Annotated in this window: 53 protein-coding genes, 1 tRNA gene, 2 pseudogenes and 1 riboswitch (1 of these 57 only partly in view); of the genes and pseudogenes, 23 read left to right on the top strand and 33 right to left on the bottom strand. The window is 63.1% G+C overall.

Annotation, left to right across the window (positions count from 1 at the left end):
• The 4 genes from HNQ71_RS04570 to HNQ71_RS04585 form a co-directional block, all read left to right on the top strand.
• A protein-coding gene (locus HNQ71_RS04570; protein ID WP_184871375.1) for a VOC family protein crosses the window boundary here: on the top strand, positions 1-271 show its 3' portion. Its footprint begins 74 nt before the window's first position; 271 of the gene's 345 nt are visible here — the last part of the coding sequence; its start codon lies off the left edge, out of view; the stop codon is at positions 269-271.
• A 127-nt stretch (positions 272-398) separates the two neighbouring features.
• Positions 399-473, top strand: a tRNA-Gln gene (locus HNQ71_RS04575).
• A 157-nt stretch (positions 474-630) separates the two neighbouring features.
• Positions 631-1,311 carry a Crp/Fnr family transcriptional regulator gene (locus HNQ71_RS04580; RefSeq protein WP_343068044.1) on the top strand — a complete coding sequence of 227 codons (681 nt, stop codon included), beginning with the start codon at positions 631-633 and terminating at the stop codon, positions 1,309-1,311.
• Between the two features lie 581 nt (positions 1,312-1,892).
• Positions 1,893-3,983 carry an O-antigen ligase family protein gene (locus tag HNQ71_RS04585; RefSeq protein ID WP_184871377.1) on the top strand — a complete coding sequence of 697 codons (2,091 nt, stop codon included), beginning with the start codon at positions 1,893-1,895 and terminating at the stop codon, positions 3,981-3,983.
• A 194-nt stretch (positions 3,984-4,177) separates the two neighbouring features.
• Here HNQ71_RS04585 and HNQ71_RS04590 read toward each other — a convergent pair whose 3' ends face one another.
• From HNQ71_RS04590 to HNQ71_RS04605, 4 genes are all read right to left on the bottom strand, one after another.
• The gene (locus HNQ71_RS04590) at positions 4,178-4,753 is read right to left on the bottom strand and encodes a shikimate kinase (RefSeq protein ID WP_111548202.1); all 576 of its coding nucleotides are present in this window, start codon (positions 4,751-4,753) and stop codon (positions 4,178-4,180) included.
• Between the two features lie 358 nt (positions 4,754-5,111).
• Complete coding sequence (gene smc / locus HNQ71_RS04595) at positions 5,112-8,570, bottom strand: chromosome segregation protein SMC (RefSeq protein WP_184871378.1); 3,459 nt, start codon at positions 8,568-8,570, stop codon at positions 5,112-5,114.
• Positions 8,571-8,687: 117 nt separating this feature from the next.
• Entirely contained in the window at positions 8,688-9,431 is a 744-nt protein-coding gene (locus HNQ71_RS04600) for a DsbA family protein (protein ID WP_184871379.1), read from the bottom strand.
• A 162-nt stretch (positions 9,432-9,593) separates the two neighbouring features.
• On the bottom strand, positions 9,594-10,094 hold the full coding sequence (locus HNQ71_RS04605) for a DUF721 domain-containing protein (protein WP_184871380.1): 501 nt from the start codon (positions 10,092-10,094) through the stop codon (positions 9,594-9,596).
• A 48-nt stretch (positions 10,095-10,142) separates the two neighbouring features.
• On the opposite strand from HNQ71_RS04605, the gene mutY reads away from it, so the two are divergent.
• Positions 10,143-11,270 (top strand): A/G-specific adenine glycosylase, encoded by a 1,128-nt coding sequence (mutY, locus tag HNQ71_RS04610; protein ID WP_184871381.1) that lies wholly within the window; start codon positions 10,143-10,145, stop codon positions 11,268-11,270.
• Entirely contained in the window at positions 11,267-11,878 is a 612-nt protein-coding gene (locus HNQ71_RS04615; protein WP_184871382.1) for an HAD family hydrolase, read from the top strand. The genes mutY and HNQ71_RS04615 overlap by 4 nt, the downstream gene beginning before the upstream one ends.
• Positions 11,879-11,944: 66 nt before the next feature.
• Here HNQ71_RS04615 and HNQ71_RS04620 read toward each other — a convergent pair whose 3' ends face one another.
• Positions 11,945-13,078: a site-specific DNA-methyltransferase gene (locus HNQ71_RS04620; protein ID WP_184871383.1), complete on the bottom strand. Its 1,134-nt coding sequence runs from the start codon at positions 13,076-13,078 to the stop codon at positions 11,945-11,947.
• 175 nt (positions 13,079-13,253) lie between these two features.
• On the opposite strand from HNQ71_RS04620, the gene HNQ71_RS04625 reads away from it, so the two are divergent.
• A complete protein-coding gene (locus HNQ71_RS04625) occupies positions 13,254-13,970 on the top strand; it encodes an HAD family hydrolase (protein ID WP_184871384.1) in 717 nt (238 codons plus the stop codon).
• Here HNQ71_RS04625 and HNQ71_RS04630 read toward each other — a convergent pair.
• Positions 13,967-14,707 carry a hypothetical protein gene (locus HNQ71_RS04630; protein WP_184871385.1) on the bottom strand — a complete coding sequence of 247 codons (741 nt, stop codon included), beginning with the start codon at positions 14,705-14,707 and terminating at the stop codon, positions 13,967-13,969. The two genes, HNQ71_RS04625 and HNQ71_RS04630, sit on opposite strands and share 4 nt — an antisense overlap.
• Before the next feature lie 127 nt (positions 14,708-14,834).
• Between HNQ71_RS04630 and thrC the strand changes: the two genes are divergently transcribed.
• The 4 genes from thrC to HNQ71_RS04650 are packed head-to-tail and all read left to right on the top strand — an operon-like array spanning position 14,835 to position 21,042.
• The gene (thrC, locus tag HNQ71_RS04635; RefSeq protein WP_184871386.1) at positions 14,835-16,232 is read left to right on the top strand and encodes a threonine synthase; all 1,398 of its coding nucleotides are present in this window, start codon (positions 14,835-14,837) and stop codon (positions 16,230-16,232) included.
• Positions 16,233-16,246: 14 nt separating this feature from the next.
• The gene (locus HNQ71_RS04640; RefSeq protein WP_095091948.1) at positions 16,247-17,539 is read left to right on the top strand and encodes a M16 family metallopeptidase; all 1,293 of its coding nucleotides are present in this window, start codon (positions 16,247-16,249) and stop codon (positions 17,537-17,539) included.
• A 14-nt stretch (positions 17,540-17,553) separates the two neighbouring features.
• Positions 17,554-18,150, top strand: coding sequence for a GNAT family N-acetyltransferase (locus HNQ71_RS04645; RefSeq protein ID WP_184871387.1), 597 nt, complete (start codon positions 17,554-17,556; stop codon positions 18,148-18,150).
• 3 nt (positions 18,151-18,153) lie between these two features.
• Positions 18,154-21,042 carry an EAL domain-containing protein gene (locus tag HNQ71_RS04650; RefSeq protein WP_184871388.1) on the top strand — a complete coding sequence of 963 codons (2,889 nt, stop codon included), beginning with the start codon at positions 18,154-18,156 and terminating at the stop codon, positions 21,040-21,042.
• A gap of 154 nt (positions 21,043-21,196) precedes the next feature.
• Here HNQ71_RS04650 and HNQ71_RS04655 read toward each other — a convergent pair whose 3' ends face one another.
• On the bottom strand, positions 21,197-21,805 hold the full coding sequence (locus tag HNQ71_RS04655; RefSeq protein WP_184871389.1) for a YqgE/AlgH family protein: 609 nt from the start codon (positions 21,803-21,805) through the stop codon (positions 21,197-21,199).
• A gap of 169 nt (positions 21,806-21,974) precedes the next feature.
• Between HNQ71_RS04655 and HNQ71_RS04660 the strand changes: the two genes are divergently transcribed.
• From HNQ71_RS04660 to HNQ71_RS04670, 3 genes are all read left to right on the top strand, one after another.
• Entirely contained in the window at positions 21,975-22,781 is an 807-nt protein-coding gene (locus HNQ71_RS04660; RefSeq protein ID WP_184871390.1) for a protein-disulfide reductase DsbD domain-containing protein, read from the top strand.
• A 184-nt stretch (positions 22,782-22,965) separates the two neighbouring features.
• Positions 22,966-23,448, top strand: coding sequence for a peroxiredoxin (locus HNQ71_RS04665; RefSeq protein WP_184871391.1), 483 nt, complete (start codon positions 22,966-22,968; stop codon positions 23,446-23,448).
• Positions 23,449-23,515: 67 nt separating this feature from the next.
• Entirely contained in the window at positions 23,516-23,995 is a 480-nt protein-coding gene (locus HNQ71_RS04670; RefSeq protein WP_184871392.1) for a DUF2938 domain-containing protein, read from the top strand.
• A gap of 7 nt (positions 23,996-24,002) precedes the next feature.
• Here the strand turns inward: HNQ71_RS04670 and HNQ71_RS04675 are convergent.
• The 13 genes and pseudogenes from HNQ71_RS04675 to coxB all read right to left on the bottom strand — a co-directional run bounded on the left by HNQ71_RS04675 (position 24,003) and on the right by coxB (position 34,257).
• Positions 24,003-24,596, bottom strand: a pseudogene (locus tag HNQ71_RS04675) (histidine phosphatase family protein).
• 42 nt (positions 24,597-24,638) lie between these two features.
• On the bottom strand, positions 24,639-25,169 hold the full coding sequence (rnhA, locus tag HNQ71_RS04680; protein ID WP_184871393.1) for a ribonuclease HI: 531 nt from the start codon (positions 25,167-25,169) through the stop codon (positions 24,639-24,641).
• Positions 25,166-26,128 (bottom strand): homoserine kinase, encoded by a 963-nt coding sequence (locus tag HNQ71_RS04685; protein ID WP_184871394.1) that lies wholly within the window; start codon positions 26,126-26,128, stop codon positions 25,166-25,168. Before HNQ71_RS04685 ends, rnhA begins: the two co-directional genes overlap by 4 nt.
• A gap of 5 nt (positions 26,129-26,133) precedes the next feature.
• Positions 26,134-27,144 (bottom strand): 4-hydroxy-3-methylbut-2-enyl diphosphate reductase, encoded by a 1,011-nt coding sequence (ispH, locus tag HNQ71_RS04690; protein ID WP_111546004.1) that lies wholly within the window; start codon positions 27,142-27,144, stop codon positions 26,134-26,136.
• 89 nt (positions 27,145-27,233) lie between these two features.
• Complete coding sequence (locus HNQ71_RS04695; protein WP_184871395.1) at positions 27,234-27,989, bottom strand: SURF1 family protein; 756 nt, start codon at positions 27,987-27,989, stop codon at positions 27,234-27,236.
• Entirely contained in the window at positions 27,986-28,372 is a 387-nt protein-coding gene (locus HNQ71_RS04700; RefSeq protein WP_184871396.1) for a DUF983 domain-containing protein, read from the bottom strand. Before HNQ71_RS04700 ends, HNQ71_RS04695 begins: the two co-directional genes overlap by 4 nt.
• 3 nt (positions 28,373-28,375) lie before the next feature.
• Positions 28,376-28,831 carry a L,D-transpeptidase family protein gene (locus tag HNQ71_RS04705; protein ID WP_425492179.1) on the bottom strand — a complete coding sequence of 152 codons (456 nt, stop codon included), beginning with the start codon at positions 28,829-28,831 and terminating at the stop codon, positions 28,376-28,378.
• A 171-nt stretch (positions 28,832-29,002) separates the two neighbouring features.
• Positions 29,003-29,884, bottom strand: coding sequence for a cytochrome c oxidase subunit 3 (locus HNQ71_RS04710; protein ID WP_184871398.1), 882 nt, complete (start codon positions 29,882-29,884; stop codon positions 29,003-29,005).
• 1 nt (position 29,885) lies between these two features.
• On the bottom strand, positions 29,886-30,509 hold the full coding sequence (locus HNQ71_RS04715; protein ID WP_184871399.1) for a cytochrome c oxidase assembly protein: 624 nt from the start codon (positions 30,507-30,509) through the stop codon (positions 29,886-29,888).
• A 7-nt stretch (positions 30,510-30,516) separates the two neighbouring features.
• A complete protein-coding gene (locus HNQ71_RS04720; RefSeq protein ID WP_095091991.1) occupies positions 30,517-30,675 on the bottom strand; it encodes a hypothetical protein in 159 nt (52 codons plus the stop codon).
• Between the two features lie 2 nt (positions 30,676-30,677).
• The gene (locus HNQ71_RS04725; RefSeq protein WP_184871400.1) at positions 30,678-31,622 is read right to left on the bottom strand and encodes a heme o synthase; all 945 of its coding nucleotides are present in this window, start codon (positions 31,620-31,622) and stop codon (positions 30,678-30,680) included.
• A gap of 77 nt (positions 31,623-31,699) precedes the next feature.
• Positions 31,700-33,352 (bottom strand): cytochrome c oxidase subunit I, encoded by a 1,653-nt coding sequence (gene ctaD / locus HNQ71_RS04730; RefSeq protein WP_184871401.1) that lies wholly within the window; start codon positions 33,350-33,352, stop codon positions 31,700-31,702.
• Between the two features lie 38 nt (positions 33,353-33,390).
• Positions 33,391-34,257, bottom strand: a complete 867-nt coding sequence (gene coxB / locus HNQ71_RS04735; RefSeq protein ID WP_246461187.1) for a cytochrome c oxidase subunit II — start codon at positions 34,255-34,257, stop codon at positions 33,391-33,393.
• Between the two features lie 375 nt (positions 34,258-34,632).
• Between coxB and HNQ71_RS04740 the strand changes: the two genes are divergently transcribed.
• From HNQ71_RS04740 to HNQ71_RS04750, 4 genes are all read left to right on the top strand, one after another.
• Positions 34,633-35,238 (top strand): invasion associated locus B family protein, encoded by a 606-nt coding sequence (locus tag HNQ71_RS04740; RefSeq protein WP_184871403.1) that lies wholly within the window; start codon positions 34,633-34,635, stop codon positions 35,236-35,238.
• A 33-nt stretch (positions 35,239-35,271) separates the two neighbouring features.
• Positions 35,272-35,379, top strand: coding sequence for a YbjN domain-containing protein (locus HNQ71_RS34700; protein WP_246461188.1), 108 nt, complete (start codon positions 35,272-35,274; stop codon positions 35,377-35,379).
• Between the two features lie 117 nt (positions 35,380-35,496).
• Entirely contained in the window at positions 35,497-36,909 is a 1,413-nt protein-coding gene (gene tldD / locus HNQ71_RS04745; RefSeq protein WP_184871404.1) for a metalloprotease TldD, read from the top strand.
• 257 nt (positions 36,910-37,166) lie between these two features.
• Positions 37,167-37,859 carry a transglutaminase-like cysteine peptidase gene (locus tag HNQ71_RS04750; protein ID WP_184871405.1) on the top strand — a complete coding sequence of 231 codons (693 nt, stop codon included), beginning with the start codon at positions 37,167-37,169 and terminating at the stop codon, positions 37,857-37,859.
• An 82-nt stretch (positions 37,860-37,941) separates the two neighbouring features.
• Here HNQ71_RS04750 and HNQ71_RS04755 read toward each other — a convergent pair whose 3' ends face one another.
• From HNQ71_RS04755 to HNQ71_RS04765, 3 genes are all read right to left on the bottom strand, one after another.
• A complete protein-coding gene (locus HNQ71_RS04755) occupies positions 37,942-40,347 on the bottom strand; it encodes a caspase family protein (protein WP_184871406.1) in 2,406 nt (801 codons plus the stop codon).
• 178 nt (positions 40,348-40,525) lie between these two features.
• Positions 40,526-41,767, bottom strand: a complete 1,242-nt coding sequence (locus HNQ71_RS04760) for a class I SAM-dependent RNA methyltransferase (protein ID WP_184871407.1) — start codon at positions 41,765-41,767, stop codon at positions 40,526-40,528.
• Positions 41,764-42,528 (bottom strand): TlyA family RNA methyltransferase, encoded by a 765-nt coding sequence (locus HNQ71_RS04765; protein ID WP_184871408.1) that lies wholly within the window; start codon positions 42,526-42,528, stop codon positions 41,764-41,766. The genes HNQ71_RS04760 and HNQ71_RS04765 overlap by 4 nt, the downstream gene beginning before the upstream one ends.
• 173 nt (positions 42,529-42,701) lie before the next feature.
• On the opposite strand from HNQ71_RS04765, the gene HNQ71_RS04770 reads away from it, so the two are divergent.
• Entirely contained in the window at positions 42,702-43,103 is a 402-nt protein-coding gene (locus HNQ71_RS04770) for a GFA family protein (protein WP_184871409.1), read from the top strand.
• A gap of 74 nt (positions 43,104-43,177) precedes the next feature.
• Here HNQ71_RS04770 and HNQ71_RS04775 read toward each other — a convergent pair whose 3' ends face one another.
• The 6 genes from HNQ71_RS04775 to HNQ71_RS04800 form a co-directional block, all read right to left on the bottom strand.
• Positions 43,178-43,471, bottom strand: coding sequence for a hypothetical protein (locus tag HNQ71_RS04775; protein WP_184871410.1), 294 nt, complete (start codon positions 43,469-43,471; stop codon positions 43,178-43,180).
• A 147-nt stretch (positions 43,472-43,618) separates the two neighbouring features.
• Complete coding sequence (dxs, locus tag HNQ71_RS04780; protein WP_184871411.1) at positions 43,619-45,532, bottom strand: 1-deoxy-D-xylulose-5-phosphate synthase; 1,914 nt, start codon at positions 45,530-45,532, stop codon at positions 43,619-43,621.
• A gap of 126 nt (positions 45,533-45,658) precedes the next feature.
• Entirely contained in the window at positions 45,659-46,579 is a 921-nt protein-coding gene (locus HNQ71_RS04785; protein ID WP_184871412.1) for a pirin family protein, read from the bottom strand.
• Positions 46,580-46,616: 37 nt separating this feature from the next.
• Positions 46,617-46,883: a DUF2277 domain-containing protein gene (locus HNQ71_RS04790; protein ID WP_095091923.1), complete on the bottom strand. Its 267-nt coding sequence runs from the start codon at positions 46,881-46,883 to the stop codon at positions 46,617-46,619.
• 96 nt (positions 46,884-46,979) lie between these two features.
• Positions 46,980-47,231: an exodeoxyribonuclease VII small subunit gene (locus HNQ71_RS04795; protein WP_013532792.1), complete on the bottom strand. Its 252-nt coding sequence runs from the start codon at positions 47,229-47,231 to the stop codon at positions 46,980-46,982.
• Between the two features lie 3 nt (positions 47,232-47,234).
• Positions 47,235-48,161, bottom strand: coding sequence for a histone deacetylase family protein (locus tag HNQ71_RS04800; protein WP_184871413.1), 927 nt, complete (start codon positions 48,159-48,161; stop codon positions 47,235-47,237).
• A 121-nt stretch (positions 48,162-48,282) separates the two neighbouring features.
• Positions 48,283-48,462: riboswitch (cobalamin riboswitch) on the top strand.
• 60 nt (positions 48,463-48,522) lie between these two features.
• Between HNQ71_RS04800 and bluB the strand changes: the two are divergent.
• A pseudogene (gene bluB / locus HNQ71_RS34705) lies at positions 48,523-49,140 on the top strand (5,6-dimethylbenzimidazole synthase); the annotation flags it as partial.
• A 116-nt stretch (positions 49,141-49,256) separates the two neighbouring features.
• Here the strand turns inward: bluB and HNQ71_RS04810 are convergent.
• Positions 49,257-50,240, bottom strand: coding sequence for a hypothetical protein (locus HNQ71_RS04810; RefSeq protein ID WP_246461189.1), 984 nt, complete (start codon positions 50,238-50,240; stop codon positions 49,257-49,259).
• A gap of 93 nt (positions 50,241-50,333) precedes the next feature.
• Positions 50,334-50,942 carry a TetR/AcrR family transcriptional regulator gene (locus HNQ71_RS04815; protein WP_184871414.1) on the bottom strand — a complete coding sequence of 203 codons (609 nt, stop codon included), beginning with the start codon at positions 50,940-50,942 and terminating at the stop codon, positions 50,334-50,336.
• Positions 50,943-51,063: 121 nt separating this feature from the next.
• On the opposite strand from HNQ71_RS04815, the gene HNQ71_RS04820 reads away from it, so the two are divergent.
• Entirely contained in the window at positions 51,064-52,287 is a 1,224-nt protein-coding gene (locus HNQ71_RS04820; protein ID WP_184871415.1) for an MFS transporter, read from the top strand.
• A gap of 54 nt (positions 52,288-52,341) precedes the next feature.
• Here HNQ71_RS04820 and ribB read toward each other — a convergent pair whose 3' ends face one another.
• Both ribB and aroC read right to left on the bottom strand, forming a co-directional pair.
• Positions 52,342-53,442, bottom strand: coding sequence for a 3,4-dihydroxy-2-butanone-4-phosphate synthase (gene ribB, locus HNQ71_RS04825; RefSeq protein ID WP_184871416.1), 1,101 nt, complete (start codon positions 53,440-53,442; stop codon positions 52,342-52,344).
• 101 nt (positions 53,443-53,543) lie between these two features.
• Complete coding sequence (gene aroC, locus HNQ71_RS04830) at positions 53,544-54,653, bottom strand: chorismate synthase (protein ID WP_184871417.1); 1,110 nt, start codon at positions 54,651-54,653, stop codon at positions 53,544-53,546.
• A 273-nt stretch (positions 54,654-54,926) separates the two neighbouring features.
• On the opposite strand from aroC, the gene HNQ71_RS04835 reads away from it, so the two are divergent.
• Positions 54,927-55,181: a DUF1344 domain-containing protein gene (locus tag HNQ71_RS04835; RefSeq protein WP_095091917.1), complete on the top strand. Its 255-nt coding sequence runs from the start codon at positions 54,927-54,929 to the stop codon at positions 55,179-55,181.
• Between the two features lie 102 nt (positions 55,182-55,283).
• Positions 55,284-56,006, top strand: coding sequence for a carbonic anhydrase (locus tag HNQ71_RS04840; RefSeq protein WP_184871418.1), 723 nt, complete (start codon positions 55,284-55,286; stop codon positions 56,004-56,006).
• Positions 56,007-56,036 lie beyond the last annotated feature (30 nt).

Genomic DNA, 56,036 nt, shown 5'->3' on the forward strand with positions numbered 1-56,036 from the left:
CTACAGCGCTGCCTTCGCCTGGTCGTTCACCGACTATGGACCGACCTACTCAGCCTTTGCCGAGGGGCTGGACGGGGGCTTCCAGGCCGACGCGGCGGAAGCGCCCGCCAAGCCGTTGCCCGTGCTCTACAGCAGGGATCTGGAAGCGACCCTCGACGCCGTCGAAAGTGCCGGCGGCACCATCGTCAAGCCGATCTTCCCGTTCCCCGGCGGCCGGCGCTTCCACTTTGTCGATCCGGCCGGAAACGAGATGGCGGTGTGGGCCGAATAGCCATCGCATGTCATCTGGCAGCTCTGCGTTGCCTGCCCATTTTGGGCGTTCTCATCGTCGCTCATAAGGATTGTGCTTTTCGGCGGCTCTGCTAAGAACGCGCCGCACAAGCGACTCTGACGGCAATTGGGGCGTCGCCAAGTGGTAAGGCATCGGTTTTTGGTACCGACATTCCCAGGTTCGAATCCTGGCGCCCCAGCCATACTTTTCCGGTCCATCCTGGAACATCACCCATCTCTCGGGAGGGCAGCAGCTTGTGACATGACAATCGCCGAAGCGGGCTGCCGTCATCAATCTAGGTGATTTTCCTGACGCGCGGCCTGCGCTAAAATATGACCTCACCGAACTCGAGACCCGTCGTGGCCAGGACCAAGAAGCGCCCATTCAACGTGAACGTCTTCCTCAATACCGTGGACGGCGGAAGGACTGTCGCGACATATCGCAAGAATGAAACTGTCTATTCGCAGGGCGACCCGGCGGATTCCGTCTTCTACATCCAGAAGGGCAAGGTCAAAGTCTGCATCGTATCGGAGCAGGGCAAGGAAGCGATCGTCGCTCTCCACCAGAGCGGGGACTTCTTCGGCGAAGGCTGCTTGTCAGGCCAGCCGCTACGGCTGGCTACAGTTTCTGCGATGATGGACTGCATTATTATGCGGCTTGATAAAGCATCAATCACGCGGGTACTGCGGGAGGAGCCGAAGTTCTCAGAGATGTTCATGTCCTATTTGCTGGCGAGGAACGCCCGCGTCGAAGAGGACCTGGTCGACCAGCTTTTCAATTCAAGCGAGAAGCGTCTGGCGAGATTGCTCCTTCTGATGGCAAACTTTGGCAGGGAGGGGAGCCCTCAGCCTGTCATACCGAAGATAAGCCAAGAGACGCTCGCGGAGATGGTCGGCACCACCAGGTCACGCGTCAGCACGTTCATGAACAAGTTCCGCAAGCTCGGGTTCATCCATTATAATGGAGATTTGGAGGTTCATAACTCCCTCCTGAACGTGGTCCTGCACGACAATCCTCATCTCAGAGGCAGGGACCGTTGAGGACTGTTCTGTGTGGAACAGCCAAGTCACTTGCGCCATGTTAGATTTTCGTGGCGGTCCACCCTCCGGACCGGACCTACAACCTTAGACCATCTCGGCGAGGCAACGGCATGACTGCCGGCGTACCCACCCGGTCGTGCGCGTCAGAAAGGTGGCTTGGCGTTGTTGGTGACGTCGGCGCGTCCGTTCCGCACCCCCCCGCAAGCGGACGCGCCGGCCCCCATTGCACTGGGGCTAATCGTTGTGGACAAGCCAATCGCAGAAGCGCCGAGCGCTGAGAGATGCCGATTTGGCGTCCGATCGTGATCTTCGGCTTTTTGATCGTGGCGTTGGCCGCAATCACCTGCTTCATGGTCATGCACAGAGGGCTTGTGCATCGTCCGCCACTCGGCACTGCCTTTCGGCGACCATGGTGCGTGGCGGTCATGTGATGGCTCACGCGAACTCGGACGATCTCTTCAGCCTGGCCGTCCGAAAGCATGCACATAGCCTCAACAGTATAGCCTTGAACATCTCCCTCTTTTCCATACAAGGTCATCGAAGATTCCACCAAGACGGGTGGCGGTCAAAACGGAACTTCAATGAACCTTCCCATCTTCGCCATCAACCTCGATCGCGAGACCGGTCGCTGGAGCGAATTGCTCGCCAGCGCCGCAGCGGCCGGCCTGACCTTGCAGCGCGTTGCGGCCATCGACGGCCGCGCGCTTGCCAAGGAGGACTGGACGGAGATCGATCTTCCAACCGCGCGCAAGTTGAGCGGGCGCGACATTCTGCCCGGCGAATATGCCTGTTACCGCAGCCATATCCAGGCGCTGGAAACGTTCCTGGCCGGTGGCAGCGCTTATGGCCTTATTGTCGAGGACGACATCCTCTTCAGCGAAGACACAACACGGCGCATCGAGGCCATCATCGCCGCAGTGCCGAATTTCGACGTCATCAAGCTGACCAACCACCGCATCAGCCTGTTCCTGCGTGCGGTCGAGACGACGGAGGGCGACGAGATCGGTCGCGCGCTGCATGGCCCGCAAGGCTCAGCCGCCGCCTATCTGGTGACGCGGGAGGGCGCGCAGGGGCTATTGTCGGCGCTCGCAGTGATGAAAATGCCGTGGGACGTCGCAATCGAACGATTTTGGGATACCGGCCTGAAAGTCTATTCGGTCCGCAAGAACGTGCTTGGCTTCGCCAGGAGCAGCGCGACCTCCGGCATAGCCGGCCCCTCGGGCAGCTACAAATTCGCGCGGCTTCCCTGGCCGGGTCGGTGGGTCGCCGCGGTGTCGCGGACCAAGGACGAGTTGAGCCGGCTGCATCACGTCCTGCTGCGGCCACCCTTGCCGCGCGAAATCCCGGACTACGCCAGAGACGACGCGCCGCGCTACAGCGTGCTTCTGGTCCTTGCGACATTCGCCATTCTCGCCATGCTCTCCGCGGTCTGGCGCGAAGCTGACACCTACCGCTTCGCGGGGATGGCGCTCGCCGCTGTCGCAGCCATCCGCTGGTTCAGGCGGGACCTGTGGACCTACAGCAAGCCGCTGATCGGATGGGTCGGCGGTCTCTGCCTGGGTTGGTCGCTCTATGTCTTCATCCGGCTGGCGATGGTGTATTTCGGCACCCATCAGTTGGGTGCCGCCGAAGGCATCTACCTGTTTCCGCTGTTTTATGCGACGACCGGCTTCGCCCTTTTGCTGTTCGTCAGGCGGCCTGGGCAGCTCGTCCTCTGGTTCATGATCCTCAGTCTTGTCTTCCTGGCGGCGGACACCGGCTATTCGGACATCCTTCACGGAACCAGACCGGAGCCGTGGCTTTTCAACAATCCCATTCACGCGTCGGTGGCGGCTGGTTTCATCTTCCTTTGCACGCTGCAGTTCATGGCATACACGGCCCAACGAACGGACCTGAACAAGGTAACCCGGAGCCTGCATTGGGCGCTGTCGACAGCCGTCCTGCTGTTTGCCTTCGCCAACATCGTTGCGCTGCGGTCAAAGGGCGTCTGGCTCGCGCTCGCGCTCGTCCTGCTCCTGCTGGCGGTCATGACGCTGGCGAGAGGCCATCGCCGCGAGCTGATGATCGGAGGCGGCGTGCTGGCAATCGTGGCAGCTGGCGTTGTCGCCATGCACAACATCTTCTGGTCCACCGCCGGCGACACCATGATCTTCGTCAAGAACCTGGTTTCGGATGCTTTGAGCCATGGCATCCTGCCGGCCTTCGACCGCGCCATCGCCAGCAATACGGTTCCGGTCGCGGCCAGGGAACGGCTGATGCTGTGGGCCGATGCGCTCGAGGTCTGGAAACGCCACCCGATCTTCGGAGCCAGTTCCAGCTGGCTCACCGAATGGCAGAACAGAACCTATCATCCCATGATCTTCAACGTCTTCCACAACGGCTATCTGGAGATAGCCGTGCGCTACGGTGTGGTCGGGCTGGCGTTCTTCGGCTTTCTCTACGCCTGGTCGTCCAGGCAGGTCCTGCTGGCCACGCGTGCCAAGCTTGTCGCTCCGGCCGCATGGTCCTGCTACATCTCAACGCTGGTCTTCTTCGCCCTCACCGTCCTCAGCAATTCGAACAACCGGCTGGCGATCGGCGAGGCTTTCATGTGGCTCGCTGCCGCATTCGGGTTCTATTGTTTTTATCTTCGCCAGCAGAAGAACCTTATCGAGCCGAGAACCTATTTTTAATGCATGCCGCCCAAAAGTGGCCCCGGCTTTGGGGCAATGACATGCATAAAAACAAGGACTTAAAGCGCGTCGCCTGAATCTGTTTCAACGCCACGCGCTTTAGCCAGCATTCGCCCTGAAGGACGAGCCAGGTACAGGACGCATGTCGGCTCTGCCTTTATAACTTGTGATGTCCCGGTTCGATATGCAAGCGATTAACTCACCGGCGGCGCTTGGCTGTCGAGTATGCGGGCAATCTGCTCACAGGTCTCATCGACACTGTAGCCATCGGTGTAGAACGTTGCCGTCGCCAGTGACGCGTTTGACGGGTGCTCCAGGAACGGCCGGTTTAATGCGACAAAATCCGCCCTTTCGTCTTCCGGTACCTCAGCCCTAGCGCATAAGATGTCCAGCGAGCGCTCGATATCTGGCGAGGGCAGCAGATAAACGACATGTGAAGCGCGCTTGACCGCGGTCTGGACGCGCGCCAGAAGCACGTCGTCCTCATAGACCGAGTGACCTGCGCCGAAGTCGATGATCGTATCCGGATAGTCGAGAAGCACCTGCTCCACCGCATACGCCTCGAACGGTTTCCAGTAGTCGAAACGTGCACGCCAGCCCATTGCCTTGACACGCCGCCACTCTTCCCGCCGGTCATAGCCGATCTGGTAATAGTATCCCCAACGTACGAGATCGAGCGGGATGTTGCGCAGTGACAAACGGTCGGAGAGACGCTCCGCAATCGTGGACTTACCAGAGCAGATCGGCCCTATCAGCACCAAACGTGTCATTCTAAACCGGCATCCACCCGATGATCGGCTTGTTGCTGTGAAATTGTCACCATGTGCGTGCATTGGCAAGCCAGACCGTCGCCACCTCGTCGCCACCGGGGCCGCCTTGCGACGACGTGGGTGGCTACGGTGCTTTCCATGCCAGGGATGTCGATTTCGTCTTCACAAGGCGTACCTGTCTCGTGGTTTCCGCTGGTAGGCATGACAACCGGGCGGCTCACGCCGGCGCTGGATCAGGGCGCGGCCGCAGTTCGGCGATCAGTCGCAGGATCTCGGCGAACAGCATCCTCGGCACGGCAGTAATTACCCGCTCATCCGGCGAATGCGGGCTTAGATCGCCGGCGCGTCGCGCGGCGGCTCAGCTCGCTTCGCGCATCGCCTCGGCGGCCTGCAGGTCGACCGAGACGAGCTGGCTTACACCCTGCTCGGCCATCGTGACGCCGAACAGCCGGTTCATGCGCGCCATGGTGATCGGGTTGTGGGTGATGATGACGAAACGCGTCTCGGTGGTTGCGGCCATCTCGTCCATCAGATTGCAAAAACGCTCGACATTGTGATCGTCGAGCGGTGCGTCGACTTCGTCGAGCACGCAGATCGGTGCCGGATTGGTCAAGAACACGGCAAAGATCAGCGACATCGCCGTCAACGCCTGCTCGCCACCGGACAGCAGCGTCATGGTCTGCGGCTTCTTGCCGGGCGGGCGGGCCAGGATTTCAAGCCCGGCCTCGAGCGGATCGTCGGATTCGATCAGCTGCAACTCCGCCGTGCCGCCGCCGAACAGATGCGAGAACAGCCGCTGGAAATGGCTGTTGACCACATCGAAGGCGGCAAGCAAGCGCTCGCGGCCTTCGCGGTTCAGGCTCTGGATTGCTTGCCTGAGCTTGCGGATCGCCTCGATGATGTCCTCGCGCTCGGAGACGATCGTCTCCAGCCGGTCGGAAAGCTCTTTCTGTTCCTCCTCGGCGCGCAGATTGACCGCGCCAAGCCGTTCGCGCTCGATCTTCAGCCGGTCGAGCTGGCGCTCGATCTCGGCCATTTCCGGCATCGGGCTGTCGGCCTCCAGACCGGTGTGGCGGATGACCAGATGCGGCGGCGTGTTCAGCGTTTCCTGGATGCGCGCCTCAACCTCCAGCCGGCGTTCGTCGGCCGCGGTCAGCCGCTCTTCGGCGCGGACGCGGGTCTCGCGCGCCTCGGCCAGCGACTGGATCGCGCCGGTGGCCGCCTTGTCCATTTCGGATTGCCGGTTTTCCGCTTCCTGCAGACGGTCGGCGGCGGCCTTGCGCAAGGTCTCGGCCTCCGTCAGTTGTGACAGCAAGGCGCGCCGTTTGGCGTCGATCTCATCGGGCGCATCGGCCAGCCGCTCGCGTTCGGCCTCAGCCTCGGCCTTGCGTTCGCCAAGCGATGCGATCTGCGTCGAGGCGTTTTCGGCCCGCTCCAGCCAGTTGCTGCGCTCGGCGCCAATGGCATCGAGCCGGCGCGCGCGCGCCTCGGCTTCGCGGCGCAGCCCCTCATGCACGGCACGCGCATCGGCAAGCGTGGCACGATCGCGGGCGACATTGGCCGCGGACTGTTCGAGCTGCAATTGCAAATCGCCGAGATCGGGCGCGTCCTGCAGCAGCATTTCGGCTTCGGCGAAGGCCGCCGAGGTCTCCTCATGGCTGTCGACGATGCGGGCGCGCGCCTCATCCAGGGCCGCGCGCCGGCTTGCCAGTTCGCCGCCGGCCTTTTCGGCCTCGGCCAGCGCGTTGCGGGCGGCGTCCAGCCGATGCTGGGTGTCACGCCCGGCCTGGCGCGCATTGCGCTCGGCCTCGCTCGCTAGGCGAAGCGCCTGTTCGGCCTGGGCCAGCGCCTCCTCGGCCTGGCGCAAGACGACCGTCGCATGCACCGCTTCGGCATCGAGTTCGGCCAGCCGGTTCTTCTGCGCCAGCCGTTGCGCGGCGGCGGTCGGCGCGTCGGCACTGGCGGTAAAGCCGTCCCAGCGCCAAAGCGCGCCCTCACGGCTGACCAGCCGCTGGCCGGGGGCAAGAAGCGCCTGCAGCCGGCGGCCATCGCCTGATACAACGATGCCGATCTGCGCCAGCCGGCGGGCAAGCTGTGCCGGCGCGTGAACGACGCTGGCAAGGCTCCTGACGCCTTCAGGCAGAGCCGCATCGCCGGGCTGGATCTCGCTTTCGCCCCAATGCACCGGTGCGCTGCGGTCGAGCGGCACGTCGAGGTCTTCGCCAAGCGCAGCACCCAGCGCCGTCTCGAAGCCACGCTCGACGTTGATCTGCTCCAGCACGGCCGGGAAGAGGTCGCCGCTGGCGGCATTCAGGATCTTGGCCAGCGTGCGCGCTTCCGTCTCGATGCGTGCCAGCTCGGCCCTGGCATCCTGCAGCGGCGGCCGGGCGGCGCTTTCGGTGGCGCGGGTATCGATGACCGACTGCTCGGCCTGCGCTACGGCAGCCTCGGCCTCCTCCAGCAGCGCCATCGCCTGTTCGACCAGCATGCGCTTCTCGGCCGGATCGGGCAGGCCGGCCACCTTGGAGAGTATGTCAGACAGTTCGCGGTCGACATCGGCAAGCTGACGGCCGAAACGGTCGCGGCGCTCCGCGGTGTCGCGCAGCGTCCGTTCGATCTGGTTGCGCGAGGCGGCAGCCTCAGCCCGCTCGGCGGTCAGCGCGGCGAGTCTGGCTTCGCTTGCCGCAAGTGTCGATGCTGCCTGTTCGAAAGCCGCACGGGTGCTGGCTTCGCGCTCGGCGGCACCCGCATTTTCGGAATTGAGCGCGGCTTCTTCGGTGCGAAGTCGCTCAAGAATATCCGCATTGTCGCGGACCATGCGCTCCTCACGCGCAATGTCGCCGTCGAGCTGCTGCAGCCGGCGCTCGAGTTCGCCCTGGCGGGCGCGGATGCGGCCGGCTTCCTCCTCGATCTGCGACCTGGCGATCGACAGGCGCTGGAAGGCGGCGGCAGCGGCGGCTTCCGCATCGCGCAGCTCCGGCAAGCGGTGGGCGCCAATGCCTTGCTCCCTTGCGGCGGCCATCTGGGCGGCGGCGCGGTCACCAACCAGCGCGGTGGCAACAGCCAGCGCCGAGCGCGCCTCGCCTTCCTGTGTCTTGGCCAGTGTCCAGCGCAGGTGCAGCAGCGTCGCTTCGGCCTTACGGATATCGGCCGACAGGTTCTTGAAGCGCGATGCCTGGCGCGCCTGGCGCTTCAGGCTTTCGATCTGGCTTTCCAGCTCGCCCACGACATCGTCCAGGCGCTCCAGGTTCTGCTCGGCCGCCTTCAGCCGCAACTCGGCCTCGTGGCGACGGGTGTGCAGGCCGGAAATGCCGGCAGCCTCTTCCAGCAAGGCGCGGCGCGCCTGCGGCTTGGCCTGGATCAGTTCGCCGATGCGGCCCTGCCCGACCATCGACGGCGAACGCGCGCCGGTCGACTGGTCGGCGAACAGGAGCTGCACATCCTTGGCGCGCGCTTCCTTGCCGTTGATGCGATAGAGCGAGCCCGCCTCGCGCTCAATCCGGCGCGACACCTGCAACTCGTCGGCATCGTTGAAGGCGGCGGGCGCCGAGCGGTCGCTGTTGTCGAGGAAAAGCGTGACTTCGGCGGTGTTGCGTGCCGGGCGCGTGCCCGAGCCGGAAAAGATGACGTCGTCCATGCCGGACGCGCGCATGTTCTTGTAGGAGCTTTCGCCCATCACCCAGCGCAGCGCCTCGACCAGGTTCGACTTACCGCAGCCATTCGGCCCGACAATGCCCGTCAGGCCGCGTTCGATGACGAACTCGCCGGGCTCGACGAAGGACTTGAAACCAAGGAGGCGAAGGCGCGAAAACTTCATTCGCGCCGCCCACTAAGCGGATTCAGCAAAAGTGTGCCGCGGTTTTGCGGGGAGAATCCACGGCAAGGCAGATGGACGGCCGGCGCCAAGCGCGGCCGCTTCGATGCTGCCTGAGCGTCAAAGCAGAGGGTCGATGATGGCCGACATTTCCGCAATCGACATCGCCCCCTTGTAGGTCTTACCGTTGATGAAGAAGGTCGGTGTCGAGTCGACCTTGAATTCATTGGCGCCGCGCTTCTGGACCGATCTCACATCGTCCAGAAGTTTCTGGTCCGTCAAGCAGGCCTCGAAGGACTCCTGTGTAAAACCAGCGAGCTTGGAGATTTGCAGCAGCGCATCCTTGGTATTGGGCACTCCAACCCAGTTCGCCTGCTGCCTGAACAGCACATCCACCATCGGGAAATAGTTATCCTTGGCGCAGCGCGCCAGCATGAATCCGGCTTCAGCGCTCGGATCGAACGGGAATTCGCGCAGGATGTAGCGGGCCTTGCCTGTGTCGATGTATTTGGTCTTCAGGTCCGGAAAGGTGGTCTCGGCGAAATGAGCGCAGTGCGGGCAGGTCATCGAGGCGTATTCGACGATGGTGACCTTGGCGTCGTCCTTGCCAAGCTGCTTGTCGGGCAGCGCACCCGGCTTCAGCAGTTCGGCCATATCCACGGTGCCCTGGGCTTCCGGTGCAGTAGCAGCGGCCGGCGTGGCCGGCTTCGCAGGCGCGGCCGGGTCCGCGGGCTTTACGTCCGCCGCCTTGGCTTGCTCGCCAGAGTCGCTGCAGGCGGCGAGCAGGGCGACCGCCGGAATGGCGGCCAGCGAAGTCAGGACGTTTCTGCGAGACAAGCTTTGGCCAAACGGGGGACGGTTCATACGAATCACCTGACAAGAGTTGGATTTTGCAATGCAAAGGCACGAAAAGGCGAGAGTTGGCGCGAATTAAGGCATCTCCATCCCCAATCCAATCGCCAAACCTGACAGGGGCGATCACGAATGCGAGATATTGAAGACAAATCCGAGATATTGACGACAAATCTATGACTTCCTTTCCCCAAGAATGGTGGCGCCGAGCCTTTCCAGCGAGGCGCGCAGCCCATCATCGTCGACCAGGCCGACGGTCGAGGACAATTTCGACTTCTCGGCCGCGGTCAGCGGCCTGAAGGTCGGTTTGCGCTTTCCTTTGTCCGCTGTCACCGGCTTCTGCAGGATCCTGATCCGGCTGATGGCGGTGAAACCGAGGAAGGCATTGACCCGGTTGATGATCTCGCTGGTCTCGTGCTGCAGATGCAGCGCCGCCATGCCTTCGCAGGCGATGACCAGCACCGCCGGCTCGAACGGATCGTCTTCATGCATGCGACGTGGCCACTGGATTTTCTCGGGACGCGAGCGGCTGGCAAGGCGTGGCCCGGCGATCTCTTCCCACGACTGGACGAGGCCGATCGAGATGCCGGCCCGCTTGCGCAGCACCGGGTCGAGGATTTTGGTCGCAAGATCGCTGACCGGGACGGGATTGCCGTAGGGCGTTCTCCCTGCCATGTACGTTCTCCAGCCTCACCAGCATCGGCCAAGGCCAATTCCCGATCAATGGCACCAGCAGACCAGACCCGCAAGACCGCATCCCCATTCGGCGACATCGCGACCCGCCTGCTCGGCTGGTACGATGTGCATCATCGCGAGTTGCCGTGGCGCATCACGCCGCAAGAGCATGCGCGCGGGGCGAGGCCTGATCCCTACTGCATCTGGCTGTCCGAAGTCATGCTGCAGCAAACCACGGTCGAGGCGGTGAAGGCCTATTTTCGCGTTTTCGTCGAGAAATGGCCGGATGTCGGGGCGCTGGCCGCGGCGCAGACCGAGGATGTGATGAAGGCCTGGGCCGGGCTCGGCTACTATTCCCGCGCGCGCAATCTCAAGGCCTGCGCCGACCTGGTGGCCCGGCGTGGCGGCCGGTTTCCCGACACCGAGGCCGGCCTCAGGGAACTGCCCGGCATCGGCGCCTATACATCGGCGGCGATCATGGCGATTGCCTTCGACCGCCCCGCTGCCGTCGTCGACGGCAATGTCGAACGCGTCATCTCCCGGCTGTTTTCGATCACAACGCCGCTGAGCGAAGCCAAGGCCGAGATACGCGCCCATGTCGAGCGCATAGTGCCAGGGACAAGGCCGGGCGATTTCGCCCAGGCTATGATGGATCTCGGCGCCACGATCTGCACACCACGCCGGCCGCGCTGCATGCTGTGCCCGCTGCGCGAAGACTGCAGCGCGGTCGTTTCAGGCGATCCCGAGCATTTCCCGGTGCGGCTGCCCAAGGCCGACAAGCCCCTGCGGCGCGGCGCGGCCTTCGTCGCCGTGCGCGGCGACGGCGCCATCTTGCTGCGCAAACGGGCGGAGAAAGGCCTGCTTGGCGGCATGACCGAAGTGCCGACGACAGCCTGGACGGCACGTATCGATGGCGCCACCACCCAAGCGGCAGCACCCTTTCCCGGCAACTGGAAGCCCGCGGGGCGGATCGCGCATGTGTTCACCCATTTCGCGCTCGAACTCGACGTGTTCCTTGCCCACACGAACGGCGAGACGCCGGCCGGCCATTTCTGGTCGCTGCCGTCGGACATTTCGGGCGAAGCACTGCCCACTGTCATGAAAAAGGCAATCGAGGCTGCGATACCCGGCGCGACGAAAAAACCGTCGCCACACAGTGCAAAAGGGGCCCCATGACTGAAATTCGCCACATCGTTTTCGACATCGGCAGAGTGCTGATCCACTACGATCCGAATATCCCGTTCAGCCGCCTCATTCCGGATGCCGAAGAGAGAAAGTGGTTCTTCGACAATGTCTGCACGCATGACTGGAACATCGAGCAGGATCGCGGCCGGACATGGCAAGAGGCCGAGGCGCTGCTGATCGCGGAGCATCCCGATCACGCGGAAAACATCCGCAATTTCCGCCGCTACTGGCACGACATGGTGCCGCATGCCTATGACGACAGCGTTGCCATCATGGTCGGCCTGATCGAGAGCGGCCACGACGTGACCATGCTGACCAATTTCGCCACCGACACACTGGCCGAGGCGCGCAAACGCTTCGATTTTCTCGAACGGCCGCGCGGCGTCACCATCTCCGGCGAAGTCGGGATGATCAAGCCGGATCGCGGCATCTACGATCATCACGTCGCCGCGTTCGGGCTCGAGCCGTCGGCCACGCTGTTCATCGACGACAGCCCCAGGAATGTCGACGGCGCCAAGGCGGCCGGCTGGCAAGCGGTGCTGTTCACCGATGCCAAAACGCTTCAAGCAGACCTTCAACGCCTCGGAATCAAGTCGTGATTTGAATCGCTTCCGGTGATCCGTTGATATCTTGAGTCAGCGACAATGATCGCAATCGGCAGGGGTTCAGGCCCCTGCCCGCTCCATGCCGAGCCGGGCAATGCGGCGAAGCTCGTCGATCGGGGTCAGGCCGCCGCTGCGCTCATAGTGCCAGAAGGTCCAGCCGTTGCAGGCGTCCAGGCCCTGCACTTCGGCGCCGATCTTGTGGATCGAGCCGGCGCTGTCGCCGATCGCCACGGTGCCATCGGCGCGCACCTTGGCCGCCCAGCGCTTCTTGGCGTCGTAGAGCGTGGCGCCTGGAACCATCAGCCCGGTGTCGATGAGGCTGACGAAGGCGACGCGTGGCTCGGCACGCTTGCCGGTGAGCACGGTCAGATCGGCGCCGTCCAGCGGCCGAACCGCGTCGATGCGCTCGTTGGCGGCATCGATATAGGCCTGCTCGCGCTCGATGCCGACGAAATGGCGGCCCAGGCGCTTGGCCACCGCGCCGGTGGTGCCTGAACCGAAGAACGGGTCGAGCACGATGTCGCCCGGTTTGGTCGAGGCCATCAAGATGCGGGCGAGCAGTGCTTCCGGCTTCTGCGTCGGATGCAGCTTGTCGCCATTGTCGTTCTTCAGCCGCTCGCCGCCGGTGCAGATCGGGAACAGCCAGTCGGAGCGCATCTGGATGTCGTCGTTCGAGGCCTTCATGGCTTCGTAGTTGAAGGTGTAACCCTTGCCTTTCTGGTCGCGCGACGCCCAGATCATCGTCTCATGCGCATTCTGGAACCGGCGGCCACGGAAATTCGGCATCGGATTGGTCTTGCGCCAGACGACGTCGTTGAGGATCCAGAACCCCAGATCCTGCATCTTAGCGCCGACCCGGAAGATGTTGTGATACGAGCCGATGACCCAGATGGTTCCATTCGGCTTCAGCACCCGCCGCGCCGCCAGCAGCCAGGCGCGGGTGAAGGCGTCGTAGGCCTCGAAGCTCTCGAACTGGTCCCAATCGTCGTCGACGGCATCGACCTTCGATTGGTCGGGCCGGTGCAGGTCGCCATCGAGTTGCAGATTGTAGGGCGGATCGGCGAAAATGACGTCGATCGACTTTTCCGGCAGCCGATCGAGCGCGGCAACGCAGTCGCCCTTGAGGATCGTGTCCAGCCATTCGGATTGCTGGGGGGCGTGGGATAGCTCGTCGAGAAGACGCACGGCAGACATTCTGACACCCAAGGCACGCGTTACAGTTTTACTCTCTGTTATGGTTACCGATCAGCGTAAATATTCGGTGAAGGCCAAACCGCGGATCTCCAAATTTGCGAAGCCGGCCCTGTTGGTGTATGCCGCGCCGCCTGAACCTTCCCTGGCCCTTCATCCTCCCATTGTCCGGATCACCATGCCCCAGCCAGACCTTGTCATTTTCGATTGCGACGGCGTGCTCGTCGATTCCGAAATCGTCGCCGCGCGGGTCGAGGCGGAACTGCTGACCATGGCCGGCTACGAAATATCGGCTGAGGAACTGGCTGAGACCTACGCCGGACTGACCTTCAAGGACATCATGATGCGGGTCGAGGAGAAATCCAGCATCCCGTTCCAGGCCTCGCTGATCGACCGCGCCGAAGACCTGGTCGATCGCAAATTGCGCAGCGACGTCCGCGCCATCGACGGTGCGCGCGAGGCGGTCGCCGCGGTCACCGTGCCGCACTGCGTCTGCTCGAATTCGCGTTCCGAGCGGATCGAATTCATGCTGGAGAAAGTGCAGTTGCTGCCGTATTTCGCCGGCCGGATCTTTTCGGCCCTGGAGATACCAAGCAAGAAGACCAAACCGGCGCCCGACGTGTTCCTGTTCGCGGCGGAGAAACTCAACGCCAAGCCGGCGAACACTTTTGTCATCGAGGATTCCGTGCACGGCGTCCATGGCGCCAGGACGGCCGGTATGCGCGTGATCGGCTTTACCGGCGCCGGCCACAGCTACCCCGGTCATGCCGACGCCTTGACGGAAGCCGGCGCCGAGACGGTCATTCGCCGCTGGGCGGAGCTGAAAAGCGTGATCGCCGCGCTGTCGGAGTGGTCGGCTGACGCCCGAGAGATTTGCGTCGCAACGCGAGACTAGTTCGTCACGACAGCCTTCTTCTTGTGATTCTTCTTCGGCTTGTCCGTCGTCGCCTTCGGCGCGGTTTCATCATAGCCGGCAAAGGCCTGATAGTCCTGCGCCGACGGTTCGGGCACGACGACATTGGAATCCGTGAAGACAAACTGCGTCGCGACCGACGGGTCGGTGACCTGGATCTGATACGGATGGATCTGCGAGTAGAGGACATCCGTGCCATGCATCACCGCGATACGGATCGGCATGGTGATGGTGCCGGGGGAGAATTTCGGTCCGGGCACAACCTTGCCGGCGACCGCTATCTTCATCGTCAACTGCCCGTTGGCGCGCAGGCAATCACGGGTCACGTCGCTGATCGACGCCTGGTAGATGATGTTCGCAGACTCGTCGGGCGCGGTCGCAGCCGCGTTGGCCGCGGCCTGCGCCTCCTGGGCCTGTTGCTCGGCCTCGGCCTGGTTCCTCGGCTTGCGCATGGCCTTCGACTTGGGCTTCTGGACGCCCTTGGCATAGGTGTTGAAGAAGGCCGTGCCGTCGCGCACCGTTACTCTGGGACAATAGGCCTGCAACTGGCTGGCCAGGACCTTGGGATCCTGTGGCGGAGGCGGCGTCGTCGGATCCTTCTTGCCGAAGCCGAGGTCCAGGATGCCATTGTCGCTCGATTGGCAGCCGGCGGCGGCGAGCATAAAGCCGGTGAGCGCCAGACCCGCCAAAAAGCGGCCACTGAATGTACGAAACGCCATGAAGCTGCACTTCCCTCTCGCAAAGCTGGTGACGTATATCAACCGCGCGGCAAAAATGCGACTGAGCCAGCGCAGAAATTAACCACCTTGTGGTGAACGGAAAACCCAGCGGTAACGGATTTGTGACATGCACTATGTGAGTACCCGCGGCGAAGCGCCCGTGCTTGGATTTTCGGACGCCGTGCTGGCTGGCCTGGCGCGCGACGGCGGGCTCTACGTGCCGCGCGAGTGGCCGCAGTTTTCCGCTGCCGAGATCCGCGCCATGCGCGGCCTTGCCTATCCCGACCTTGCGATCCGCGTGCTGTCGCCCTTCCTTGGCGACGAAATCCCGGCGCCCGTCTTCGAGCGCCTGGTCCGCGAAGCCTATGCCACCTTCCGCCACGAGGCCGTCTGCCCGCTGGTGCAGACCGGCCCCAACACCTTCATCCTGGAACTCTTCCACGGGCCGACGCTGGCCTTCAAGGACGTGGCGATGCAGCTTCTGGCCCGACTGATGGACCATGTGCTTGCCGAACGCGACCAGCACGCCACCATCGTCGGCGCCACCTCGGGCGATACCGGCGGCGCCGCCATCGATGCCTTTGCCGGGCGCAGCCGCACCGACATCTTCATCCTTTTCCCGCATGGCCGCGTCTCGCCGGTGCAGCAGCGGCAGATGACGACGTCGACCGCGCAAAATGTCCATGCGCTGGCGATCGAAGGCAATTTCGACGATTGCCAGGGCCTGCTCAAGGACATGTTCAACGATCACGGCTTTCGCGACCGGGTTGCGCTTTCGGGCGTCAATTCGATCAACTGGGCCCGCATCATGGCCCAGATCGTCTATTATTTCTCCTCGGCGCTGTCGCTGGGCGCGCCGGACAGGCCGGTCTCCTTCACTGTGCCGACAGGTAATTTCGGCGATATCTTCGCCGGCTACGCCGCCAAGAAGATGGGCCTGCCGATCGAGCGGCTGATCATCGCCACCAACGACAACGACATCCTGGCGCGCACTTTCGCAACCGGCGAATATCGCACCAAGGGCGTTTTTGCGACCACTTCGCCGTCGATGGACATCCAGGTGTCGTCGAATTTCGAGCGCTTGCTGTTCGAGGCCTCCGACCGTGACGCGGCGACCGTGCGGCGCTACATGGACAGTCTCAAGCAGTCCGGCGCTTTCACCATCGAAACCCAGCAAATCGCCGCGATGCGGTCCGAATTCGACGCCGGCCGCGCGACCATGGACGAGGTCGCCGCCACCATCCGTTCGACACTCGCCGGCAGCAACTACCTGCTCGATCCGCACACCGCGGCAGCCGTGCATGTGGCGGCGGGCAAGGCTTCAGGCGCGGTGCCGATGGTGGTGCTTGGCACCGCCCATCCGGCAAAGTTCCCCGCCGCCGTCGAAGCCGCCAGCGGCGTCTCGCCCGCACTGCCCGCATGGCTAGGTGGGTTGATGACATCGGAGGAAAAATACACGGTACTTCCATCCGACCTGAAAATGGTGGAAGATTACGTCGGCCGCCGCGCGCGGGCGGCGCGTTAGGGAGTAGTAGCCATATGGGTGTTGAGGTAAGCCGTCTGTCGAACGGCCTGACAGTCGCCACCGAAACCCTTCAAAGCATCGAATCGGTTGCCCTTGGTGCCTGGGTCAAGTCAGGTGCCCGCAATGAACGTGACGAAGAGCATGGCATGGCCCATCTGCTCGAGCACATGGCGTTCAAGGGCACGAAAAGGCGAAGCGCCTTCGAAATCGCCTCGGAGATCGAGGACGTCGGCGGCGAGATCAACGCCGCCACCAGCGTCGAGACCACCTCCTACTATGCCAGGGTGCTCTCCGACGACGTTCCGCTGGCCGTCGACATTCTTGCCGACATCCTGCAGGAGTCCGAGTTCGACCCGCAGGAGCTCGAACGCGAGCAGCATGTGATCCTGCAGGAGATCGGCGCCGCACACGACACGCCCGACGACATCGTCTTCGACCGTTTCACCGAGACAGCCTTCCGCCACCAGACGATCGGCCGCTCGATCCTGGGCACGCCGGAAACCGTCAAATCCTTCACCTCGAAGCAGTTGCACGATTTCATCGAGCGGCAATACGGCGCCGAGCGCATGGTGATCGTCGCTGCCGGCGACATCAAGCACGACAATTTCGTGCGCGAGGTTGAAAAGCAACTCGGCGGCTTCCGCAGCAAGGCCGACAGCACCATCCCGCAATATGCGCAATATGTCGGCGGCGACTTCCGTGAGGACCGCGACCTGATGGACGCGCAAATCGTGCTGGGCTTCGAGGGCCGCGCCTATCATGTGCGCGACTTCTATGCCTCGCAGGTGCTGTCGATGATCCTCGGCGGCGGCATGTCGTCGCGTCTTTTCCAGGAGGTTCGCGAAAAGCGCGGCCTATGCTATTCGGTCTATGCCTTCCACTGGGGCTTTTCCGACACCGGCGTCTTCGGCGTCCATGCCGCGACCGGCCAGAGCGACATTGCCGAACTGGTGCCGGTCATCATCGACGAACTGCAGAAGGCCGGCGAGAAGATCCTGCAGGAAGAACTCGACCGGGCGCGCGCCCAATATCGCGCCGGGCTGATCATGTCCGCCGAAAGCCCAGCCAGCCGCGCCTCCCAGATCGCACGGCAGCTGCTTCTGTTCGGCCGGCCGATCGCCAAGGAGGAATTGATGGAACGGCTGTCGGCGCTCACGATCGAGCGGCTGACCGACCTGTCGTCGCGGCTGTTCTCGACCAAGCCGACGCTGACAGCTGTCGGGCCTGTGGGTACGCTGGCGCCATACGAGGCGATCCTCGATTCGCTTGCGGGCACGCAGACCGCGACCCGCAAGCTCGCCGTCTAAGCCCTCAAAGCGTCGTGTTCGCGCTTCCTTTCTTTCGCCGTGACCTGCCGGCGCTGAAGGGTGACCAGGTCATGTTGCGCGTGCCCTTCACGAATGACTATCGCGAATGGGCGGCGGTGCGGGGCGAAAGCCGTGCCTTTCTCGAACCATGGGAGCCACGCTGGACTCCAGATGAACTCGACCGCACCGCGTGGCGGCTGCGCATCAGCCGCTACCGCGAAGACTACGCGCAGGGAACTGCGATCGCCTTCTTCATATTCGAAAAGAGCAGCGGCAAGCTGGCGGGCGGCATCACGCTCGGCAACATACGCCATGGCGTCTCGCAAAGCGGCCATGTCGGCTATTGGATCGGCGAGCGCTTTGGCGGTCGTGGCCTGATGACCGATGCGGTCAAGGTGGTGACGCGCTTCGCCTTCGATACGCTGAGGTTGCACCGGATCGAAGCGGCCTGTATTCCCGACAACGCCCGGTCGATCCGCGTGCTTGAAAAAGCCGGATTCCGGCGCGAAGGACTTCTGCGATCCTATCTCAGGATCAACGGCATCTGGCAGGATCACTACCTCTACGCCCGGATCGCGGACGATCCGCCGGGCGCTGGAACGAAGGACTGATTTTTGACGAATTTCCTGCGAAACGGGCCGCTGTTCGCCTTTGTCCTCGCGACAATCCTGACGCTGTGCGCGGCATCGTCGGCCTTCGCCGTCGAACCTATCAAGATTGCCCGCGACGACGTCGCGCTCGACCTTTCGGGCGCCGTCGAGATCTACCGGAACCAGGGCGAGAATTTCCAGGTGTCGACCGCTCCCGGACCGGACGGCATCGTGCGGCGCATCGAGGTCGAGGCCAATGATGCGCGCTCGACCGGCGACTGGGCGGTGTTCGCGCTGGCCAACACCACCGACCAGCAGCTCGACCGGCTGATCGTCGCGCCGCATTTCCGGCTGGTGAATTCCGGCATCTTCTGGCCCGATCTCGGCTCGACCCGTATCGCCGCCATCACGCCCAGCGAGGGCTTCGCTCTCGACCGCCAGACCAGCCCCGACGCCGATGTGTTCCGGGTGACGCTGAACCCGGGCACGGTGATCACCTTCATCGCCGAACTGGCTTCGCCGAAACTGCCGCAGGTCTATTTGTGGGACCCGGAATCCTACAAGGACTCGGTCAATTCCTACACGCTGTTTCGCGGCATCGTCATCGGCATCGCCGGCCTGCTGGCGCTGTTCCTGACCATCCTTTTCGTGGTCAAGGGAACCTCGATGTTCCCGGCGACCGCGGCGCTCGCCTGGGCGGTGCTGGCCTATATCTGCGTCGATTTCGGCTTCCTCAACAAGATCATCGAGATCTCGCCCGGCAACGAGCAGATGTGGCGAGCGGGAACGGAGGTGGCGCTGGCGGGAACCTTCGTGGTGTTCCTGTTCGCCTATCTCAATCTCAACCGATGGCACGGCCATTTCAGCTATGGCGCGCTGGTCTGGATCCTTGGACTGCTGCTGATCGCCGGCGTCGCCATCGTCGATCCGGCGGTCGCCGCCGGCATCGCCAGGCTGTCCTTCGCCGCAACCGCGCTGACCGGGCTCGGCCTGATCATCTTCCTCGGCATACGCGGCTACGATCGCGCCATCATGCTGGTGCCCAGTTGGGTCATGGTGCTGTTGTGGCTGTGCGGGTCGTGGATGGCGATCACCGGTATGCTCGACAACGACATCGCCCAGCCGGCATTGGGTGGCGGGCTGATCCTGATCATCCTTCTGATCGGCTTCACCGTCATGCAGCACGCCTTTGCCGGCGGCGCGCTGCACCAGGGCCTGTTCTCCGACCTCGAGCGGCAGGCGCTGGCAGTGGCCGGATCGGGCGATACGGTGTGGGACTGGGACGTGCTGCGCGACCGCGTCGTCACCAAGCCCGATGTCAGCATCCAGCTCGGCCTGGCGCCAAACAGCCTTGGCGGTGCCGCGCGCAACTGGCTGCCGGTGCTGCATGCCGACGACCGCGACACCTTCCGCACGACGCTCGACGTGGTGCTGGAACACCGGCGCGGCCGGGTGTCGCAGAACTTCCGCCTGCGCGGCGCCGACGGCCACTATCACTGGTTCTCGCTGCGCGCGCGGCCGGTGATCGGGTCGGACGGCGAAGTCATTCGCTGCGTCGGCACCATGGTCGACGTCACCGAGCAGAAGAAATCCGAGGAGCGTCTGTTGCACGACGCCGTGCACGACAATTTGACCGGGCTGCCGAACCGCGAATTGTTGATGAACCGGCTGGAAGCGGTCATCTCGATCGCCCGCACCGAGGAGAAAGTACGCCCGACCGTCTTCGTCATCGATATCGACCGTTTCAAGCAGGTTAATGACGGGCTCGGCATCTCGGCCGGCGACACCATCCTTTTGACCATTGCGCGCCGGCTGCACCGGCTGCTCAAGCCGAAGGATTCGCTGTCGCGTTTTGTCGGCGATCAGTTCGCGCTGATGCTGTTGTCCGAACAGGATCCGTCCCGCATCGCCGCCGTCGCCGATGCCATCAAGCATGCCATCAACAACCCGATCACCTTCGCCAAACGCGAGATCGTGCTGACCGCATCGATCGGACTGATCACCTGGAACTCGACGCAGATGTCGGCCGAGGACATGGTCAAGGATGCCGAGCTTGCCATGCATCAGGCCAAGCGCTTCGGCGGTGACAGGATCGAGCCGTTCCGCCCGGCCTTCCGCACCGTCGGCACCGACAGGCTGCAGTTCGAATCCGACCTGCGGCGCGCCATCGAGCGGCGCGAATTCACACTCGCCTATCAGCCGATCGTGCGGCTGGAGGATGGCAGCGTAGCCGGCTTCGAGGCCTTGCTGCGCTGGGACCATCCGCGCCGCGGCATGATCCCGCCGGCGGATTTCATCCCGGTTGCCGAAAGCTGCGGGCTGATCGTGCAGCTCGGCCTGTTCGCCATGCAGCAGGCGGCCGAGGACCTCGCCGGATGGCAGAAGCAGATCGGCGACGCGCCGCTGTCGGTCTCGGTCAACCTGTCCAGCCGCCAGCTTATCCGCCGCGACCTGGTCAGCGATGTCCGCTCGGTCATCGCACGCGCCAATCTGAAGCCGCGCTGCTTCCGGCTCGAGCTCACCGAATCGCTGGTGATGGACAATCCCGAGCAGACCGCCCATGTGCTGACCAAGCTGAAGCAGCTCGGCATCGGCCTGTCGCTGGACGATTTCGGCACCGGCTATTCCTCACTGGCCTATCTGACGCGTTTCCCCTTCGACACGATCAAGATCGACAAGAGCTTTGTCGACGACAACACACCCAAACGCGCGGTGCTGCTCAAATCCATGGTCAACATGGCGCATGAACTCGGACTGTCCGTGGTCGCCGAGGGCATTTCGGACGAAAGCGATGCGCTGGAGCTGCGCCAGATGGGTTGCGAATATGTGCAGAGCTTCATGTTCGGCGCACCGATGCCGGGCGACCAGGTGCTGAAGACGCTGAAGGAACAGTATCCGCTGACGCAGGCGTGAGAGCCTGTTGGAGACTCTACTCTGACGGCCATCTGATGATGTTTTCTGCGCTTCTGGTGCTCACGGACCCAAAAGTCCGCTCCGCTCCGGTTCTCGAAACCACCACCATATGACTCGCCAGAGCGAGTTTCGAAACAGGCTCTGGGATGATGATTCAGGCGTGTCCGGCGGCGAGGCTGAGATGGGCGAGGTCGATGCCGATCGAGGCGAGGATGCGGTCGTATTTGCGCTCGATGTCGGTGTCGAACAGAAGCTCGGCGTTGGCCGGGCAAGTCAGCCAGCCATTCTCGGCGATCTCGGTCTCCAACTGGCCGGCGCCCCAACCCGAATAGCCGAGCGCCATCAGCGCGTGACGGGGTCCACGGCCAGACGAAATGGCGCGCAATATGTCGACGGTGGCGGTCAGGCAGATGTCGTCCGAAACGGTCAGCGACGATTCCACCCGGTAGTCGCCCGAATGCAGGACAAATCCCCGGCTGCGATCAACGGGCCCGCCATTGCGCACGACGAAATCGCGCGCCTGCGCCGGCAGGCGGATCGCTTCCTGTTCGTTCATGATGCCCAGTTGCACGAGCAGATCCGGAAACAGCATCTGCTGTGTCTGGTTGATGATCAGCCCCATCGCGCCTTCATCGCTGTGCGCGCAGACGTAGATGACCGAGCGCGTGAAACGGTCGTCCTTCATGCCGGGCATGGCAATCAGGAACTGATCGTCGAGAAAACCGCGGCTGGCGGCCTTCTTCTTGTGGCGCAACAAGTCCATGAAGGCAAAGGTAACGCGTTTCCAAAGCGCCGAAAAGATGCACCGTGCGGGATTCGACCAAAGCCTATGCGACCAGGAAGAGCATTCTTCCCTCGAGGTCACGCAAATATGATACCGGCAAGGTCATGAAGACATTGCGCGGCCACGAACGGACGATCAAATCACCGCCATGCAAAGCTTGAAAATCCTGCTGCTCGGCGCCGCCATCGGATCGGCAACCGCGCTTCCCGCCGCCGCCTCTTCATCGTCGTGGTACAACAGCGAAGGCGGCAAGGTCCGGCTGGTGACGAGCGGCAAGGCCGATGCCGCCGGCCGCATCCAGGGCGTTCTCGACATAGCACTCAAGCCCGGCTGGAAGACTTACTGGCGTGACCCGGGCGACGCGGGCGTGCCGCCGCAGCTCGACATTTCAGCCAGCACGAACATCGCCGATGCCCAGCTTTCCTTCCCGCCGCCGCAGCGTCATGACGAAGGCTACGGCAAATGGGCAGGCTACGACTATCCGGTTTCGCTACCGGTCGTGTTCACGCTGTCGGCGGCGAAAGATCCAGCCGTCATCGACGCCGACATCTTTCTGGGCATTTGTGAAACGATCTGCATTCCGGTGCAGACGCGGCTGACCGTCGACCCCGGCTCCGATCCGGACAATGCCGAAGACACGGCGCTGGTGAAGGCGAGCTTCGCGGCGTTGCCCACACCCGCAAGGTCCGATTTCGGCATCAACGTGCTGCCGGGCGACCACGAAACGCTGGTTGTCGAGGCGAGCTTTCCCGGCGATCCGGAGGCGGCGGATTTCTTTGTCGCCGGCGAGCGGGACTACATGTTCGGCACCCCTGCCCGCAGCGAAAAGGACGGCAAGCTGATCTTCACCGTGCCGATCCTCGACCGCCCGTCGACAACGCCGACGGATGGCGGGCTTCACTATACGCTGACGAGTTCGGCCGGCGCCGTCGAAGGGCTTCTGCCATTTCCTTAAGGCGCATCGCATTGAACGGATTCATACGACGCGCATTGAGGTCCTCTCTTTGTCCATGTCGTTGTCCCAGAACGGCTGCGCACTTTGGGCGACATGGACCGGTGCCGCCCCTTGAAGGTTGCAGAGGGCCGCCGAGTTCGCTACGCAATCACACGACCTCCCCCTTTTTCCAGACGAGGAACTCATGACCATTTCCGTTGGCGACAAGCTGCCTGATGTGACCTTCAAGACGATGACCGCCGACGGCGCGAAGCCGATCACGTCGGCCGAGATTTTCACAGGCAAGAAGATTGTGCTTTTCGGTGTTCCGGGCGCCTTCACGCCGACCTGCAGCAACAACCATTTGCCCGGCTATCTCGAAAACCATGACGCCATCCTGGCACGCGGCGTCGATACCATCGCCGTCGTTTCGGTCAACGACGTCCATGTCATGGGCGCCTGGGCGCGCTTTACCGGCGGCGAAGGCAAGATCCTGTTCCTCGCCGACGGCAGCGGCGACTTCGCCAAGGCGGTTGGCCTCGACAACGACCTTTCCGCAGGTGGCATGGGACTGCGCTCGAAGCGGTTTTCGATGATCGTCGATGACGGCAAGGTCACCGCGCTCAATGTCGAGACCAAGCCCGGGGTCGACGAGTCCGGCGCGGCTCATCTTCTGGGACAGCTCTAAAATCTCGGCGGCGGCGTCGGGCCAGGACCGCAAGGCCTCGCCCGACAGCTTTGGGGGGACCGCGACGATGTCTGACATCTTCTGGCGCAGTATCGCGATCGGCATCGGCGCCACGGCGCTGATGGATATATGGGCGATTTTCCTGAACACGGTGTTTGCCCAGCCACGACCGAACTGGGGCCTGGTCGGCCGCTGGGTGTGGCATCTCAGGGAAGGCAAGGTCTTTCACGACGATATCGGCGATGCAAAGCCGTACGCGCAGGAAGTGGCGCTGGGATGGGCCTTTCATTATCTTGTCGGCATCGTCTACGGCATCATCCTGGTCGCGCTGGCCGGAACGGCATGGCTGGCGGCGCCGACCTTCCTGCCCGCCTTCATCCTCGGCATCGTCACCGTCGGCGCCGGCTGGTTCCTGCTGGCGCCTGGCATGGGTGCCGGCTGGGCCGCCTCGAAACGGCCCAACCCGATGCAGATCCGCGCCCTCAACCTGGTGTCGCACACGGTGTTCGCGCTCGGGCTTTACGGCACGGTGCTGCTGATCCGCTGAAGCGAAGTTAGTCGTCGCGACGCTGAACCGGCCCGTCGATCGGCTGCCATCCGTGGACAAGGCGGCGTGCGCCGACATCGTAGGCGAAGTGGTTGCCGCCGCCCGCCGGTTGATCCGCTTCGCGGCTGATTTGCCGACCGCTGAGGGCGAGCAGCAGCAGCGTTCCGACTCCCCCATGGCCCACGAAGGCAATGTCGCCCGCGTCGGCGGTGCCGAGCACAGCATCGACCTCGCTTACGATGCGATGCTGTGCATCGATGGCCCGCTCCCATCCGCGAATGCTGTCATGAGGATTGGCGAAGAACTGGTCCGCGACCGCTTCGAACTCGGGCGGCGGCAAAAACCCCGTCGCCGATCGGTCGTTCTCATGCATCCGTTCCCTCACCTCGATGGCAAGGCCGAGATGCGTCGCGAGGATTTCGGCGGTCTCCAGTGCCTTGCGTTCAGCCTACGACACGATGCGCCGGATCGACCCGACCCAGGGCTGTTCGAGCATTGCAACCGCTCTCGCTCGTCCGATGTCGGACAACCCCCATTCCGGCACGGGAATGTTGGCATCGACCTGAACCTGGGGATGCGTGACATAATACAGGATCGGCATGATCGAGGCTCCCTGCCTGAGAGTGCTGACCTTCTCCTGAGTTCAATAACTCTGGGTCGAGCGCCGCGCCTTCGCCACAACCGGCTGTTTTGCCTGCGCAACTGGCCTTGGCGCTGCAGCCGGCTTGACCGGGCCTTTCTTGAACGGCGCCATGCCTTCACGCGCAAGCTCGTCGGCACGCTCGTTCTCGGCATGGCCGGCATGGCCCTTGACCCAGTTCCAGGTCACCTTGTGACGCCTGTTGGCCTCATCCAGCGCCTGCCACAGTTCGCCATTCTTGACCGGCTTCTTGTCGGCGGTCTTCCAGCCGTTCTTCTTCCAGCCGTGGATCCACTTGGAAATGCCATCCATGACGTATTTGCTGTCGGTGTGAAGGTCGACCGTGCAAGGTTCCTTCAACGCATTCAGCGCCGAGATGGCGGCGAGCAGTTCCATGCGGTTGTTTGTGGTCTCCGCCTCGCCTCCGGAAAGCTCCTTGGTGGTGCCGTTGAAGCGCAGGATCGCGCCCCAGCCGCCAGGGCCAGGATTGCCCGAACAGGCGCCGTCGGTGAAGATCTCAACGTGTTTGCTCATGCCAATCCATATTCCGAAGGAGACCTGATCGCCCGATGGAATCGCATCCTGCGGATATATTCGGTCGGATCGCGTTTCATCACCAGCCCGCCATTGGGGACGGTCAACCAGTCGTAGAGCCGGGTCAGCATGAAGCGCAGCGCCGAGCCGCGCGCCAGCATCGGCAGCGCCGCCTTTTCCTGGTCGCTCAGGGGACGCACGCTCTGATAGCCGGCCAGCAATGCCTTGCCCTTGGTCAGGTTGAAGGAAAAATCCTTCTCGAAGCACCAGGCGTTGAGGCAGGTGGCGACATCGTAGGCGTAGAGGTCGTCGCAGGCGAAATAGAAGTCGATCAGGCCGGAAAGCTTCTCGCCGAGGAAGAACACATTGTCCGGGAAAAGATCGGCATGGATGATGCCTTGGGGAAGGTCTTTCGGCCAGTTCCGCTCGAATTCGGCGAAGTCGGCATCGACCTCGGCCGCCAGGCCCGGCTCAACCTCGTCGGCGCGGTCGCGGGCGGCGTTCCAAAGCTTGCGCCAGCCGTCGATGGCGAGTGCGTTTGAGCGCGTCATCGAAAAGTCGGCTCCGGCCAGATGCAGGGCCGCCAGGGCCTTGCCGACCTCGCCGCAATGCGTTGATGTCGGCCGCCGCAGCGAGAGCCCTTCGAGGAAGGTGATGATGACCGCCGGCCGGCCGGCGAGCGTGCCGATAACGCTGCCGTCATGTGCGGTCACCGGCAACGGGCAAGAGACGCCTTTTTTGGCAAGATGGCCCATCAACCCGAGAAAAAACGGCAGATCCGCCTTCTCGACGCGCTTTTCATAGAGCGTCAGGATGTAGGAGCCGCTGGAGGTGTGCAGCAGGAAGTTCGAGTTCTCGGTCCCTTCGGCAATGCCCTTGTAGGATAGGAGATTACCGACCGGATAGTGCTTCAGGAATGCGCCGAGTTCGCCTTCGGCAACGTCGGTGTAGACCGCCATGTGCCTTACGCGGCTCCATTGACGAAAGCCATGTCGGCTCGCGTCAGTTCGACATCGCGCAGTACCCGCATGACCGGAAAATCCTCCGTTTCCGTGGCCGTGATGGCCAGGTCGATGGTGACGTCGAAGCGCTGGCGGAACGCGTCGATGATCTCGTCGACGATGATCTCCGGCGCCGACGCTCCAGCCGACAGGCCAAGCGTCGAGATGCCGGCGATGTCATTCCACGGAATCTCGGCGGCGCGCTGTACGAGAAGCGACATCGAGGCGCCGGCACGCTCCGCCACTTCGACTAGGCGTCGCGAATTGGAGGAATTGGGCGCGCCGACGATCAGGTAGAGATCAGCGCCGGCGGCGGTCTCTTTGACCGCCTCCTGGCGGTTGGTGGTGGCGTAGCAGATCGATTCCGCCGCCGGGGCATGCAATTGCGGAAAGCGATCCTGCAAGGCACGGATGATGCCGGCGGTGTCCTCGACCGACAACGTGGTCTGGGTAACGAAGCCGAGCGCCTGCGGATCGGCAGGCGCAAGCTTCGCGGCATCGGCCTCCGTCTCTATTAGCGTCACCGCGCCGTCGGGCAGCTGGCCCATGGTGCCGATCACCTCGGGATGTCCGGCATGGCCGATGAGCAGCACATGGCGGCCAAGCCGCTGATGGCGCATCGCCTGCTTGTGGACCTTCGACACCAGCGGGCACGTGGCGTCGAGATAGAAGAGGTTGCGCGCCTGTGCGTCCGCCGGCACCGATTTCGGCACGCCATGCGCCGAGAACACGACCGGGCTCTGCCTATGTTCGGCAGGAATCTCGGAGAGCTCTTCGATGAAGACGGCGCCAAGGCTTTGCAGTCCCTCGACGACGTAACGGTTGTGCACGATCTCATGGCGAACATAGACCGGCGCGCCATATTTCTTCAGCGCCAGCACGACGATCTGTATGGCGCGGTCGACGCCGGCGCAAAAACCACGCGGCTGGCAGAGCCGGATCGTCAGGGGAGGCTTGGTGGTTGTCTGAAGCATTAAATCCTGGCCGGTTGATCAAAGCCGAAATGAGGTGCCTACCCCTGCCCTGTCAAGTGCATCGGTAGAAAGGGGGGCGGCGGTCGCCTTCATTCTTCTTTCGCGGGACGGCGAAGTCGCAGGATGAGCACGGCGGCAAGTGCGGCAGCGAGGCCATACCAGGTCATCGCATATTGCAGATGGCTGTTCGGCAGATCGATGATGGTGACGCCGCCGACCGGCAATCCGCCCGGATTCGGCGTCTTGTCGGCGTCGATGAAGATCGGCACCAGCGTGGCGCCCGCCGGCAGCCCGGCGCTCGCTGCCATCGCGTCGCGGTCCTTCCAGTAGAAGATGTTCTTCGCCACGTCGTTGTCGGGAAGCATCATCGACGGCTTTGCCGGCAGCGGATTGCGGGCGAGGCCGGTGACCGTCACCTCGCCCGTCACCTGCCCCTTGGCGCGCTTGGCGGCATCCTTGAGATCGTAAGGCACGAAGCCGCGATTGATCAGCACGAAGCGACCATCCTCGAGGGCCAGCGGCGTGTAGACGTTGAAGCCGGCTTCGCCTTCCCAGGTGGCGTAGAAATGCCGCTCGCCGGAATGCAGCAAGGTGCCGCTGACGGTCACCGGCGTATAGTCGACGTCCCCGGTCGAGGCGAACTCTCTTTCGACCACGGCAAGCGGTTGCGGCGCCGAGTGCGTACGCTGGTCGATGGTCTGCAGAAGGCCTTCCTTCCAGTGCAGGCGCTGGACCTGCCAGGTGCCGAGCGCCAGCAGGACAGCCAACAGCACCAGCCCAAGGCCAAGCAGCAATGCCGTCCTTGGCCGGGAGCGGCCGCCAGCTCCAACGGATGCCTCGATCATTCGCCGCGATCCAGCTGGCCCTCGGCCGCCTTGTTGCGGTATTGCAGCGTCAGCAGCACGCCCTTGATCAGCCGAAGCGCCGTCAGGCACAGCGCAACAGCCAGCGGGATCCAGAGCAGCAGATGCAGCCAGAGCGGCGGGCTCAGCGTCACTTCGACCCAGAGCGCCAGGCCGACGATGATGAAACCAATGATCAGGATGACGAAGACCGCCGGCCCGTCGCCGGCATCGGCGTAGGAATAGTCGAGGCCGCAATTGGTACAGCGCTTGCCAACGGTGAGGAAGCCGGAAAACAGCTGCCCCTCGCCGCAGCGCGGGCAGCGCCCGTGCAAGCCGGCCGAGATCGGATCGATCGGCGGCCAGATCGCCTTGTCCTCGCTCATTGCTTACCGCTCGATCTCGATCGGCGTCCCATCGGCCACCATCGCCCAGATTTCGTCCATATCGGAGTCCGTAACCGCAATGCAGCCGTCGGTCCAGTCGACCAATTGAAGCAGCCAGCCCCACCAGCCGAAACCGTTTGGCTGGCCGTGGATCATGATCATGCCTCCCGCATCGACACTGCGCGTCTTCGCGGCGGCCAGATCGCCGGCATTGGGATAGGAGATATGGATCGACTTGTGGGCGATGCTGTTCGGGTTGCGCCAGTCGAGGACATAGCGCCCCTCCGGTGTGCGTTGATCACCCTCCTCGTGCTTGTGCCCAAGCGGATCGCCGCCGAGCGCGATGCTGTAGCTTCGCAGGATTTTGCCGTCGCCGATCAGTTCCAGCCGCCGGTCCGACTTGTCGACACGCACCAGATTGACTTTCTCGCCAGCAAGGGCCGGCGCTGTGGCGATCATGCACGCGTAAATGGCACAGAGAAGAGCTAGCCGCATCGGCCAGCGATCGGCGATCATTGCGCCGAAATGAAGAAGGCGGCCACGTCGCCGCGGCCGCCTTTTTTTGAAATCCTGGAGCCTGTTCCATCCCGATTTCTCGGGATGGGGCACTTTGTTTTGCTCAGGTCGAAATCAGTGGGCTTCGATCACCGCGCCGGCCGATCCCCAGACATAGATCGCTGAGAACAGGAACAGCCAGACGACGTCGACGAAGTGCCAATACCAGGCGGCCGCCTCGAAGCCGAAATGCTGCTTGGGGGTGAAATCACCCTTCATCGCCCTGATCAGGCAAACCAGGAGGAAGATGGTGCCGATGATGACGTGGAAGCCATGGAAGCCGGTCGCCATGAAGAAGGTGGCGCCGTAGATGGAATCCTTGAAGGCGAACGGAGCATGAATGTACTCGTAGGCCTGCACCATGGTGAACAGCATGCCGAGGCCGACGGTCAGCACTAGGCCGTTGATCAGCCCCTTGCGATCGCCATGGATCAGCGAATGGTGCGCCCAGGTCACCGTGGTGCCCGACAGCAGCAGGATGATGGTGTTGTAGAGCGGCAGGTGGAAGGGATCGAGAACCTCCATGCCCTTCGGCGGCCAGACACCGCCGGTAAACGCGGTGCGCGCGTATTGCTGCACCTCGCCCGGAAACAGGCTGGCGTCGAAGTAGGCCCAGAACCAGGCGACGAAGAACATCACCTCGGAGGCGATGAACATGATCATGCCATAGCGCAGATGCAGCGACACGACACGCGTGTGATGGCCCTCATGCGCTTCCTTGATCGTGTCCGACCACCAGGCGAACATGGTGTAGAGGACGATCGCCAGGCCGATGAAGAACAGCCACGGATTGGCGATGTTGAAGCCGAAGATCGGGAAGTCGCCGGCCTTGAGATACTGCATCAGGCAGACACCGCCGATTGCGGTCACCAGCGCGCCGATGGACCCCAGGAACGGCCATGGGCTCGGGTCGACGAGATGGTAGTCATGGTGTGGTTTTGCGTGCGCGTCTGCCATATCAACCCCCGAGATTTGCTTCGGTATTCGAAATTGTCTTGCTGCTGCCTTGGACCGGCACTGATGACGCGACCGGCTTGCTCTTCTCCACCGGGAACATCGTATAGGACAGGGTGATTGTCTTCACGTCCTTCAGTTCCGGTACATTTACGATATCGGGATCCACATAGAACACGACCGGCATGTCCAGCGTCTCGCCGGGCTTCAGCGTCGTATCCGTGAAGCAGAAGCACTCGACCTTGTTGAAGTAGGGCCCCGCCAGTTCCGGCTGCACATTGAACGTGGCGCGGCCGGTAACGGGGCGATCGAACTTGTTGGTGGCTTGATAGTGCGCCTGCACGGTCTCGCCGATCTTCATCGTCATCGACCGGTCGACCGGCTGAAAATCCCAGGGCACGCCGGCGATGTTGGCGTCGAAACGGACAACGATGTCACGGTCGAGCACCCGGTTCGCATATTGCTGCGTGACACGTCTTGTGGTGCCACCATAGCCCGTCGCCTGGCAGAACATCTTGTAGAGCGGCACCGCGGCATAGGCCATGCCGATCATGCCGCCGAAGAAGGCAAGGCAGACAAACGCGACGACGCGGTTGGTGTTCTTCCTGCTGGCGGTCACCTGGCTCATCGTGTTCTCACATCGAGCCAGGGTGATGACCGAATTTCACGATCGTCGCGATGTAGAAAATGATCACCAGCACCGCCAGCGCCAGGCCGATGGCGACAGAACGATTGCGTCTGGCTTTCCTCTGCCGCTCGGTCAGCGTGACCAGCTCGAGCTTTTCTTCGATCATGGTCATGCTCCACCCATGGCAAGAGCGCGCTCAAGGACGCTGTCGGCGAGATAGGCGGCGAAAATGGCGAAGAGATAGAGCAGCGAATAGGCGAACAACGCCTTGGCCGGCTTCATCACGCGGTCGTCGTCGGCCATGCCAAGCACTTTCCACGCGTACCAGACAAAACCCAACCCAAGCAGCACGGCGGCCACGCCATAGACCGGCGTGGTGTAGCCCAGGACCCATGGCAGCACGCCGACCGGCGCCAGCAGCAGCGCGTAGGCAAAGATCTGGCGGCGGGTCGAAGCCTGGCCGGCGACGTTCGGCATCATCGGAATGCCGGCGCGGGCATAGTCCTCGGACTTGAACAGCGCCAGCGCCCAGAAATGCGGCGGAGTCCACAGGAAGATGATCAGGAACAGGACAAAGCTTTCCAGGCTGACGCTTCCGGTTACCGCGGCCCAGCCAATGACAGGCGGAATGGCACCGGCAGCGCCGCCGATGACGATGTTCTGCGGCGTCCAGCGCTTGAGCCACATCGTATAGACGACGGCGTAGAAGAAGATCGTGAAGGCCAGCAGGGTCGCCGACAGCCAGTTGACCAGCACACCCAGCGTCATCACCGACAGCACCGACAGGACCAGCCCGAAACTCAGCGCTTCGCCCGGCCGGATGCGGCCGGCCGGCACCGGACGAGAGGCGGTGCGCGTCATCACCGCGTCGATGTCGGCATCGTACCACATGTTGAGCGCGCCGGAGGCCCCGGCGCCGATGGCGATCGACAGGATGGCGATCACCGCCAGTAACGGATTGATGGTCACCGGCGCCGCGACCAGTCCGACGAACGCGGTGAACACCACCAGCGACATGACGCGCGGCTTCAGCAGGGCGAAGAAATCGCCCGCCGTCGCTTCCGACATGCGGAAGCCCGCTTCGTCAATACTGGTTTCGTCGACTAGGGCCATGCGTACTCAAGTCCATCATTCCGTTTGGCCAAAACCGCCGGCAGGCCGGCGGTTTCGATTCCATGGAGGCTGCCGCCTTACTTGATCTTCGGCAGCTGCTCCCACTGGTGGAAGGGCGGCGGCGAAGGCAGCTGCCATTCAAGCGTCGTGGCGCCTTCGCCCCACGGATTGGCACCGGCGACCCGCTTCTTCTGGAAAGCCTCGAACACGCCGTAGAGGAAGATCGCCACACCGACGGCCGAAATATACGAGCCGTAGGACGACACCATGTTCCAGCCGGCAAACGCGTCGGGATAGTCGATGGTGCGGCGCGGCATGCCGGCAAGGCCGAGGAAATGCTGCGGGAAGAAGATCAGGTTGACGCCGACGAAGGTGACCCAGAAATGGGTGTTGGCGATGGCGAAGGAATACATGTAGCCGGTCATCTTCGGGAACCAGTAGTACCAGCCGGCGAAGATGGCGAAGACCGCGCCCAGCGACAGCACGTAGTGGAAGTGCGCAATCACGAAATAGGTGTCGTGCAGCGAACGGTCGAGACCGGCATTGGCCAGCTGGACGCCGGTGACGCCGCCAATCGTGAACAGGAAGATGAAGCCCAGGGCCCACAGCATCGGCGGCTTCAGCGAAATCGATCCGCCCCACATCGTGGCGATCCAGGAGAAGATCTTCACGCCCGTCGGAACCGCGATGACCATCGTGGCGAAGACGAAGTAGCGCTGGGTGTCGAGCGACAGGCCGGTCGTATACATGTGGTGGGCCCAGACGATGAAGCCGACCGCGCCGATGGCGACCATCGCGTAGGCCATGCCGAGGTAGCCGAACACCGGCTTCTTCGAGAAGGTCGAGACGATGTGGCTGATGATGCCGAAGCCCGGCAGGATCAGGATGTAGACTTCAGGGTGACCGAAGAACCAGAACAGGTGCTGGAACAGGATCGGATCGCCGCCGCCGTCGGGCGCGAAGAAGGTCGTGCCGAAGTTACGGTCGGTCAGGAGCATGGTGATGCCGCCTGCAAGCACCGGGAGCGACAACAGCAGCAGGAAGGCGGTGACCAGCACCGACCAGGCGAACAGCGGCATCTTGTGCATCGTCATGCCGGGCGCGCGCATGTTGAAGATGGTGGTGATGAAATTGATGGCGCCAAGGATCGAGGAGGCACCGGCAATGTGGATCGACAGGATCGCCAGATCCATCGCCGGCCCGGGCTGGCCCGAAGTCGACAGCGGCGGATAAAGCGTCCAGCCGCCACCGACGCCATAGGCGCCAGGCGCGCTCGGCATGAAGGCCGAGGCGATCAGAAGCAGGAAGGCCGGCGGCAGCAGCCAGAACGAGATGTTGTTCATGCGCGGGAAGGCCATGTCAGGCGCGCCGATCATGATCGGCACCATCCAGTTGGCAAAACCGCCGATCAGGGCCGGCATGACCATGAAGAAGATCATGATCAGCGCGTGCGCGGTGGCGAAGGCGTTGTACATGCTCTTGCCGCCGTCGATCGCGGCATCGCCGTTCATGCCGTAGACCATCTGTGCGAGGCCGCTGAAAATCTGGATCCCCGGCTCCTGCAGCTCCATGCGAATGGCAACCGACAAGGCACCGCCGACGATGCCGGCGAAGATCGCAAAGATCAGATAGAGCGTGCCGATGTCCTTGTGGTTGGTGGAATACACCCACCGGACCCAGCCGTGATACGGCTTGTGGTCGTGGTCGTCGTGAGCTGCAGCGTCTGCCATGTTCCGCTCCGTTCCCTGATCTTTTGTTGGCTGCGGCATCAGTTGCCGGCGGCCGCTACCTTGTTCTGGCCGTCGACCTCAGCCATCAGCGCCTTGTTGGCGCCCGGCAGGTTGGTCTTGGCTTCCGCCAGCCAGCTTTTGAATTGCGCGTCGGAGACGACGCGGATGGCGATGGGCATGAAAGCGTGATCCTTGCCGCACAGCTGCGAGCACTGGCCGTAGTAGAGGCCCTCCTTGTCGGCCTTGAACCAGGTCTCGTTGGTGCGGCCGGGAACCGCATCCATCTTGATTCCGAACGAGGGCATGGCGAAGGAGTGGATCACGTCCGTTGCGGTGACCAGGACGCGGGTCATGGTGTTGACCGGCACAACCATCTCGTTGTCGACGGCGAGCAGGCGCGGATAGATCTTGCGATCTTCCTTACCGGCAGCTGCCCGGTCGGCTTCCTGCAGGATCGCGGAGTTGAAGGAAATCGTGTTCTCGGTCTGGTATTCGTAGTCCCAGTTCCACTGGTTGCCGGTCGCCTTGACCGTCAGCTTTGCGTCTTCCGGCGGCGTATACTGAGCCGTCAGCAGCTGGAACGAAGGAATGGCGATGCAGAGCAGGATGACGACCGGGCCGACGGTCCAGATCACCTCGATCAGCGTGTTGTGGCTGGTTTTGGAGGGAACCGGGTTCACGCTCGCGCGGAATTTCAAGATGCAATACGCAAGCAGACACAGCACCAGTATGGTGATCGGAACGATGAACCACATCGTGTAGTTCCCGAACCACTCGATCTGCCGCATCATATCGGTCGCCGGCGCCTGAAAGCCGGTCTCCCATTCCCTGGGCTGATCGGCATGGGCGGATGCGCCGGCGAAAAACGTGGTAGCGGCAATTGCGCCTGCTAGGAATTTTCTCATCGCCCTCATCGTCTCCCAGTTCCTCGCGGCTGTGCCCACGAGAATATCGAACAATGCCGGGACGGGAATCCCGACTGTCTCAAGGTGGTTCAAACCATACTCTTTTTCCCTCCGCAAGAAAGGAGCGGGCGAAACCGTGCGGCATTTTTGCGCGCAAGCCCGGATGCGCCTTTGAAGGCAGCGGCAACGGTTCCGAATCGCATATGTTCTGCCATGGCCACATTCCTGCGGGCCGGGCGTGCCGACCGTCGCAATTCGGGCGAAATTGGCTAGGAAAAGCGCCGTATTGGCTGTTTCGGGGCAGACCGGTTGCGGTCTCGTCCTTTACTTGGCTTTGGCGCGGCTTAAAGTGCCGTGATTCGCAATGGAGCCGTCATGAACTCTTGGCTTTCGAGACTTGCGCTTTCGAGAATCTTGGCGCTTTCGAGAATCTTGGCGCTTTCGAGAATCTTGGCGAAGGTCATCTTTCTCGCCGCCTGGTCCGTCATCGGCCCGTCTGTCATCGGCCAGCCTGTCATCGGCTTGTCAAGCCAGGCCAATGCCGCGCAGCCGAGTGGCACCGTCCGGTCGACGCACGGCGCGTGGTCGATCATCTGCGACACGCCGGCCGGCGCCACCTCCGAGCAATGCGTGATGATGCAGAACGTCGTCGCCGAGGACCGTCCCGAGATGGGGCTGTCGGTGGTCGTGCTGCGCACCGCCGACAACAAGGCTGAGATCCTGCGCGTGCTGGCGCCACTCGGCGTGCTTTTGCCCAACGGGCTCGGCCTCAATGTCGACGGCAAGGATATCGGCCGCGCCTATTTCGTGCGCTGTTTCCAGGATGGCTGCTATGCCGAAGTCATTCTCGAAAAGCCGCTGCTTGACACGCTGAAGACCGGGACGTCGGCCACCTTCATCGTCTTCCAGACCCCGGAAGAAGGCATCGGCATCCCCGTCGACCTCAAGGGTTTTGCTGACGGTTTCGCCGCCCTGCCCTGAGAGCTCGGCGCTTGCGAAGAATCCAACGTCAGGATGGATGTCAGCTTCCTTGGCGGCATCACCAGGGCCAACCTTGAGGAACAGTTCGCGAACTGGGATTCAATGGCCAGCGACATCAAGGACTTCATCAGCCAAAAGTAACTTCGACGATTTGTCGGCGATCGCATTTGTCTTCACAATGCGGCGGGGCGATTGTCTCGGCGCCTCTTCGCGCCTACATCGTGGCAAAGAAGCATTCCTACTGTGAACGGACGCGCCATGAACAGCCTGATCGGCCAATTCGACATTTCAGACGATCGCATCAAGCAGATCGTCACTGAGACCATCAGTGGCGCCGACGACGGCGAACTGTTTCTCGAATACAGCGAGAGCGAAGCGCTGATGTTCGACAACGGTCGGCTAAAGACGGCCAATTTCAACACCGACCAGGGGTTTGGCCTGCGCGCCGTCGCCGGCGAAGCCAGCGGCTATGCCCATTCCAGCGACCTTTCCGAGGCCTCGCTGCTGCGCGCCGCCGACGCTGTTTCAACCGTCAAGGGCGGCTATTCCGGCACGCTGGCCGCGGCGCCGGCCCGCACCAACCGCCACCTCTATGGCGAGGAGAATCCGATCCCCTCGCCCTCCTTCGAGGTCAAGGCAAAGCTGCTGCAGGAAATCGACGCCTGGCTGCGCGCCGAGGATGCGCGCGTGCGCCAGGTTTCGGCCTCGCTGTCCTCATCCTGGCAGCATGTCGAGATCGTGCGCGCCGATGGCCAGGTGGTGCGCGATATCCGCCCGCAGGTCCGTGTCCACGTCTCTGTCGTCGTCGGCGATGGCGACCGCCAGGAGAGCGGCTCCTATGGCATGGGCGGACGCAAGGCCTTTGACGACTTCCTTGTCGAGGACAGCTGGAAGCACGCCGCCAAGGAGGCGCTGAGGCAAGCGCTGGTCAATCTCGAGGCCATACCGGCGCCGGCCGGCACCTTCGACATCGTCCTGTCCAGCGGCTGGCCGGGCGTCATGCTGCACGAGGCCGTCGGCCATGGGCTGGAAGGTGACTTCAACCGCAAGAAGACCTCGGCTTTCGCCGGCCTGATGGGCCAGCAAGTCGCCGCCAAGGGAGTGACAGTCGTCGACGACGGCACCATGCCGGAGAGGCGCGGGTCGCTCACCGTCGACGATGAAGGGACCCCGACGGCGCGCAACGTGCTGATCGAGGACGGCAAACTGGTCGGCTACATGCAGGATCGCCAGAACGCCCGGTTGATGGGCATGAATGCCACCGGCAACGGCCGGCGCGAAGGCTATGCCCACCAGCCGATGCCGCGCATGACCAACACCTTCATGACGGCGGGTGACATGGAGCCGGACGAAATCATCGCCTCGGTCAAGAACGGTATTTACGCCGTCTCCTTCGGCGGCGGTCAGGTCGACATCACCTCGGGCAAGTTCGTGTTCGGCTGCACCGAGGCCTACATGATCGAGAACGGCAAGGTGACGCAGCCGATCAAGGGCGCGATGCTGATCGGCAATGGGCCGGACGCCATGCACCGCGTGTCCATGATCGGCAACGACATGAAGCTCGATACCGGCATCGGCATGTGCGGCAAGGGCGGACAGGGCGTCCCGGTCGGCGTCGGCCAGCCGCATCTCAGGATGAACCAGATGACGGTAGGCGGCACGCGGGTTTGAGCGCACCTGGTGCGGCCGACCAAGCCAGACCCAAAATCGTCATTCTGACAGGCGCCGGTATGTCGGCTGAATCGGGCGTCGCAACGTTGCTCGATCTTGTCGGGTTCTGGGCCAAGGACAGCGCTTCCAACTGAATCCTGTCGGCACCTTGAAGCGAACACAATCCACGTTAGGAAATTATTAAGTCTCTAACTGCCTGGGCTGCCTTTTGCGCACGAACGCAGCACCAGCTTCCTGGTTGCGGTGGTGTTTTGGCAATGCGGCATGTCCCCGGCGTTCTCACTTCCTCTTTCCTACTTGGCTTCGTTTCATTGCTTGGTGCGACCTCGCTGCAAGCCAGCCCGGCAGAAGCACAGTCGACATTGTTCAAGTCGCGATCGACGCAATCTTCCATGGAAGGGCTGCGCTCTGCCACCGTCGGTGCAAGCACCAGCGTACCCTACGGTTGGGTCGATTTCTGCCATCGCCGACCAAAAGAGTGCAAGGTACCCGTTCTGCCGGCCGCGAATGTCAAGCTGACCGCGCAGAACCTGCGCATCCTCAAGCGGATAAATCAGAAGGCGAACAGCTCGATCAAACCCGTCAGCAATTTCGACCACTGGGGCACGATGGTGGACCACTGGGACTACCCCGTGGACGGCAAGGGCGACTGCAAGATCTACGCCCTCTACAAGCGCAAGCTTCTTCTTGAGGCGGGATTCCCCCGGCAGGCGCTGCTGATGACCGTGGTGCGCGACCTGGACAATGAAGGCCACACCATCCTGACGGTGAAAACCGACAAGGGCGATCTTGTCCTGGACAATCTGGTCGATGAGATCAGGCCTTGGAATGCGACGGGCTATTACTTCCTCAAACGCCAGTCCCAGCGGAACCCAAACACATGGGTGTCGATCAACCAACGGGGCGGCACGTCGAAAACCCTCACGAATGTTTCCAAGCTCGTAGACTGAGCGGCCTGCCAGACCAGAGCGCGTCAGCTTTTTGAAGGTTCGGTGCCCGGCGACAGGCGGGCAATCCCTGCCTCACTCCTGCCTACTGCTTGCATGGAGGCTCGCCCGGGTGTCCGCAGGCAGGCTTCTTGTTGCCTCGGGGCGGCTGCGGATTGGGCTGTTGCGGCGGACGCCGCTCCTGGACCTGGGGCTTGGGCTGAGCATGGAACTCCGGCTTCTGAGGCTTGGAGAACACCTTCACGTTCGGCTTCTCCTGCAGCTTGAGTTGGCGCTGCGGATTCTCGTTTGGCTTGTTGACCTTGATATTCCGCTGGACGTTGACTTGCGGGCCGGCGGAGCCTCCTCCGCCGTTCTGCAGCTTGCGGAACTTCTTGTTCCCGTTTCCCGGAGCCTGATCGCTCGGTCCGACAACGGCCTGGCCGGCGGACAGATCCTTGCGCGTCAGCTTCTTCGGCTTGCCGCCACCCTGGTCGGAGAAAACAGCTGCATTGTTCTTCTTGATCTTTTCCTGCACGTTCGGGCGCTGCCCGGCCGGTGCACCGTTGACGGTCGGCAGCTTGCTGACCTTGCCGTTCTTGCCCTGCCCTTTGCCGCCTCCGTTCTGCTGGCCATTGCCCTGTCCGGTAACGGCAGCGCCGGCATTTCCCGTAGCCTGCTGATTGCCGCCCAAGGTGCCTTGCTTGCCAAGCAGCTTCTTGGACTTGTTGTTGGGCAAATTCTTGTTGTTGGGCAGATTCTGGCCGTTGAGCACCGGCGGTTTGCCATTGACGAGTGGCAGCGTCTTGCCGTTCGCTCCCGGCAGGGTGTGATCAGTTGAGAGCGTCTTCGACACCGGCTTTGCGCCGGGGGGCTGCCGGCCTTGCGTCGCACCCTGGCCGAGTTTGCCCGGAGCGGCAGGGTTCTGGTTAGAGAGCACGGCCTTCTTATGCAGCAGCGGCGGCAGCGCCACCTTGGTCGCGAGCGCTGCGGCGCCCAGTCCAACCGCGGCGCCGGTCAGCTTCTGGCCGGTGGTGAGGCCCCCGCCGCCCTGCCCTGCCTGATTGTTCTCGTTATTGATCGTCGTGTTGTTGATGACGGTCGTGTTGTGGATGTTGTTGAAGATCATGTTATCGGGCGGCGGCGCAATGTTGCGCGGCGGGTTGACCCACACCGGTACCGGCACGAAGACCGGCACCGGCAGAACATAAACATCGACTGCCGGCCGCGGCGGCGCCAGCACGACGAAATCCGGCGGAGGCGGCGGCAGGAAGATCACCGCGACAGGCGGTGGTGGCTCGAAGTCGAAATCCGGATCGTCGAAATAGAGCACGGGCCGGTCGACATAGATGATCTCTTCCGGTGGCGGCGGCGGCACGTCGTAATCATAGACGGTAAAATCCTCCGGCGGCTCCAGCGCTGCATCGAAATGCTCCAGCCGGCGGCGGGCATCCCAGGCATGCGGGCCGTGCGGATAGCGATCGAGGTAGGACCAGTAGGCTTCCGGGGTGTCCCGGAGCCAGGTTTCGCGCCAAGTGATTGCTTCGCGCCGCGCAGCGATGATGGCACGCACGCGCTTGGCCATTGGATCGTGCGGGTAGGCGCCGACGAAATCCTCGTAACCGCTGAGCGTGTCGCGGTCGAGGGCAGCGACATAAGCGTCGCGGGCGTCGAAGTCGCGGATCTCTCTGGTCCGGTTGGCTTGGGACTCAGCCTCCGAGACCCTGGGCGCGGGCGCGTCCGGAGCCCGGTCGAAGAAGACGAAGGGCGCCGTGATCTTAGAGGCGCTCCACGGAACTTCCGCACCCTGGGTCAGTTCGTTGACGCGCAGGCGCGTGCGATCGAAAACATCGTCAAGCGGCAGGCCGCCTTCGCGCATCATCTCGGCCAGCGCCTGCGCATAGGCGCCGTATGGACCCTTGCCTTCAGGCGCGACCGTACCCGGGGCGGCATTGAACGCAACAAGCATGTTCGGATCGGGATCGACCAGTGCGAGACCTCCGGCCAGCGGCTGGTTCGTCTGCGGGAATGTATTTGGCCGCGCCGCATCGAGCACGACGATATTGACCTTCGTCGGCAGTCCAGCCAGCGACTTGGTGACATCGGAGAGCCGCATCCCCTGAAGCGGGACGTCGGTTGGATTGGCGATCTGGGCATCGACAGGCAAGAAGTAATTCTCGCCTTCGAACTGCACGCCATTGCCGGCGAGATAGATGAAGACGACCGCGTCGGGACCGGCAGCAGAAACCTTGCCAAGGAAATCGCGCAGTGCGCCGCGCAGCGATTCCTGGTCGACGTCGCGGGCACCAACAACATCGAACCCTGCTGCCTGCAAGGTCTGCGCGATCAGCCCGGCATCATTGGCGGGCGTCGCCAGCGCACCAGACGGATAGGCCGCATTGCCGATGACGAAAGCGAGGCGTTTTTCGCCCTGCGCGAGGGCACCCGTGGCCGAGGCCGCCACGAAAATAAGGAGGAGGAAGAAGCCGAGGAATTTCTGGAGCGTCCGCATCTCTGGCCACCAAGTAAAGCAAACGGTGATGGAGCAGGATGGTTCCTTCCTCCAGTGATTTAGACGGGCGCAAAGAGGCGGCTTCGCGGCGCGATTTCGGCAAACCCGCCCGACGCGGAAACCTCAAGAAAATGTGATCATTTTTGGTTCGCGCCTGACCCTAGGAAAATGCGAAGCGCTACCGCCTTCGTTTCGGCTTCTCAAGAAGCGCCACGGCCTCGACATGCGGCGACCATAGGAACTGGTCGATCGGCGTCACGCTTTTCAATGTGTAGCCGCCGTCGAGCAGGATGCGCAGGTCGCGAGCCAGCGTCACCGGATTGCAGGATACGGCGGCAACGAACGGAACCTCCGCGCGCGCGATCTGCTTCGACTGGTCTTCGGCGCCGGCGCGTGGTGGGTCGAACACCAGGCCGTCGAAGCCATTCAGTTCCTTGAAGGTCAGCGGCCGGCGGAACAGGTCGCGGCGTTCGCCCGTCACCCGCTTCAGGCCGGTCGCGAAGCGTGAGCCCCGGTCGAGCGCCGAAAGGGCTGCCGCATCGCCTTCGACCGCATGGACTTCCGACTTCGCTGCCAGCCGCAAGGCAAAGCTGCCGCAGCCGGCGAACAGATCGGCAATCTTCTTGGCGCTCTTCAGATGTCCCCCGACGATATCGGCCATGGCCTGTTCGGCTGCATCGGTCGCCTGCAGGAAGGCGCCCGGCGGCACGGCGACCGCGACATTGCCGAACATGACCACAGGCTTCCTTGGCTCGATGATGATCTCGTCGTCGATGGACAGCCTGGCAAAGCCCTGAGCCAAGACGAAGTTGGAGGCGACCCGACGCTGGTTCTCGCCCAGTTTGCCCGACTCGTAGACTGCGACGTCAAGGCCCGACCCGGTCACGGTGACCGCCAGCCGGAACGATTTGGTGGTGGCGCACACCAGTTCGGCGAGCGCCTTCAGCCGATCGAACGCGCTGACGATCTCGGGCAGCGAGATCGGGCATTCCGATATCGAGACGATTTCCGGCGACAGATGGCGATTGAAGCCGAGCAGCATGCCTGTATCGGTGCGCCGCGCGGCGAGCACCACACGGCGGCGTGTGTGCGGCGCGCAGGCGACCAGTTCGCCGATGTCGCAATCGATGCCCTTGCCCTTCAGGGCGTGCACCACCTTTTCGCGTTTCCACGGACGATAGGCTTCGGCTTCGAAATGCTGGAGCGCGCAACCGCCGCATTCGGTGAAATGGCGGCAGGCGGGATCGATGCGCAGCGGCGAAGCCTCCAGCACCGCCATCAGCATCGCACGGTCTTTTTCGCGCGCGGCGGTGACGACCTCGCCGGGCAATGTGAAGGGAATGAACAGATCGCCGCTCTCGGTCTCGGCGATGCCGTCGCCCTGGGCGCCAAGTTTCCTGATGCTGAAACGAGCGCTCATCGATCCTTGATCCCACCGAGCAGGAATTCGCGATTGCCGTCGCCGCCTTCGATCGGCGACAAATGCAGGCCCAGCGAACGCCAACCGGGAACGGCGTCCAGCCAATCCTGCAGCAGGCCGGCGACACGGGCGGCATCGTAGGGATCCTTCAGCAGGCCGCCCTTGCCGATCGCTTCGCGGCCCGCTTCGAATTGCGGCTTGACCAGGAACATGGCGCCGGCACCAGCCTTCGCAAGGCCAAGCGCCGGCGGCAGCGCCAGTTTCAGCGAAATGAAGCTGACATCGGAAACGACGAAATCCGGGATCCGGCCGGCCAGATCGGCGACCGTGAGATCGCGCGCGTTCAGGCCCTCGACGACGGTCACACGCGGATCACCGCCGATATCGGCATGCATCTGGCCATGCCCGACATCGATGGCGGTGACATGGGCAGCGCCGCGCTCGAGCAGCACCTGGGTGAAGCCGCCGGTCGAGGCGCCGATGTCGAGCGCTTCACGTCCGGCGGGATCGAGGCCGAAATGATCGAGCCCACCGATCAGCTTCAGCGCCGCGCGCGACACATAGCCCTGGGCCGGATCATCGATGGCGATCAGGCATTGCGGCGAAACGTTCTGGCCGGGCTTGCGGGCTAAGACGCCGTCCACCATCACGGTGCTACGCTCGACCGCGTCGCGGGCGCGCGAACGGCTGGCAAAAAGCCCCCGCTGGACGAGCAGGTCGTCGAGCCGCTGGCGGGGGCTGGCTGGCAAAGGTGAGTTCATCGGCCTTCATGGCGAAAGCCGGTCGCGAAGGCAAGGATATTGGGGGGCGGACAAGGAACATCGTTGGAAAGCACGCGAACGCTTCAAGCCGCTGCGCCGCTTGCGAGCATCGGATCGGCCCGGCACAATGCTAAGCGGGAGCGCCGTTGCTGTCCGAAGGCGAGGAAGGACAAATGCTGAGAGGAACATGCCACTGCGGTGCAGCCCACTGGACCCTGGAGGGCGATCCCGGGCCGGTCACGGCGTGCAGTTGCACGCTTTGTCGCCGCTATGGCGCGCTCTGGGCTTACGATTATGTCGACGAACGCATCCACGTCGCGGGGCCGATGAAGAGCTATACGCGCCCCGGAAAGGACACGCCCTCGCTTGAGATCCTGTTCTGTCCCACTTGCGCTTGCGTGCTCGCCTGGCGTGGCTTGGGCTCCAGCACCACTGGCCGCACTCGAATCGCCGTCAATGTAAGGCTTGCACCGCCGGAGGCCGTCGCCGATTTGCCGATCGACCACTTCGATGGCCTCGACACTTACGACGATCTGCCGCGCGATGGCCGCTGCGTGCGCGACATGTGGTTCTAAAGCGCGAGCGCTTAAGTCTCTGTCTTGTGCATGCCGTTGTCCCAAAACCGCTGCGCACTTTTGGGCGATGTGCTCTAAAAGATGGTTCGCGAAACCCGGCGATCAACGGCTGGAGACAAACCGTCATCCCGATTTCCCGAAGCTTGCTCACCCGGATGCTCAGTCGCAGCCGGAGGCGCCGGCACAGGGTCCGGCAAGACTACCAGCTGCGGCACCTGCTTGTAGGAAAAGCCCCCGCGGATATCGCCCATCTTGCCGGCGATGATGCCCATGGCCGCCTTTTCAAGGCTGCGATCATAGCGCGTTTCGGCGGCGACCGGCGCGACGATGACCGCTGAAAGCGCCACGCCGCACACAAGCGTTCTCATTTTTTTGTCTCCCTGCCTGGTCACGATCTAGCAGGGTGCCGTTGAAAAACGGCCAAGAGACACGGTAAGCAAAGCGCCAAACGGCAGCGTTAACAATGCGTTAAGGCATCAAGCCGGCAAACTGATTCAAGCTCTTGAGATTTTGATTCAGGCGCGCTGGGCGCGGGCTGTATGGCCGAGGGCGACGAACACCGTGCGCACGATGCCGGCGGCATCCAGGCCGGCATCGGCATACATCTTTTCCGGCTTGGCGTGGTCGGTGAACGCGTCCGGCAGCACCAGCGGGCGTACCTTCAGGCCACTTTCCAGCAAGCCCTCATGGGCGAGGAACTGCAGCACATGGCTGGCGAAGCCGCCGACGGCGCCCTCTTCCACCGTCACCAGAACCTCGTGCGAGCGGGCCAGCCGGCGGATCAGATCCTCGTCTAGCGGCTTGGCGAAACGGGCATCGGCGACCGTGGTGGAAAGCCCGGCCGCGCCAAGCTCTTCGGCGGCGATCAGGCAATCCTGCAGCCGCGTGCCGAACGACAGCAGGGCGACCTTGGTGCCTTCCCTGACGATACGGCCCTTGCCGATTTCGAGGATCGCGCCGCGCTCCGGCATGTCGACGCCAACGCCGTTGCCACGCGGATAGCGGAAGGCGATCGGGCCGTCATCGTAACTTGCCGCGGTGCGCACCATGTGGCGCAGTTCGGCTTCGTCTGCTGCTGCCATCACCACGAAACCCGGCAAGGTCGCCAGAAAAGTCGTGTCGAACGCGCCGCAATGGGTGGCGCCGTCGGCGCCGACGAAGCCGGCGCGGTCGATGGGAAAGCGCACCGGCAGCTTCTGGATGGCGACGTCATGGACGACCTGGTCGTAGGCGCGCTGCAGGAAGGTCGAATAGATGGCCGCGAACGGCTTGTAACCTTCGGTGGCGAGGCCAGCGGCGAAAGTCACCGCGTGCTGTTCGGCGATGCCGACATCGAACGTCCGCGACGGAAATGCTTCACCGAACAGGTCGAGGCCGGTGCCGCTCGGCATGGCGGCGGTGACGGCGACGATGCGGTCGTCCTCGCGGCCTTCCCTAACCAGGCTTTCGGCGAACACCTTGGTGTAGGCCGGCGCGTTGGCCGGCGCCTTGGCCTGCGCACCGGTGATGACATCGAACTTGTTGACGCCGTGATACTTGTCGGCGGCGGCTTCTGCCGGCGCGTAGCCCTTGCCCTTCTGGGTGACGACATGGATCAGCACCGGGCCTTCGCCATTGTCGCGGACATTCTTCAGGACCGGGATCAGGTGCTCGAGATTGTGACCGTCGATCGGGCCGATGTGATAGAAGCCCAGTTCCTCGAACAGCGTGCCGCCGGTGACGTAGCCGCGTGCATGCTCGACCGCCCGGGTGATCGCACGGTCGGCGCGCTTGCCGAGATAAGAGGTCAGTTTCTTGCCGAAGTCGCGCAGGCCGACATAGGTCTTGCCCGAGGCCAGACGCGCCAGATAGGCGCTCATCGCGCCGGTCGGCGGCGCAATCGACATGTCGTTGTCGTTGAGAATGACGATGAGCCGGGCATCGAGCGCGCCGGCATTGTTCATCGCCTCGTAGGCCATGCCGGCCGACATGGCACCGTCACCGATGACGGCGATGACGTTGTTGCGGCCGCCGGAGAGATCGCGGGCGGCGGCCATGCCAAGGCCGGCCGATATCGATGTCGAGGAGTGTGCGGCGCCGAAGGGGTCGTACTCGCTCTCGGCGCGGCGGGTGAAGCCGGACAGGCCACCCTCCTGCCGCAAGGTGCGGATACGGTCGCGCCGGCCGGTGAGGATCTTGTGCGGATAGGCCTGATGGCCGACATCCCAGATCAGCCGGTCATCCGGGGTGTTGAAGACATAGTGCAGCGCCACCGTCAGCTCGACCACGCCAAGGCCGGCGCCAAGATGGCCGCCAGTGTGGGACACCGCGTCGATCAGTTCGGCACGAAGCTCGGATGCCAGTTGCGGCAATTCGCTCTCGGCAAGCGTGCGCAGGTCGGCCGGGATGCGGACCTTGTCGAGAAGCGGCGTATGCGGCGTTGAGTTCACGGGTAGGCCTGCTCAGGCTTTCTGTTCATGGGCGGGATAGGCCGGCCGCCGGCGAAAGTAAATGCGTGTCAGTGACGCGGATCAGGCTTTAGGTCCCAAAACCCGGCCACTTTTGGGCGACATGCATTAGCTTTCCGGCAGCGGGATGAATTCTTCCTCATCGCCGGGAACGATATCGAAGCGGCCGGTCTTCCATTCTTCCTTGGCCTGCTCGATGCGCTCCTTGGAGGACGAGACGAAATTCCACCAGATGTAACGCTGCGAGCCGAGCGAGGCACCGCCGAACAGCATGAAATGGGCGCCGCCTTCCGACGATACGACGATCTCGTCGCCCGGCCGAAACACCAGCAGCCGCTCCGCTGGAAAAACGTCGCCTGAAATCGAGACCTCGCCTTCGAGCGTGTAGATGGCGCGCTCCTCGGCATCGGCCGGGATTTTCACGCGGGCGCCCGGCGCCAGCCTGAGGTCGGCATAAAGCGTCTCGGAATTAGCCCTCACCGGGGACCGCAGTCCCTGGAAGTCGCCGATGACAACCCGCCCGCTGACGCCTTCGGCATCGATCTCGGGGAGCCGCAAAGCAGCGGTGTTCTCGAACACCGGAGCCACTTCCTCCTTGCCGTCCGGCAGTGCCAGCCATGTCTGCAGGCCGGAGACCGACATCGGCGCGCCACGCAATTCCTCCGGCGTGCGCTCGGAATGGACGATGCCACGGCCGGCGGTCATCAGGTTCACGTCGCCGGGCTGGATGACCATTTCGGTGCCGAGTGAATCGCGATGCCGGATCTTGCCGTCGAACAGATAGGTCACCGTCGACAGCCCGATATGCGGATGCGGACGGACATCGAGCGCCTGGCCCGCGCGCAGGATCGCCGGGCCCATGCGGTCGAAGAAGATGAAAGGCCCGACGAGCCGTCTTTTGGCGGTCGGCAGAGCGCGGCGTACCTGGAAACCGCCAATGTCCTTGGCGTTCGGGATGACCATCAGCTCGATCTGGTCGCTGGCAAAGGCGTCGCCGACTTCAGGGTCTTTCCCAGGGAAGAAGCTCATGGACTCTCCTTGTCAGCGGCCGTCGCTGGTTGTCGGATCAGGCAAAACGGATCGCCGATTTTGCCCGCGCCTTGGCGGCCACCTCTTCGCGATTGCGAGGATGCTGATGGGTTTCGAGGGAATCGAGAAGCTCACGCGCCGATGCCGCGATGGCTTCGACCGCATGATCGAAGGCGTGCTGGTTCTGCTTCGAAGGTCGCGTCGTTCCGCTCAATTTGCGGACAAACTGAAGTGCGGCGTCGCGCACCTCGTCATTGGTTGCCGGCGGATCAAAATTGAACAGGGTCTTGATGTTTCTGCACATCGTTTGCGAACCTCCTCTTGTCCTGAAGCCGTCTCAATCGGGACCATGATCATGTCCAAAAGCCGATGAGGCAAGACCATCGTTCGGGAGCATGACTCAGTCGGCGTCGAGCGGCTCCGTTCCAACCGGCTTGCCGTCGCGCGACAGCCTGATCTTCTCGACCTTGTCCTCGGCGGCCTTCAGCAGCCGGTCGCAATGCGCCTTCAGCGCCTCACCGCGCTCATAGATCCTGATCGACTGGTCGAGCGGCACATCGCCACGCTCCAGATCATCGACAATCTTTTCCAATGCGTCGAGTGCCTGCTCGAAGCTCATCGCCTTGACGTCTTCGTTGGTCTCTCCAGCCATCATTCACCCTTTCATCAGTCGCCCGACATGGGCGGCGACCGAAAATGCCAGTCCCTGCAGATCGTAGCCACCCTCGAGCAGGCTGACGAGACGGTTGCCGCTGTGGCGCGTGGCGCGCTGCATCAACTGGCCGGTCGCCCAGTCGAAATCATCCTCGGTCAGGTTGATCTCGGCCAGCGGATCGCGATGGTGCGCGTCGAAACCGGCCGAAATGATGATCAGGTCGGGCGCGAAATTGTCGAGCGCCGGCAGGACACGCGACAGCAAGGCATCGCGGAAAACCTCGCTGCCGGTCTGCGGCGCCAGCGGCGCGTTGACGATGTTGCCGGCGCCGGTCTCGCTCTTCGCCCCGGTGCCGGGATAAAGCGGCATCTGGTGCGTCGAGCAATAGAGCACCGACGGATCGTCCCAGAAAATATCCTGTGTGCCGTTGCCGTGATGGACGTCCCAGTCGACGACGGCAACGCGCTCGACGCCATGTTTCTTCTGCGCGTAGCGCGCTGCGATCGCCGCCGTATTGAAGAGGCAGAAGCCCATGGCCGTGGTTTTTTCGGCATGGTGGCCGGGCGGTCGGGCGGCGACGAAGACATTGTCGGCGCGGCCGGCAAAGACGTCGTCGACGGCGGCGTTGGCGGCGCCGATCGCGGTGATCGCCGCTTGCCAGCTCTTCGGGCTGGCGGTGGTGTCGGCGTCGATGCGGGCGATGCCCTCGTCGGGAATGGCGGCGCGGACGCGGGCGACGAAATCGGCGGGGTGCGCGTAGAGAATGGTGGCCTCGTCGCCTTCCGGCGCCTGGATGCGATCGAGCCCGACAAACGCCTCATCGTCGAGCACCCGCTCGATGGCGCGCAAGCGGTCCGGCCGCTCGGGGTGACCGGGCGGCGTGATGTGCTCAAGGAAGATCGGATGGGTGTAGAGACGAGTGGCCATCCTCCCTATCTAGTGCCCCGACGTCGCGATGGCCATGCGTCGTGGCCTGATGGCTGGGGAAAATCACACATGCGTCCATTGGTGTCGCTGCAGGCATTGGCGTCGTCAGCACTTCGGCGTAAGGTCGCTGCCACTGCCTGGTGCCCGCCGCAAGCGGGAGAATCGGGAACACGGTTGAACTCCGTGGCGTGCCCAACGCTGTAAGGGGGACCGCGCCGGTAAATGCCACTGTCGATGACGGGAAGGCACCGGACGCGGGTTGATCCCGAGCCAGAAGACCGGCCTGGCAGGCATCGTCATCCGCATGGTCAGGCGGACGGCATCCAATGCAATCGCAAGGGGACACGCGATGCCGCAACACATGACCGCCTCTGTTGGCGACGGATTTGACCAGAGTGCACGCGACGCGGTCTATCGCGCCATGTTCACGCGGCGCGACGTGCGCAGCCATTTCCTGCCAACCGCGCTCGACGATGAGGTGCTGGCGCGACTGCTGCTTGCCGCTCACCATGCGCCGTCGGTCGGCTTCATGCAGCCTTGGAATTTCATCGTCATTCGCGATGCCGAGCGACGGGAAAAAGTGCGTGACCTGTTCCTGGCGGCGCGAGAGCAGGAACTGCCGGCCATCGCGGAAGAGCGACAGGCGCTCTACCGCAAGCTCAAGCTGGAAGGCATTTGCGAAAGCGCGCTCAACATCTGCATCACCTGCGACCGGCAGCGCTCGAAGGGTTCGCCGCTGGGGCGCTGGCACAATCCGGAGATGGACCTCTACAGCACGGTTTGCGCGGTGCAGAATTTCTGGCTGGCGGCGCGCGCCGAAGGCGTCGGTGTCGGCTGGGTCAGCATCATCGAGGCGCAAGCATTGAAAAGCCTGCTGTCAATTCCCGAGCATGTGACGCCGGTCGCGTATCTCTGCGTCGGCCACGTTTCCGAGTTCGCGCCAAAGCCGGACCTCGAAGCGCATGGCTGGGGCCGCCGCTTGCCGCTGCCGGAGTTGATCATGAGCGAGACCTTTTGCGGACAAGGTGAAGCGCTGCTCAAATCGACCGTGACGCGCCTCAACGGGGTCGATGCCGCACCGGCAACCACTGCCGATCAGCGTGTCGCGCCGGCCGTGCCCCAGCGCGAACCGCCGAAAGAGGCCAGCGCCTTGTCCTTTAGTTCCCCGAACTTCGAAGACGCCTCGGCCAGCCGGGCGTCCCAGGCGGGATCGGGCACCTGGCCCTCGATGGTCCTGAAATAGACCTGCATCAGGCAGGCGATGGCGAAAGGTTCGATGAACGCCGCCTTGAAGGCCCAGGCGAAGACGATGGCGAGCACGAAGGCCCAGCCGGCAAGCTGCCCGGGCATGAGGAAAAGAATGGCGCCGGCCGGGGCCAGCATCAGCAGGAAGATAACGAACGAGACGCCCCACATGATGACCGCCAGCCAGACAGCGTTCTTGACCATGATCTTGCCGTTCTGAGCATAGAGCACGACGCCTTGACGGGCCGTCTCGAACGGCGAGGCTGAATTGATGCGGATGTTGTGGCCGAGGATGATCTCGTCGACATAGGTCAGCGACAGGCGGATCACCGTGTTGATGAAGCTGACTAGGCCGCTCAGGCCCGGGATAGGCAGGAAGGCGGCGATGCCGCCGAGCAACCCGGTAATGGCGCGGATGGCGCCCTTGACCAGCTGGTCGACGACGAAAAGGATGTTGGCCTCGGCAAAACGCTGGGTCACTATCTCCTTGGCGTAGGCAATCTGGTCCTGGCCGTCGGGAATGTCGCGGCCGTCGATCAGATGGACCATGACGGCGATATGGCCGGCCTTGACGACATAAAGGATGTATTCGCGGATCCAGTAGACGGCGATCGAGACGACGCCGAAGCCGACCACCCCGCCCCACAAGGCAAAGGACAGCGGCCCGTCCGGGTCGGCGGAGATATGGCCAACGCCGTAGCCAACGGAGGCGCCCGTGCCGGTCGCCACGATGTAGGCCAGCGTGATGCCGAAATAGACGATCATGCGAAAGACAATGAACGGCCAGGTCCGCATCATGATGGACACCGACCTGCCGATATCGAAATCCCACATGCCCCGAATCTCCGCTCAGAGATGGGGGCAGAGGATGCGCTCAAACCGGCTCTTGTCAATCGTGGGCAGCGGCCCCAGGCCGCCAATGGGATTTCAGTCCGGCCGCGGTCCCGGCTTATTGAGCAGGCCTTCGAGCAGTTGCTTGAACGCCGTCACCACGGTCTTCGACGTCGCTTCGGGGTCGCTCGAATTGGCGATCCGCTGCGCCGCCTGGCTGCTGGCGCCGTTGATCAGCCGTGCGGCAGTCTCGGGGTCGACGCTGGGAACGACCACGCCCTCCTCCTGCAGCCTGGTCAGATGATCGGTCATTGAACCGACACATGCATTGGCATTCGGCCATTGTGCCGGATCCCCCAGCACGGCTGGGCCATCCCGGAACATGATGCGCTGGATTTCCGGCTCCAACGCCATTTCGATATAGGTCGTGCATTCGTCGACGAAATGCTGCCAGCGGGTCGGTGCTCTCGACGCCACTTCGTTCACGCGCGCCGCCATCTCACTGTCCATTTCGGCGATGACCGCTTGCAGCAGGCCCTTCTTGTCGCCGAAGTGATGATAGAGTGCGCCGCGCGTCAGCCCGGCCGATGCTGTGAAATCATCCATCGAGGCCTGGGCATAGCCGATCGTGCCGAAGGCGTGGCGGGCCGCCGCGATCAGCTTGGCGCGCGTCTCGGCGATCATCTCCTTGCGAGGTTTGTGCATGGCTTCTGGACCTACTAACATACGCTTCGTATGCCAATTGACATACGCGGCGTATGACCTACCTAACAATCATACGCATCGCATGTAATTGTCGAATCTTCCTTTGTCGAGGAACCGGACCATGCAAAATCCCTATTCGGAGATCTTTCGCGCCCCCGGCGCCAAGGGCTTTGCGGCCGCGGGCTTCATGGCGCGCCTGCCGATCGCGATGGCGCCGATCGGCATCGTGGCGATGCTGTCGCAGACGCGTGGCGAGTACTGGCTGGCCGGCGCCGTCTCAGCGACATTTGCGCTGGCCAACGCTTTCGTGGCGCCGCAAATATCAAGGCTGGTCGATCGCCTTGGCCAGACGCGGATCGTGGTTCCGACCACGATCATCTCCGTACTGGCTTTCGCGGTCCTGATCGCGGCGGCCAATCAGGATTGGCCGGTATGGACGCTGTTCGTGTCCGCACTGCTGGCCGCGGCAATGCCCAGCATCCCGGCAATGGTGCGCGCACGCTGGACCGAGATTTTCCGCGGGCGGAACGAGATGAACACCGCGTTCGCCTTCGAGTCGGCGGCGGACGAGCTGGTCTACATCGCCGGCGCATCGCTGTCGGTCGGCCTGAGTGCCGCCCTGTTCCCGGAAGCGGGAATGCTGGCGAGCACGCTGTTTCTCGCCTTCGGTTCGACGGCGTTCATCCTGCAGCGTTCGACCGAGCCGCAAGTGCGGCCGGCGGAACACGGGTCACGCGGCTCGGCAATCCGCCTGCGGCCGGTACAGATCATCACCTTCGCCCTGATCTTCATCGGCGCGACCTTCGCGACGACGGAAGTGAGCACCGTGGCGATCACCAAGGAGCTTGGCCGGCCAGGCGCCGCAAGCCTCGTCATCGGTGTCTACGCGCTGGGATCGTTCGTGCTCGGCATCGTCGTCGGCGCGCTCAACCTGAAAGCACCGTTGCAACGCCAGCTTGCCATCGCGATCGCCATCATCGCGCTCAGCACCTTGCTGCCGCTCACCGCCGACACGGTGCCGCTGCTGGCGTTGACCGTCTTCGTCAGCGGCGTGGCGATCTCGCCGACCTTCATCACGGCGTTCGGCCTGATCGAACGGCATGTGCCAGAGGCGATGCTGACCGAGGGCATCACCTGGGTGACTACCGGAATCGGCATCGGCATGGCGCTGGGTTCCTTCGCCGCCGGCTCAGTGGTGGATGCATTCGGCGCCCAGAACGGGTTCTGGGTGTCGGTTGCGGCCGGCACGATCGCACTGGTCACCGTGTTGCTTGGCCAACGCAGCCTGGCCACGCCTGAATGCGACCTGGAAGGATGCGAAGCAGGCGTCGTTCCCGCCGAATGATCCCCGCAGCGCCCGGTTTCGAATGGACCGGGCTCTATCCCCGGTGGCTGCCCCTCAGAGAATCTCGGTCTTGGCGATATGGATGCCGAAGCCCTCGAGACCGACATAGTGGCGTTCGCGCGAAGCGATCAGATTGATCGAGGAAATGCCGAGATCCTTGAGAATCTGCGCGCCAAGGCCGATTTCGCGCCATTCGTTCTCACGGCGGCGCGCCTCTTCATGATCTTCGCGGTCGCCGCTCGCCGGCCGCTTGCGCTCCTGATGGGCAACGCCGACCGAGCCCTCGCGCAGGTAGACGATGACGCCACGCTTGCGTTCGCCCATCGCCTTCATGATGCCGTCGAGCCGATGGCTGGTGCCGAACACATCGGTCACCACATCCTCGGAATGCAGGCGCACCGGCACCTCCTCGCCGTCGCGGATGTCGCCGAAGACAATGGCGACGTGATGCATGGGGTCCCAGGGCAGCGTGTAGGTGAAGACCTGCGCCTTGCCGCCGAGCGTGTCGATTTCGGAGCAAGCCACGCGTTCGACCAGCGTTTCCTTGCGTTGCCGGTAGGCAATGAGGTCGGCGACTGAAACCTGTTTGAGGCCATGCTCTTCGGCAAAGGCCGAAACCTGCGGGCCACGCTTGACGGTGCCGTCGTCATTGACCAGTTCCGAAATGACGCCGACCGGCGCCAGACCGGCGAGCTTGCACAGATCGACCGCAGCTTCGGTATGACCCGAACGCATCAGCACGCCGCCTTCGCGCGCGATCAGCGGGAAAATGTGGCCGGGGCGGACGAAATCCGAGCCCCCGACATTGCCGTTGGCGAGATTGCGCACGGTCAGCGTGCGGTCCTCGGCCGAAATGCCTGTTGTCGTGCCGTGCTTGAAATCGACGCTGACGGTGAAGGCGGTGGTGTGGGCGGAATCATTGTCGGCCACCATCGGCGCCAGGTTGAGCCGCTTGGCCTCCTCGCGCGGCATCGGCGTGCAGACGATGCCGGAGGTGTGACGGATGATGAACGCCATCTTCTCCGGCGTGCAATGGACGGCGGCGACGATCAGGTCGCCCTCGTTTTCGCGTCCATCATCGTCCATGACGACGACGATCTCCCCGCGCTCGAAAGCGCGTAGGGCTTCGACGATTTTCTTCTGGTCGTAAGGCATAGGCGCTCGTTTCACTCGCAGGGGAATAAGGGAGTAGGGCAGTACGGGAGTAGGGAAAAGGAAAAAATGGCTGTCTCGGGTGGGTAGCGTAACATATTCCCCTACTGCCCTACTCCCTTACCTGTCTGTCCCCGATGACGCAGATAGTGGTCGGCAATGACGCAGGCAATCATCGCCTCGCCGATCGGCACGGCGCGGATGCCGACGCAGGGATCGTGACGGCCCTTGGTCATGATCTCGACGTCGTTGCCGTCCTTGTCGATCGACTTTCGCGGCGTCAGGATCGACGAGGTCGGCTTGACGGCGAAACGGGCGATGATCGACTGGCCGGTCGAGATGCCGCCGAGGATGCCGCCGGCGTTGTTTGACAGGAACACCGGCTTGCCGTCATTGCCCATGCGCATCTCGTCGGCATTCTGCTCGCCGGTGATGCGGGCGGCCTCGAAACCGTTGCCGATCTCGACGCCCTTGACGGCGTTGATCGACATCAGGCCGGAGGCAATGTCCTGGTCGAGCTTGGCATAGATCGGCGCGCCGAGGCCAGCCGGAACGCCATCAGCGACAATCTCGATCACCGCGCCGACCGAGGATCCCGCCTTGCGGATGCCGTCGAGATACTGCGTGAAGACGGGAACGGAAGCCGGATCGGGAGTGAAGAACGGATTTTCCGCGTCACCGATGAAATTCCAGTTCCAGTTGGCGCGGTTGATCGACTTTTCGCCCATCGACACCAGCGCGCCGCGCACCACCAGGCCTGGCACCACCTTGCGAGCGAGTGCCCCGGCCGCGACGCGTGCCGCCGTCTCGCGAGCCGAGGAGCGGCCGCCGCCGCGATAATCGCGCAAGCCATATTTGACGTCATAGGTGTAGTCGGCATGGCCCGGCCGGTATTGGCGGGCGATCTCGCCATAGTCCTTCGAGCGCTGGTCGACGTTCTCGATCAGCATCGAGACCGGCGTGCCGGTGGTGATCATCGTCTCGCCGTCCTCGTCGAGGATGAAGCCCGACAGCACTTTCACTTCGTCGGGTTCGCGGCGCTGGGTGACGAAGCGTGACTGGCCCGGCCGGCGCTTGTCGAGTTCGGCCTGGATGTCTCGCAGAGTGAAGCGGATGCCGGGCGGACAGCCGTCGACCACACAGCCGAGTGCGGCGCCGTGGCTTTCGCCCCAGGTGGTGACGCGGAAAAGGTGGCCGAACGTGTTGTGAGACATGAAGTGACCCTGCCCGGCATCGAAGCCAGCTTAGCACATGACCCGAAAAACGAAGCCGTTCTCGCAAGGGATCATGCGCAAATCAAAAAGTGCCACAGCGTCCTTCGCGCATCCAGGAGGATGCTCGGCGCTGTGGCCTGCCTTCTATTGGCGTTTTTCACAGTGGTCAAACTGTGATCTGGCGGATTTAGTTTTGACACATTCGGTTGGTTTCTGCTCTCTTCCATTCGCCTGCCGCCGCCCATGCCGGTGCAATGATAACGAGGAACGATTATGCGTACCCTGATTGGCGCCGTAGCCGCCACGCTGCTGCTTTCCACCGCCGCTTTCGCCGGCCAGACCGAAGGCCTGATCAAGAAGATCGACAAGGACACGGCGACGCTGACGCTGGATGACGGCAAGTCCTACAAGCTGAATGCCGAGACAGACCTCGACTCGCTGAAGCCGGGCATGGATGTCGTCATCGCCTACGATGAGACCAATGGCGAAAACATCGTCACCGACATGCAATTGCCCGACACCGAATAAGAGCTTTCCGGCCCCGCACGCGCTTGCCAACGCGGTCCGTTGGTAGCAATCTCGGCGCGCAGATCCAGCCATCAACTGGTAGATCCGAGGCGGGGCCAAACAATGTGCAGCGACTGCGAAGGCGAAGGGGTCGACCGGAGGGATTTCCTCAAGGTCGGCGCGGTGGGGCTCGTTGCGATCGGCCTTAGTGGAGCTTCGTGGTCCGCGCTTGCGGCAGAGAGTGCTGCGCCGGCATTGTCCCCTGACGCAGCGCTCGCCGCGCTGAAATCCGGCAACGAGCTCTATGTCAGCCACCCCGAACTGTGCTCGATCGACCTTGCCGCGCAGCGGAAGGCTGTCGCCGGACATCAGGCGCCTTGGGCTACCATCATCAGTTGCGCCGACAGTCGCGTTCCGCCCGAGTTGATCTTCGGCGGCCAAGGCGTTGGAGAGCTATTCGTCGCCCGGAATGCCGGCAACCTCGTCGACACAGCGACGCTCGGCACGGTCGAATATGGCGCGGCGGTGCTCGGCTCGCCATTGATCGTCGTCCTCGCGCACACAAGCTGCGGTGCCGTCAAGGCGGCTTGCGACGTGGTCACCAAGAACGCGACCTATCCGGGCGCGATCGGCCCGATGATCGAACCGATCCTGCCTGCGGCGATCGCGACGCGGAGCGAGGCAGGCGATTTCGTCGACAACACCGCCAAGGAGAGCGCGCGCAGGACTGTGGGGCGCCTGGCTGCTTCAAGCAAGCTCCTGGCCGATCTCACCGGGGCCGGGAAGCTGAAGATCGTCGCGGCAATCTATGATCTTGAAACGGGTGTGGTGACCTACATCGAATGACAGGTTCATCGGAACAACCGGGGCAAGAGT

The organism is Mesorhizobium sangaii (assembly GCF_014207355.1).
Lineage (GTDB): Bacteria > Pseudomonadota > Alphaproteobacteria > Rhizobiales > Rhizobiaceae > Mesorhizobium > Mesorhizobium sangaii.

Excerpts from the sequence above, each read along its gene's own strand:
- HNQ71_RS04585 (WP_184871377.1), top strand. The coding sequence starts at position 1,893 with ATGAACCTTCCCATCTTCGCCATCAACCTCGATCGCGAGACCGGTCGC.
- HNQ71_RS04590 (WP_111548202.1), bottom strand. The coding sequence starts at position 4,753 with ATGACACGTTTGGTGCTGATAGGGCCGATCTGCTCTGGTAAGTCCACG.
- smc (WP_184871378.1), bottom strand. The coding sequence starts at position 8,570 with ATGAAGTTTTCGCGCCTTCGCCTCCTTGGTTTCAAGTCCTTCGTCGAG.
- HNQ71_RS04600 (WP_184871379.1), bottom strand. The coding sequence starts at position 9,431 with ATGAACCGTCCCCCGTTTGGCCAAAGCTTGTCTCGCAGAAACGTCCTG.
- HNQ71_RS04605 (WP_184871380.1), bottom strand. The coding sequence starts at position 10,094 with ATGGCAGGGAGAACGCCCTACGGCAATCCCGTCCCGGTCAGCGATCTT.
- mutY (WP_184871381.1), top strand. The coding sequence starts at position 10,143 with ATGGCACCAGCAGACCAGACCCGCAAGACCGCATCCCCATTCGGCGAC.
- HNQ71_RS04615 (WP_184871382.1), top strand. The coding sequence starts at position 11,267 with ATGACTGAAATTCGCCACATCGTTTTCGACATCGGCAGAGTGCTGATC.
- HNQ71_RS04620 (WP_184871383.1), bottom strand. The coding sequence starts at position 13,078 with ATGTCTGCCGTGCGTCTTCTCGACGAGCTATCCCACGCCCCCCAGCAA.
- HNQ71_RS04625 (WP_184871384.1), top strand. The coding sequence starts at position 13,254 with ATGCCCCAGCCAGACCTTGTCATTTTCGATTGCGACGGCGTGCTCGTC.
- HNQ71_RS04630 (WP_184871385.1), bottom strand. The coding sequence starts at position 14,707 with ATGGCGTTTCGTACATTCAGTGGCCGCTTTTTGGCGGGTCTGGCGCTC.
- thrC (WP_184871386.1), top strand. The coding sequence starts at position 14,835 with ATGCACTATGTGAGTACCCGCGGCGAAGCGCCCGTGCTTGGATTTTCG.
- HNQ71_RS04640 (WP_095091948.1), top strand. The coding sequence starts at position 16,247 with ATGGGTGTTGAGGTAAGCCGTCTGTCGAACGGCCTGACAGTCGCCACC.
- HNQ71_RS04655 (WP_184871389.1), bottom strand. The coding sequence starts at position 21,805 with ATGGACTTGTTGCGCCACAAGAAGAAGGCCGCCAGCCGCGGTTTTCTC.
- HNQ71_RS04660 (WP_184871390.1), top strand. The coding sequence starts at position 21,975 with ATGCAAAGCTTGAAAATCCTGCTGCTCGGCGCCGCCATCGGATCGGCA.
- HNQ71_RS04665 (WP_184871391.1), top strand. The coding sequence starts at position 22,966 with ATGACCATTTCCGTTGGCGACAAGCTGCCTGATGTGACCTTCAAGACG.
- HNQ71_RS04670 (WP_184871392.1), top strand. The coding sequence starts at position 23,516 with ATGTCTGACATCTTCTGGCGCAGTATCGCGATCGGCATCGGCGCCACG.
- rnhA (WP_184871393.1), bottom strand. The coding sequence starts at position 25,169 with ATGAGCAAACACGTTGAGATCTTCACCGACGGCGCCTGTTCGGGCAAT.
- HNQ71_RS04685 (WP_184871394.1), bottom strand. The coding sequence starts at position 26,128 with ATGGCGGTCTACACCGACGTTGCCGAAGGCGAACTCGGCGCATTCCTG.
- ispH (WP_111546004.1), bottom strand. The coding sequence starts at position 27,144 with ATGCTTCAGACAACCACCAAGCCTCCCCTGACGATCCGGCTCTGCCAG.
- HNQ71_RS04695 (WP_184871395.1), bottom strand. The coding sequence starts at position 27,989 with ATGATCGAGGCATCCGTTGGAGCTGGCGGCCGCTCCCGGCCAAGGACG.
- HNQ71_RS04700 (WP_184871396.1), bottom strand. The coding sequence starts at position 28,372 with ATGAGCGAGGACAAGGCGATCTGGCCGCCGATCGATCCGATCTCGGCC.
- HNQ71_RS04705 (WP_425492179.1), bottom strand. The coding sequence starts at position 28,831 with ATGATCGCCACAGCGCCGGCCCTTGCTGGCGAGAAAGTCAATCTGGTG.
- HNQ71_RS04710 (WP_184871398.1), bottom strand. The coding sequence starts at position 29,884 with ATGGCAGACGCGCACGCAAAACCACACCATGACTACCATCTCGTCGAC.
- HNQ71_RS04715 (WP_184871399.1), bottom strand. The coding sequence starts at position 30,509 with ATGAGCCAGGTGACCGCCAGCAGGAAGAACACCAACCGCGTCGTCGCG.
- HNQ71_RS04720 (WP_095091991.1), bottom strand. The coding sequence starts at position 30,675 with ATGATCGAAGAAAAGCTCGAGCTGGTCACGCTGACCGAGCGGCAGAGG.
- HNQ71_RS04725 (WP_184871400.1), bottom strand. The coding sequence starts at position 31,622 with ATGGCCCTAGTCGACGAAACCAGTATTGACGAAGCGGGCTTCCGCATG.
- ctaD (WP_184871401.1), bottom strand. The coding sequence starts at position 33,352 with ATGGCAGACGCTGCAGCTCACGACGACCACGACCACAAGCCGTATCAC.
- coxB (WP_246461187.1), bottom strand. The coding sequence starts at position 34,257 with ATGAGAAAATTCCTAGCAGGCGCAATTGCCGCTACCACGTTTTTCGCC.
- HNQ71_RS04740 (WP_184871403.1), top strand. The coding sequence starts at position 34,633 with ATGAACTCTTGGCTTTCGAGACTTGCGCTTTCGAGAATCTTGGCGCTT.
- HNQ71_RS34700 (WP_246461188.1), top strand. The coding sequence starts at position 35,272 with ATGGATGTCAGCTTCCTTGGCGGCATCACCAGGGCCAACCTTGAGGAA.
- tldD (WP_184871404.1), top strand. The coding sequence starts at position 35,497 with ATGAACAGCCTGATCGGCCAATTCGACATTTCAGACGATCGCATCAAG.
- HNQ71_RS04750 (WP_184871405.1), top strand. The coding sequence starts at position 37,167 with ATGCGGCATGTCCCCGGCGTTCTCACTTCCTCTTTCCTACTTGGCTTC.
- HNQ71_RS04755 (WP_184871406.1), bottom strand. The coding sequence starts at position 40,347 with ATGCGGACGCTCCAGAAATTCCTCGGCTTCTTCCTCCTCCTTATTTTC.
- HNQ71_RS04760 (WP_184871407.1), bottom strand. The coding sequence starts at position 41,767 with ATGAGCGCTCGTTTCAGCATCAGGAAACTTGGCGCCCAGGGCGACGGC.
- HNQ71_RS04765 (WP_184871408.1), bottom strand. The coding sequence starts at position 42,528 with ATGAACTCACCTTTGCCAGCCAGCCCCCGCCAGCGGCTCGACGACCTG.
- HNQ71_RS04770 (WP_184871409.1), top strand. The coding sequence starts at position 42,702 with ATGCTGAGAGGAACATGCCACTGCGGTGCAGCCCACTGGACCCTGGAG.
- HNQ71_RS04775 (WP_184871410.1), bottom strand. The coding sequence starts at position 43,471 with ATGAGAACGCTTGTGTGCGGCGTGGCGCTTTCAGCGGTCATCGTCGCG.
- HNQ71_RS04785 (WP_184871412.1), bottom strand. The coding sequence starts at position 46,579 with ATGAGCTTCTTCCCTGGGAAAGACCCTGAAGTCGGCGACGCCTTTGCC.
- HNQ71_RS04790 (WP_095091923.1), bottom strand. The coding sequence starts at position 46,883 with ATGTGCAGAAACATCAAGACCCTGTTCAATTTTGATCCGCCGGCAACC.
- HNQ71_RS04795 (WP_013532792.1), bottom strand. The coding sequence starts at position 47,231 with ATGGCTGGAGAGACCAACGAAGACGTCAAGGCGATGAGCTTCGAGCAG.
- HNQ71_RS04800 (WP_184871413.1), bottom strand. The coding sequence starts at position 48,161 with ATGGCCACTCGTCTCTACACCCATCCGATCTTCCTTGAGCACATCACG.
- HNQ71_RS04810 (WP_246461189.1), bottom strand. The coding sequence starts at position 50,240 with ATGTGGGATTTCGATATCGGCAGGTCGGTGTCCATCATGATGCGGACC.
- HNQ71_RS04815 (WP_184871414.1), bottom strand. The coding sequence starts at position 50,942 with ATGCACAAACCTCGCAAGGAGATGATCGCCGAGACGCGCGCCAAGCTG.
- HNQ71_RS04820 (WP_184871415.1), top strand. The coding sequence starts at position 51,064 with ATGCAAAATCCCTATTCGGAGATCTTTCGCGCCCCCGGCGCCAAGGGC.
- ribB (WP_184871416.1), bottom strand. The coding sequence starts at position 53,442 with ATGCCTTACGACCAGAAGAAAATCGTCGAAGCCCTACGCGCTTTCGAG.
- aroC (WP_184871417.1), bottom strand. The coding sequence starts at position 54,653 with ATGTCTCACAACACGTTCGGCCACCTTTTCCGCGTCACCACCTGGGGC.
- HNQ71_RS04835 (WP_095091917.1), top strand. The coding sequence starts at position 54,927 with ATGCGTACCCTGATTGGCGCCGTAGCCGCCACGCTGCTGCTTTCCACC.
- HNQ71_RS04840 (WP_184871418.1), top strand. The coding sequence starts at position 55,284 with ATGTGCAGCGACTGCGAAGGCGAAGGGGTCGACCGGAGGGATTTCCTC.